Genomic DNA, 57,671 nt, shown 5'->3' on the forward strand with positions numbered 1-57,671 from the left:
CCGATTACAACGTGTTATTTTAGGCTATGCCACAGAATGTGAAATGGATGCGCAAGGGCGTATTTTATTGAGTGGTCCGCTACGCCAACATGCAAAATTAGAAAAAGGTTTAATGTTGGTTGGGCAGTTGAATAAATTTGAGATTTGGAGCGATACAGAATGGTACGCACAAATTAATGAAGATATTGAAATTGGCTCAAGTGCTGAATTTGGTGCTTCTGAAGAATTAAAAAGGCTGTCATTATAGAACAGCAGCACTAGCGGGATAAGCGGTGCTTTCACCGCCTTATCTTTTCTTTGTCAATTTGATTTAACGTGTAACTTTTACTTATGACTACGCAAAATTTATTTTCTACACTAGAGCATACCACAGTTTTACTTCATGAGGCGGTGAATGGTTTAGCATTGAAGGAAAATGGAATTTATATCGATGGTACCTTTGGACGAGGAGGACATTCTCGGCTTATCTTATCTCAACTTTCTGAAAATGGTCGTTTAATTGCGGTAGATCGCGACCCTTTAGCTATTGCCGAAGCTAAAAGAATTCAAGACTCTCGTTTTCATATTGAACATAATAGCTTTTCACATATTCCAGAAATATGTCAAGAACTTGATTTAGTGGGTAAGATTAACGGTATTTTGTTGGATTTAGGGGTGTCATCCCCACAGCTTGACGAAGCAGAGCGTGGTTTTAGTTTTATGAAAGATGGTCCTCTAGACATGCGAATGGATACAACACAAGGTTTATCTGCTGCGGAGTGGCTAAAGCAAGTATCTGTTGATGATTTAACGTGGGTGCTAAAAACCTTTGGTGAAGAGCGTTTTGCAAAACGAATCGCTACAGCTATCGTAGAATTTAATAAAAGTGCGGTTAAAAATGGCACTAAATGTTTAAATCGTACTTCTCAGCTAGCGGAGTTAATTGCTCAATCTGTACCGTTTAAAGATAAACATAAGCATCCTGCGACGCGTAGTTTCCAAGCCATTCGAATTTATATTAATGCTGAATTAGATGAATTAGAAAGTATATTAAATTCTGCATTAGATATGTTAGCTCCAGAAGGGCGTTTATCGATTATCAGTTTCCATTCACTTGAAGACAGAATGGTAAAACATTTTATGCGTAAACAGAGCAAAGGTGAGGATATCCCGAGAGGTTTACCTCTACGTGAAGATCAAATTCAACGTAATCAAAAGTTAAAAATCATTGGTAAAGCTATTCAGCCTAGTGAGGCAGAAATTTCGGCAAATCCACGCTCAAGAAGTGCGGTTTTACGTATTGCGGAAAGGGTGAAATAAGATGTTAGAAAATAGCGAACGTTATCCTTTACAACATATTCTCGTTGAAGATATTTTTTCTTCTAATAAATTAATTGTCGTCCTACTTTTACTAATTTTAGCTTCTGCAATGGGCACGATTTGGATGACCCATCAAACACGAGGCTTGATTTCTGAAAACGGGCAGTTGGTATTACAACATCAAGCCCTTGAAAACGAATATCGTAATTTGCAATTACAAGAAGCAACAGAAAGTGATAACACAAGAGTTGAATCCATTGCAAGTGGTACATTAAAAATGCAACGAGTTCAAAGTGAACAAGAAGTGGTTATTTTTGAATAGGGATTTTAAATAAAATGGTTAGATTTAATTCCTCTAAGAAACCAGGAAAGCCCAAAAAAACAATTAGAAAACTGGCTCAACCGGCATCAGTAAAGCCAAACAAACCTAAGATGGTGTTTGATAAATGCTTTCTTCGAGGTCGTTATCTCATCGCAACGAGTTTTATTTTCTTAGGTTTAGGCGCATTAGTGGCTCGAGCTGCTTATGTGCAATCGGTTAATTCAGATATTCTTTCTGGCGAAGCGGATAAACGTTCATTACGTAAAGATGATGTGCTTTCTGTGCGTGGTTCAATTTTAGATCGTAATGGTCAATTGTTATCGGTGAGTGTGCCGATGAGCGCAATCGTGGCTGAACCGCGTTTAATGCTAAAAGAAAATGCATTAGAGGATAAAGAACGTATCAAAGCCCTTGCTAACGAATTAAATATGACTCCAGCAGAGTTGGTGAAAAAAATTGAGAAAAATGCAAAATCAGGCTTCTTGTATTTAGCGCGTCAAGTAGAAGCGAGTAAAGCAAATTATATTCGTGATCTCAAAATTAAAGGTATTTCACTAGAGACTGAACCTCGTCGTTTTTATCCTCGTGTAGAAGAGGCGGCGCAATTAATCGGCTTTACCAATATTGATGGTAAAGGGATTGAAGGCGTTGAGGCAAGTTTCAATTCAATGTTAGTCGGGAAAGATGGGGCTCGTGTTGTTCGTAAAGATAAACGCGGTAACGTGGTTGAACATATTGCTGATGAGAAAAAATACGATGCACAAGATGTCACTTTAAGTATTGATGAAAAGTTACAATCAATGGTGTATCGAGAAATTAAAAAAGCGGTAACAGAGAACAATGCAGAGTCTGGTACAGCCGTTTTAGTTGATGTACGTACGGGAGAAGTGCTAGCTATGGCTACTGCACCTTCTTACAATCCAAATAACTTAGCCAATGTAAAAGATGAATTAAAACGTAACCGTGCAATTACCGATACATTTGAACCGGGGTCAACCGTAAAACCTTTCGTTGTTTTGACCGCACTTCAACGTGGCGCAGCGAGACGTGACGAAGTAATTAATACCGGTTCATTTACCGTAAGTGGTAAAGAAATTGTGGACGTGGCACCCCGCCCACAACAAACCTTAGATGAAATTTTGATTAACTCCAGTAACCGTGGTGTAAGCCGTCTTGCGTTACGTATGCCACCTTCAGCATTAATGGAAACGTATCAAAATGCAGGCTTGGGTAAAGATACAGAGTTAGGCTTAATTGGTGAACAACGTGGTGTGTTAAATGCAAACCGTAAACGTTGGGCGGATATCGAGCGAGCAACGGTAGCTTATGGTTATGGTATCACTTCAACACCATTACAAATTGCGCGCGCCTATGCCACTTTAGGTAGCTTCGGCATTTATCGTCCACTTTCTATCACGAAAGTCGATCCACCAGTCATTGGGCAACGTGTATTCTCTGAAAAAATTACGAAAGATATAGTGGGCATGTTAGAGAAAGTGGCAATTAAAAATAAACGTGCGATGGTTGAAGGTTATCGTGTTGGTGTGAAAACAGGTACTGCGCGTAAAATTGAAAATGGTCACTATGTCAATAAATATGTGGCATTTACAGCGGGTATCGCACCCATTAGCGATCCTCGTTATGCATTAGTTATTTTGATTAACGATCCGAAAGCAGGACAGTACTATGGTGGTGCGGTATCTGCCCCCGTATTTTCTAGCATTATGGGCTATACCTTGCGTGCTAACGGTATTGCACCAGATGCAGAACCAACAGAAAAAACAGCAAGACGCACTGTTCGCTTAAGCGATCAAAAATTTGAAAAAATGAATTAAGAAAAGGCAAAACAATGAAAAAATTGACCGCACTTTTTGATCTTCCGGTGCTTTCAGACATAAATGTGAAGGCGATGGTGTTAGATAGCCGCAAAGTGACCCAGGGTGATTTGTTTGTGGCAGTAAAGGGACATCGTTTTGATGCGATTCAATTTGTGCCTCAAGCCATTTCTTCTGGTGCAAGTGCGGTTATTTTAGAAACTGATTTAGAAAACGAGCATTTGAGCATCCAATGGCAAAATAATGTGCCAGTGATTCGCTACTATCATTTATCTGCTCAGCTTTCGGCATTGGCAGGTCAATTTTATGGCAATCCTTCCGAAAAATTGACTTTAGTCGGCGTCACGGGAACAAACGGTAAAACCACCGTTTCTCAATTATTAGCTCAATGGGCTACGCTGTTAGGTCATAAAGCAGCTGTCATGGGCACTATTGGCAATGGTTTATTAGGTCAAGTCAAAGAAGCTAAAAATACCACTGGTTCAGCTGTGGAAGTTCAAGAAAGTCTGGCTGATTTTGTAGAGAAAGACGCAGATTTTGCATCTATCGAAGTGTCTTCACATGGTTTAGCTCAATATCGTGTTGAAGCGCTCAAGTTTAAAGCTGCTATTTTTACCAATTTAAGCCGCGATCATTTGGATTATCACGAAACAATGGAAAAGTATGCGGAAGCTAAAAAACGTTTTTTCGTTGATTTAGCATCTGAATTACAAATTCTTAATGCTGATGATCCAATTGGGTCCACATGGTTAAATGAATTACCAAATGGTATTGCAGTCAGCTGTCACCCCAATTTCTATCCAACATCTAAACAATGGCTTTATGCTACGCAAATTCGTTTTACTCATGAAGGAGCAATCATTGATTTTGCATCGAGTTGGGGGAATGGCACATTACATAGCCCATTAATTGGCGCTTTTAACGTGAGTAATCTGTTGTTAGCCACGGCTGTTTTATTGGCTTTAGGTTATTCTTTCGATGATCTTATCCGTACTGTTTCACAACTAAAAGGAGTAAATGGAAGAATGGAACTTATTAAAAAAGCAGAAAAACCAACGGTTATCGTTGATTATGCGCATACTCCAGATGCGTTAGAAAAAGCATTGAATGCTGCTCGTGAGCATTGCAAAGGTAAACTTTGGTGTATCTTTGGCTGCGGCGGTGATCGTGATGCGGGTAAACGTCCACTGATGGCAAAAGCTGCTGAGCAATTTGCTGATTTAGTGATCGTAACCCAAGATAATCCGCGCACAGAAGATCCAAATAAAATTGAAGCAGATATCCTTACGGGTTTTAGTCGAATGGAAGATGTTGGTGTCATTCCAGATCGCGAAGAGGCCATCAGATTTACGATTGAAAATGCCGTTGAAAACGATGTGATTGTGATTGCCGGTAAAGGCCATGAAAACTATCAGATCATTGGTGATAAGACACTTCATTTCTCCGATCAAGAAGTGGCAGAAGCCTATTTAACGAAAAAATAAAAAACAGAATGATTAAAATTACTACCCAACAGCTTGCCCAAATTTTAAATGCCAAACTTATTGGTGATGGGCAAGCCGTTGTTGAAAATATCAATACTGATACGCGCAAAGCGGTATCTAATTCGCTTTTTTTTGCGTTAAAAGGTGAGCATTTTGATGCCCATCAATACTTAGATAAAGCCGTTGGGCAAGGTGCTATAGCCTTAGTTGTGCAACAAGCCAATACTGAAATAGCAACGCCGCAATTAGTTGTTGCAGATACGCGTTTAGCACTTGGTCAATTAGCAAAATGGTTACGTGAAAAAATTAATCCTCGTACCGTGGCAATGACGGGTTCATCAGGTAAAACTACAGTGAAAGAGATGACCGCATCCATTTTGCAACAAACGGCAGGTAATGCAGAAGCAGTGCTGTTCACTAATGGTAATTTCAACAACGACATTGGCGTACCATTAACGTTATTACGCTTAACTGAGCAGCATAAATTTGCTGTTATTGAGTTAGGTGCCAATCATCTAGGTGAAATTGATTACACCACGCATCTTGCACAGCCTGAAGCCACATTAGTGAATAATGTTGCAGCTGCACATTTAGAAGGTTTTGGTTCAATTGAAGGTGTTGCTCGTGCGAAAGGTGAAATCTATCGTGGTTTGACCCCAAATGGTGTGGCGATTATTAATTGCGAACATAATTATATTGAATTGTGGCAAAAAGAAATTGGTTTGCATGCTATTCAATATTTTAATGGTGGCGATTACAAAGCTGAAAATGTAAAACATTCACCTAATGGCTCAACCTTTACGTTAGTTTCACCAAAAGGTAGTATTGAAATTAATTTGCCTTATTTAGGTGAGCATAATGTAAAAAATGCTTTGGCAGCGACCGCACTTGCTATGAATGTGGGCGCGAGTCTTGCTGATGTAAAAGCAGGTCTTGAACATCGTTCTCAAGTAAAAGGGAGATTATTCCCGATTCAAGTGAATGAAAATCTACTTTTATTAGATGATACTTACAATGCGAATGTCGATTCTTTACAAGCTGCGATTGATGTTTTAAAAGGTTATGATGCTTTCCGCATTCTACTCGTGGGCGATATGAAAGAATTAGGCGAGGATAGCCTAAAATGCCATCAACAAGTGGGTGAGCACGCCAAACAAGCGAAATTAGATTTAGTGCTTTCTTATGGAATAGAAAGTGCGGTCATTTCTGAAGCTGTTTTGGGAAAACATTTTACAGATAAAGCTGAATTGACAGCTTATGCGTTAGATATTATTAAACAGAAATTACAAGAAAACCAAAAAGTCGTCGTATTAGCGAAAGGCTCGCGCTCAATGAAAATGGAAGAGACGATTTATTCATTAAAGGATAGCTTATGTTAGTTTGGCTTGCTGAATACTTAGTTCGCTATGAAACGGCATTCAATGCCATTTCCTATATTACCGTACGTGCGATTTTGGCATTATTGACCGCACTTTTCATTTCTTTATGGATTGGTCCGAAAGTGATCAAACGCCTTCAAATTTTAAAATTTGGGCAAGAAGTGCGTAATGATGGCCCTGAAAGTCACTTTGCGAAAAAAGGTACGCCAACCATGGGCGGTGTGATGATTTTATTCTCCATCGGTGTGAGTACGTTATTATGGGCTAACTTAATGAATCCTTATGTTTGGATTTGCTTATTTGTGTTGTTTGGCTACGGTGCAATTGGCTTTGTAGATGATTTCCGTAAAATTACACGTAAAAATACCGATGGTTTAATTGCGCGTTGGAAATATTTCTGGATGTCAGTAGTCGCATTAGTGGCGATCATTTGGTTATATTGGTTAGGTCATGATACAGATGCAACGCGTTTAGTGATTCCATTCTTTAAAGATATCATGCCGCAATTAGGTCTATTCTATATTGTGTTGTCTTACTTTGTAATTGTAGGTACAGGCAATGCGGTAAACTTAACTGACGGTTTAGATGGCCTTGCGATCATGCCAACAGCGTTAGTCGCTGGTGCATTTGCTTTGATTGCATGGGCGACCGGTAACGTTAATTTTGCAGAATACTTACATATTCCTTATATCAAATATAGTTCTGAAGTGGTGGTGTTCTGTACTGCAATCGTAGGGGCTGGCTTAGGATTCTTATGGTTTAACACTTATCCGGCTCAAGTCTTTATGGGCGATGTAGGTTCTCTAGCACTTGGTGGCGCACTTGGTGTTGTTGCCATCCTTGTTCGCCAAGAATTCTTATTAGTGATTATGGGCGGTGTATTTGTTGTTGAAGCCTTGTCTGTGATTTTGCAAGTGGGTTCTTACAAATTAAGAAAACAACGTATTTTTAGAATGGCACCAATTCATCACCACTTTGAATTGAAAGGCTGGCCAGAACCAAGAGTGATTATTCGGTTTTGGATTATATCCTTGATGTTGGTGTTGATGGGGCTTGTAACGCTCAAACTAAGATAATTTTTGTAGGGTGCACTTGTTGCACCCTGCGTGATCCCAGAATACGAGAGAAGAAAAACAACATGACAACTCTATATCAAAATAAAACTATCACCATCATAGGCCTCGGAAAAACAGGCCTTTCTTGCGTTGAATATCTTCAATCTCAACAAGCTAAAATTCGTGTAATTGATACACGCCAACATCCAGCAGGCGCAGATAAATTACCTAAAAATGTTCCTTTACACACAGGTAGTCTAAATCAACAATGGTTACTTGAAAGCGATATTATTATCATTAGCCCAGGACTCGCGGTAAAAACACCAGAAATTCAGACCGCATTTTCAGCAGGCGTGGAAGTGATTGGAGATATTGAATTATTCTGCCGAGCTGCCACCAAGCCAATTATTGGGATTACCGGTTCTAATGGTAAAAGCACCGTGACAACATTAGTCTATGAAATGGCAAAAGCGGCAGGAATAAAAGTGGGAATGGGGGGAAACATTGGTATTCCTGCGTTGTCATTATTAAATGAAGATTGCGATCTTTATGTATTAGAACTTTCCAGTTTCCAACTTGAAACGACTTATAGTTTGAAAGCGGCTGCAGCGACAGTGCTTAATGTGACTGAAGATCACATGGATCGCTATGTGGATTTAGAGGATTATCGCCAAGCCAAATTACGCATTTACCACAATGCAGAAACAGCGGTAGTGAATTTAGAAGATAAACTCACGTTTGGCGAAGGTGAAAATCAAGCTAAGAAGGTTGTGTCTTTTGCTGAAAATCAAGCGGATTACTGGCTAAAAACCGAAAACGGTAAACAGTACTTAATGGCGAAAGAGGAAGTCATTTTACCTTGTGATGAAGCCACTTTAGTTGGTCGTCATAATTACATGAATATTTTAGCCGCAACAGCATTAGCACAAGCAGTAGACATAAATTTAGAGGCAATTCGTACCGCACTTCGTCAATTTAAAGGCTTAGATCATCGTTTCCAATTAGCCCATCAAGCGAATGGTGTTCGTTGGATTAATGATTCTAAAGCCACCAATGTAGGTAGCACCGTTGCAGCATTAGCGGGTTTATATGTTGAGGGAACGTTACACCTTTTATTAGGTGGTGATGGCAAAGGTGCAGATTTTTCTGAACTCGCTGATTTAATCAACCAACCTCATATTTCAACGTATTGCTTTGGTCGTGATGGCAAACAACTCGCGGCACTTTCAAGTCAAAGCCATTTGTTTGAAACTATGGAACAAGCCATTTCATTTTTACGTCCACATTTAAAATCAGGCGATATGGTGTTATTATCTCCTGCTTGCGCAAGTTTGGATCAGTTTGCCTCTTTTGAAAAACGTGGCGAAGAGTTTACTCGTTTAGCAAAATTAGCTTAAAGAATTAGGGTAGTAATGGAATTTATCAATAAAATTAAACAAAATTATGAACAATGGGCGAGAGTGACACCGCAAGGATTACTTTACGATCGCGCATTGTTTTGGCTTTTTGTCGTGCTATTGTTGATTGGTTTAGTCGCGGTAACTTCTGCTTCAATGCCTTACAGTGCACGCGTATTTAATGATACATTCTATTTTGCTAAACGTGATGCCGTTTATGTCTTACTTTCTTTAGCGACTTGTTATTTAACTCTCCAAATTTCTTCTTCTCAATGGGAAAAGTGGCACGCTAAAATTTTCTTATTAGCCATTGTTTTATTAATACTGGTTCTCGGTATCGGTACTTCTGTTAATGGTGCAAAACGTTGGATTTCTTTAGGGATTTTAAATTTCCAGCCTGCGGAATTTGCGAAGTTAGCTTTAACCTGTTTCCTCGCGAGTTATTTTACGCGTCGTTATGATGAAGTTCGAGGTAAAAAATTCAGTGCGGTTAAGCCTTTCATTGTGATGGGAGTATTAGGTGTATTCTTACTAGTCCAACCTGACTTAGGGAGTACAGTGGTACTATTTGTGATCACTTTCGGTATGCTTTTTATTGTTGGTGCAAATTTTTGGCAATTTATTTTGCTAATTGGTACAGGCATACTTCTCTTTATTTGGTTAGTCCTTTCTGCCTCTTATCGTTTAAAACGGTTTACCGGTTTCTTAGAACCGTTTAAAGATCCTTACGGAACAGGATTCCAGCTGACTAACTCTTTGATGGCCTTTGGTCGTGGCGAAATTAGCGGGGAAGGACTGGGTAACTCCATTCAAAAACTTGATTATCTTCCTGAAGCGCATACTGACTTTATCATGGCGATTATTGGTGAAGAGTTTGGTTTTATTGGTATTTTGGTGGTGGTGATTCTCTTAGGTTTATTGATTTTTCGTGCAATGAAAATTGGACGTGAGTCACTTATGTTAGAACAACGTTTCCGTGGTTTTTTTGCTTTGGGTATTAGTTTCTGGATTTTCTTCCAAGGGTTTGTCAATCTCGGTATGGCATTAGGGATGTTACCGACAAAAGGTTTAACTTTCCCGTTAGTGAGTTACGGCGGTTCAAGTATCATTATTATGTCGGCAACCGTAGGGATTTTATTGCGTATTGACCATGAAAATAGATTACAACGTGGTGGTCAAGCACGTTTGAGAGATGATTAGGGATATTTATGAGTAAAAAATTATTAGTTATGGCGGGTGGTACGGGTGGACATGTTTTCCCCGCCATCGCTGTTGCTCAAACCTTACAAAAAGAAGGTTGGGAAATTTGCTGGTTAGGTACAAAAGATCGCATGGAAGCACAGCTTGTACCCAAACATGGCATTCCTATTCGTTTTATTCAAATTTCAGGGTTGCGAGGAAAAGGCATTAAAGCATTACTTGGCGCGCCTTTTGCTATTTTAAGAGCGGTATTGCAAGCTCGTAAAATTATTCAAGAATATCAACCTAATGCGGTATTAGGCATGGGTGGTTATGTGTCCGGTCCAGGTGGTATTGCTGCAAAACTTTGCGGTGTGCCAGTTATTTTACATGAACAAAATGCCGTAGCAGGCTTAACCAATGAATGGTTGGCAAAAATTGCGACGCGTGTTTTACAAGCTTTTCCAACTGCATTCAAAGATGCCGAAGTGGTAGGAAATCCGGTTCGCCAAGATTTATTTGAAATGCCATCACCACAAGCACGTTTTTCAGAAAGAAGCGGAAAATTGAGAGTACTTGTCGTGGGGGGAAGCCAAGGGGCTCGCGTACTCAATCAAACAATTCCAAAAGTAGTAGCGCGTTTGGCAGATAAACTAGAAGTGCGTCATCAAGTGGGGAAAGGTTCTGTTGAAAGTGTGACTGCACTTTATGGTGAACATGCAAATTCGGTCAAAATTACAGAATTTATTGATGATATGGCAGAAGCCTATGCTTGGGCTGATGTGGTGATTTGTCGCTCTGGAGCTTTAACGGTATGTGAATTAGCAGCAGTGGGGACACCAGCAATTTTTGTACCATTCCAGCATAAAGATCAACAACAATATTTAAATGCGAAATATCTTGCCGATGTAGGTGCAGCAAAAATTATTCAGCAAAATGAATTAAATGCGGATGTGTTAGTCGATTTCTTAGAAAAAACAGATCGTGAAACTTTGCTAGCGATGGCGATTAAGGCAAAAGAAATGTCGGCCCCATTGGCAGCTAAACGTGTAGCTGATGTCATTGTAGAAAACGCGAAATAAGAACAGAGAGGTTGAGAGGGTGGTAATAAACTCGCAACCTAAAAGTGCGGCTAAAAATAAAGGTGAAATAATATGAAACATATTTCGGACGAAATTAGAAAGATTATCCCTGAGATGCGTCGGGTTCAACAAATTCATTTCATTGGTATCGGCGGCGCCGGTATGAGTGGGATTGCCGAAATTTTATTAAATGAAGGTTATGATATCTCTGGTTCTGATATTGCAGATAGTGTTGTGACTCAACGTCTTGCTCAAGCTGGCGCAAAAATTTTCATTGGTCACCAAGCCGAAAATGTGCAAGGGGCGAGCGTTGTCGTAGTATCAAGCGCGATCCATGAAGATAACCCGGAATTAATCGCCGCAAAACAAAATCGTATTCCCGTGATTCAACGAGCACAAATGTTGGCTGAAATTATGCGTTTCCGTCATGGTATTGCAGTAGCGGGTACTCACGGTAAAACCACAACTACAGCCATGATTTCGATGATTTATACTCAAGCGAAACTGGATCCAACTTTCGTTAATGGTGGTTTAGTTAAATCAGCAGGTAAAAATGCGCATTTAGGCGCAAGCCGTTATTTAATCGCAGAAGCAGATGAAAGTGATGCGTCTTTCTTACACTTGCAGCCGATGGTTTCTGTGGTGACCAATATTGAACCGGATCATATGGATACGTACGGTGGTGATTTTGAGAAGATGAAAGCCACTTACGTGAAGTTCTTACATAACTTACCGTTCTACGGTTTAGCGGTGATGTGTGCAGATGATACGGTATTAATGGAGCTTGTTCCTCAAGTTGGACGTCAAGTCTTAACTTATGGTTTCAGTGAACACGCTGACTATCGTATCGAAGATTATGAACAAACGGGTTTCCAAGGTCATTACACCGTAGTTTGCCCAAGTGGTGAACGCATCAATGTATTATTGAATGTGCCAGGTAAACACAATGCGTTAAATGCGACGGCAGCACTTGCAGTCGCAAAAGAAGAAGGTATTGGCAATGAAGCAATTTTAGAAGCGCTTGCTGATTTCCAAGGTGCGGGCAGACGTTTTGACCAATTAGGTGAATTTATTCGTCCAAATGGTAAAGTACGCTTAGTGGATGATTATGGCCATCACCCAACAGAAGTTGATGTAACAATCAAAGCAGCCCGTGAAGGCTGGGGAGATAAACGTATTGTCATGATTTTCCAACCTCACCGTTATTCACGCACTCGCGATTTATTTGATGAATTCGTGCAAGTATTATCCCAAGTGGATGCATTGATTATGTTAGACGTGTATGCCGCAGGCGAAACACCAATTGTCGGAGCTGACAGTAAAGCACTTTGCCGTTCCATTCGTAATCTAGGGAAAGTCGATCCGATCTTAGTTTCTGATACAGAGCAACTTGGCGATGTATTAGATCAAATTATTCAAGATGGTGATTTAATTCTAGCCCAAGGTGCGGGAAGTGTAAGTAAAATCTCCCGAGGGTTAGCTGAGTCTTGGAAAGCATAAAAAATATTTGTTAAATTTCCAAGTATTGTAATTAGTGATAATAAAATAGGATAAAAAATGAATTTAAAACAAGAAAAAATTGCGGTGTTATTTGGTGGCACATCAGCTGAACGTGAGGTTTCGCTTAATTCAGGTGCAGCCGTGTTAAATGCCTTAGTAAGCCAAGGTTATAATGCTCATGGTATTGATCCTAAAGAATATAATGTCGCGAATTTAAAAGAAGATGGTTTTGATCGCGTTTTTAACATTTTACATGGTCGCGGTGGTGAAGATGGCACTATGCAAGGTTTATTAGAACAAATCGGCTTGCCTTACACCGGTTGTGGTGTGATGGCTTCAGCATTAACCATGGATAAAATGCGTACTAAAATGTTGTGGAAAGCCTTTGGTTTACCAGTTGCGGATATGGAGATTGTAACCAAAGAAAACGCTCTCGAACTAAACCCACAAGCTGTGGTCGAAAAATTAGGTTTACCCTTGATGGTTAAGCCATCTCTTGAAGGTTCAAGTGTCGGTTTAACGAAAGTAAAAGCAGTCGAAGAATTAAAAAGTGCGGTCGATTATGCACTTAAATTTGATAACACTATTTTGATTGAAGAATGGTTGGCTGGTGATGAATTAACAGTGCCTGTTTTAGGTGGCGAAGTATTGCCTGCTGTTCGCATTGTGCCAGAAGGTGAGTTTTATGATTATGATGCGAAATATATTTCCGATAATACTCAATATTTTTGTCCAGCAGGACTTCCTACGGAACGTGAACAAGAGCTAGCGAAATTAGTGAAACGAGCCTATGATGTAGTGGGGTGTCGAGGTTGGAGCCGTATTGATGTCATGACGGATGCTCAAGGTAATTTCCGTTTAGTCGAAGTAAACACGAACCCTGGCATGACAAGTCACAGTTTATTCCCTAAATCTGCATCAACAGTCGGTATTTCATTTGAACAACTCGTCGTGAAAATTTTGGAGTTGAGTGCGTAATGAATGTAATCAAGCGCAAAAATATATCACCAATAAAATTGGGACGTTCATCTAACGGAGAGAGGAAATTCCGTTTTATGTTTCACATTAAACTTGTGCTGGTGTTACTTTTTGCGGGGCTAGGTTATTTCGTTTATTCAAATTGGCAAAGTTGGCTTGAAAGCTTAGACGGTGATAGAAAAATTACAGCTTATGCATTGGTTGGACAAAATGAGTTTACCACTTATCCTGATGTGCAAGATGTACTGCTAAAAATGGGTGAGCTTAAAGGCTTTTGGGCGCAAGACGTGAAGCAAATTCGGGAGCAACTTGAAACGATCCCTTGGGTAAAAGGTGCTGTCGTTCGAAAAGTTTGGCCAAACCGTTTAAGTATTTGGTTATCTGAATATCAGCCAGTTGCAATTTGGAATAAGACGGAATTCGTTACGAAAGATGGCATAATTTTCCAATTGCCCATGGATAAGTTAAAAGAAAAAGCCTTCCCGTATTTAGGAGGACCAGATTACCAAAATCTAAAAGTGTTAGAAGCTTGGGGGCAAATTTATGCTGATTTTAAGGCCAAAAATTTAATGGTCAAGGGAGTCACGATTGACGAGCGCGGTGCATGGCAAGTTACGTTAGATAACGATATAATACTAAAACTTGGGCGGGGAGATTGGAAGCCTAAGTTGGATCGGTTTGTAACGATTTTTCCACAAATTGAAGTTCCAGAAGGAAAGCGCATTAATTATGTGGATTTGCGTTATGCGTCTTTATCTGCAGCGGTCGGATTAATAGATAAATAAGAATAATTTATTGGGTGTAATGAGAAAATGACAAAAGAATTGGAACCGAAAGTAATTGTAGGCCTTGAAGTAGGGACATCAAAAGTGGTTGCTGTTGTCGGGGAAGTTCTTCCTGATGGCGTAGTGAATGTTCTTGGGGTAGGCAGTTGTCCTTCCAAAGGAATTGATCGCGGAAGCATTACTGATTTAGATGCCGTGGTTAATTCTATTCAACGAGCAATTGAAGCCGCCGAGTCAATGGCGGATTGTCAGATAATGAGTGTTACACTAGCTATTACAGGTGAACATATTCAAAGCTTAAATGAAAGTGGTTTTGTTGCTATTTCTGAAAATGAAGTCACCCAGGATGAGATTGATGATGCTTTACATACTGCAAGTTCGGTGAAATTATCAGAAGGTCTTTCTTTATTACATATTATTCCACAAGAATATGCAGTAGATAAACAGATTAATATAAAAAACCCATTAGGCTTGCGAGGCGTCCGTTTAAAAGCAAATGTACATTTAATTGCTTGTCATCAAGATTGGCAAAATAATTTGAAAAAAGCGGTTGAGCGTTGTGGGTTACAAGTGGATAAAGTTGTATTTTCAGGCTTTGCTGCTACTCATTCTGTTTTGACAGAGGATGAAAAAGATCTCGGCGTTTGTCTTGTCGATTTTGGTGCGGGTACAATGAATATGATGGTTTATACCAGTGGTTCGTTACGTTTTAGTAAAGTGATTCCATATGCTGGCAATATTGTGACCAATGATATAGCTCACGCTTGTACAATTTCTCGGGTGGAAGCAGAGCGCATAAAAGTGAATTATGCCAGCGCCTTGTATCCAGCGCGTTTACACGGTGATAAGAAAATTGAAGTGGCGAGTATTGGAGGAAGAGCACCGCGCGCTTTAACCAAGAGTGATTTATCTTTAATTACTTCAGCAAGATATATTGAATTACTCGGAGTGGTTAAAGATGAATTAGATAAACTTAAAGCAGAATTAGAAACTAGACATATTAAATTTGAACTTATCGCAGGTATAGTGATTACAGGTGGTGGCGCTCAGATAGAAGATCTGAAAAGTTGTGCCGCAAGCGTTTTTGGTTGCCAAGTGCGTATCGGCAGTCCGCTAAATATTACTGGATTAACTGATTATGTAAATCGTCCACAATATTCTACTGTTGTAGGCTTATTACAATATCATCATCAGAATAGTGATAATGATCCGATCGATAATGGTTATTCCGATGAATCGATTGGTACAAAATTTTGGAAATCGCTCAAAAATATTTTTAATAAAGTGAAGTCAGAATTTTGAAAAATTTAGATTTTTAATTTAGAATAGAAACAATTTAACTTTTTTAATGTGCTAGCAAAGTATTAGCAGTAACGGAGAACAGCAAATGTTATACCCAGAGTATGGTGATTTTGAAGAGCAAACAGGAGCGCTGATAAAGGTTGTCGGTGTCGGTGGAGGTGGCGGTAACGCAGTTAACCACATGGTTGCTAATATGGTGCAACAAGAATTTAATGGTAATTTCTTGGGCGAGAATGCAATTGATAGTGATGAACACGGTAAGATCGTATTCTATGCGGTAAATACCGATGCACAAGCATTACGTAAAAGCCAGGTTCAACAAACTGTACAAATCGGTGGGGCAACAACTAAAGGTCTTGGGGCGGGAGCGAATCCTAATATAGGTCGTAAAGCGGCTGAAGACGATCAAGAAGAAATCCGTAAAATGCTTGAAGGTGCGGACATGGTTTTCATCGCCGCAGGTATGGGAGGCGGAACGGGTACGGGAGCTGCACCTGTTGTCGCTAAAGTCGCAAAGGAATTAGGTATATTAACTGTTGCTATCGTGACTAAACCATTTAACTTTGAAGGCAAAAAACGTATGCAATTTGCTGAGCTAGGTATCAAGGATCTTTCTCAATATGTAGATTCAATGATCATCATTCCTAATCAACAAATTCAAAAAGTTCTCCCGAAAAATGCAACGTTAATTGATGCTTTTGCTGCGGCTAATGATGTTTTACGTAATTCTGTTATGGGGATCTCCGATATGATCACTTCTCCTGGCTTAATTAACGTGGACTTTGCAGACGTAAGAACCGTTATGTCAGAGATGGGGCAGGCGATGATTGGTTTTGGCTCAGCTCAAAGTGAACCTGGTGCAGGTCGAGCAGAAGAAGCGGCACGTCTTGCGATCAAAAATGATTTACTAGAGAAAGTTGAGCTTTCTGATGCTAAAGGTATACTTGTTAATATTACCGCTGGGATGGATCTTGGTTTTGATGAGTTTACTGTGGTTGGGAGTACTGTTGGTAGTTTTGCTTCAGATGATGCGACTATCGTTGTTGGTACCAGTTTAGTTCCTGAAATGAGCAATGAAATCCGTGTAACTATCGTAGCAACAGGTTTAGGTGATGTAGTTGATGCAGAGCCGGTTGTAATTACTCGCCCTCAATCGGCAGCACAACAATCGGCAGCGCAAGAAACGATTCAACCAAAACCACCCGTTGGTTTACATGGCTTGGATGCATTAAGACACAATCCTCAATCAGAGCCTGCACAGGAACAGAATTCTCAATACGGCAATTTGAATAAGCCGCTTGATCCAAGTCGTTTAGAACAGTTGAGAAATAACCCTAATTTCTTTAATCCAGCATCATTTAATCGTGATGAGAAATAAATAAGAATAGTACATAATCTTGTTGTGAAACAATAAGGTAAAAAAGATGATTAAACAAAGAACATTAAAACAAAGCATTAAAGTCACAGGTGTAGGCTTACATAGCGGTAAAAAAGTAACATTAACGTTGCGTCCGGCTATGCCGAATACTGGCGTGATTTACTGTCGTACAGATCTTAATCCGCCGGTGACTTTCCCAGCGAATGCGAATTCAGTGCGTGATACGATGCTTTGTACTGCACTTGTGAATGAACAAGGTGTGCGTGTTTCAACCGTAGAACACTTAAACGCAGCATTAGCGGGTTTAGGTATCGATAATATTATCATTGAAGTTGATGCACCTGAAATTCCAATCATGGACGGTAGTGCAAGTCCATTCATTTATTTGCTCTTAGATGCAGGTATTGAAGAACAAAATGCACCGAAGAAATTTATTCGCATTAAGAAAAATGTACGAGTAGAAGACGGTGATAAATGGGCAGAATTCAAACCTTATAATGGTTTCCGTTTAGATTTTACCATCGACTTTGATCATCCTGCGATTAGTAAAAATGTACGTAATTATGTGATGGATTTCTCTGCACAAGCATTCGTCCATCAAATTAGTCGTGCAAGAACTTTTGGTTTCATGAAAGATATTGAATATCTTCAATCTCAAGGTCTTGCGTTAGGCGGTAGCTTAGATAATGCTATCGTATTAGATGATTATCGTATCTTAAATGAAGACGGATTGCGCTTCAGAGATGAGTTAGTTCGTCACAAGACGCTCGATGCGATTGGTGATCTTTATATGTGTGGCTATAACATCATTGGTGATTTCAAAGCTTATAAATCTGGTCACGGTTTAAATAATAAATTACTCCGTGCAGTGCTCGCAAATCAGGATGCATGGGAATTTGTAACCTTCGAAGATAAGGAACAAGTTCCACAAGGTTATGTTGCACCTGCGCAGGTGCTAATCTAACAATGTTTTGTTGAAAAGCTATACCCCTTTTGGGGGTATAGCTTTTTTATTTCCTATCTTACTCTATTATTTTTGTTTTCTGTGAAGGTAAAGAGCGGTCAAAAATAGAGGTGTTTTTTATTATGAAAAAATTATTTACCATGCTTCCTCTTGTGCTAGCAACTTCTGTTGCAATGGCATATGAACAGGATAAAACCTATCAATTTACCATATTGCACACTAATGATACGCACGGACATTTTTGGCCGAATGCAAAAGGTGAATATGGCTTTCCAGCACACAAAACAATTGTTAATCGCGTGAAAGCTGAAGTGGAGCAAAAAGGTGGTTCACTCGTTTTACTAAATGCGGGTGATTTTAATACTGGTGTGCCTGAGTCAGATATGCAAACGGCAGAACCTGACATTAAAGCAATGAATGCAATAGGCTATGAAGCAACCGTATTAGGTAATCACGAGTTTGATAATCCATTACAAATTCTTGATATGCAAGAAAAATGGGCAAATTTCCCATTCTTATCTGCAAATGTGATTAACACCAAAACAGGTAAAACCTTAGTTAAGCCTTATACCATTTTAAATAAACAGGATCTTAAAATTGCCGTGGTTGGTTTAACCACAGAGGATACTGCAAAATTAGGTAACCCAGAATATCTTCACAATGTGAAGTTTGAAGATCCAACAACAGTAGCAAAAGCCACATTAAAAGCGCTAAATGAAAAAGTTAAGCCCGATGTAAAAATCGCTTTAACACATATGGGCTATTATTATGATGCGAAACATGGTTCAAATGCGCCTGGTGATGTAAGTCTTGCGCGCAATTTAGATAAAGGCGCATTCGATATGATTATCGGTGGTCATAGCCATGATCCAATTTGTGTGGATGACAAAGGTGTATGGATTAAAGATTATCAACCCACTCAGCCATGTAAACCGGATTTCCAAAATGGTACTTGGATTATGCAGGCCTTTGAATGGGGCAAATATGTTGGTCGTGCAGACTTTGAGTTCAAAAATGGTGAATTAAAATTAGTGAATTATCAATTAATTCCAGTGAACTTGAAGAAAAAAGTGAAAAAAGAAGATGGCAAAACAGAATATGTGAATTATGCCGAAGAGATTCCACAAGATCCAGAAATGGAAAAACTTTTCAAATCTTACCAAGATAAAGGTGATGCTTTATTAAGCCAAAAAGTGGGGAAATTAAACGGTAAGTTAGAAGGTGATCGTACCATTATTCGTTTTGAACAAACTAACCTTGGTCACTTAATTGCAGAAGCACAACGTCAAAAAGCGAAAGCAGACATTGGTATCATGAACTCAGGTGGTATTCGTGATTCTATCCAAGAAGGTGATGTGACTTATAAAGACATTTTAAAAATCCATCCATTTGGTAATATTGTAAGTTATTTTGAATTAACCGGTAAAGAATTACTGGATTATTTAAATGTAGTGGCATTGAAAGAAGTGGATTCTGGTGCCTATGCACAATATTCAGGTATCAGCATGACAGTAAATCGTGCGGATAAGAAAGTTGAAAATGTGAAAATTCAAGGTAAACCATTGGATTTAAATAAAACTTACCGTATTTCTATACCAAGCTATAATGCTGCAGGTGGAGATGGTTATCCAGTTATGACCAAAAATCCAACTTTTGTTAACACAGGTTTTATTGATGCGGATGTTTTAAAAGAATTTTTTGAGAAAAATTCACCTATTAATGCGGAGAAATACATCCCTCACAATGAAGTAACCTTTAAATAAGGAATGAAATGGCATTAGATTTATCAGAAATTCGTCAGCAAATTACGCAAATTGATCGCAGCTTGTTAAAGCTGCTTTCAGAGCGTCATCGCCTGGCATATGATGTAGTGAGAAGCAAAGAAGTGACGCAAAAAGCATTGCGCGATTTAGAGCGTGAGCAACAGCTCTTACAAGAGCTTGTGCAATTTGCTGAAAGTCAAAATTATCAGCTTGAACCACAGTATATTACATCAGTCTTCCAAAAAATCATTGAAGATTCAGTGTTAACACAACAAGTGTATTTGCAGAAAAAACTCAATGAGCAACGAGAAGAAACGTTACATATCGCTTTTTTAGGCAAGCGTGGTTCTTACTCTAATTTGGCTGCGCGTAACTATGCGGCTCGTTATCATCAACAATTTGCTGAAATCAGTTGCGATTCTTTTGCTCAAATTTTTGAAAAAGTTGAGAGCGGAGAAGCTGATTATGGTGTACTTCCTTTAGAAAACACCACATCTGGTGCAATTAATGAAGTTTATGATTTGCTTCAACATACCACCTTATCTTTGGTGGGCGAGTTGGCTTATCCTATCAAGCACTGTGTTTTAGTGAATGAGCAGGATGATTTAAGCAAAATTGATACACTTTATAGCCATCCACAGGTGATTCAGCAGTGTAGTCAATTTATTCAAAGTCTTGAGCGTGTACATATTGAGTACTGCGAAAGTAGCTCTCATGCAATGCAGCTTGTGGCAAGCTTGAATAAACCGAATATTGCGGCATTAGGTAATGAAGATGGCGGCAAGCTTTACGGCTTACATGTGTTAAAACATAATATTGCTAACCAAGAGAATAATATTACTCGTTTTATTGTGGTAGCCAAGCAAGTTCGTGAAGTTTCACCGCAAATTCACACGAAAACTTTATTGTTGATGACAACATCGCAACAAGCGGGTTCTTTGGTGGATGCCTTACTTGTATTTAAAAAGCATGGTATCAATATGACGAAGCTTGAATCTCGTCCTATTTATGGCAAACCTTGGGAAGAAATGTTCTATTTAGAAATTGAAGGAAATATTCATCATCCTGATACCCAGATTGCCTTGGAAGAGCTTAAGCAATTCAGTAATTATCTGAAAGTGCTTGGTTGTTATCCAAGTGAAATTGTGAAGCCTGCGAAGGTATAACGAAAATAAAAAAAGAGCGGTCGCTTTAAAACAACGTTAAAATCGACCGCTCTTTTTATCGGGAATTCTTAGGCTTTTTTCAAGAACTCTGACTTTAACATGATTTTGCCACAATCGACGTTGTGATCACCGTTGACTAAACGGATGTTTTTGAATTTAGTGCCTTTCTTTAACACTTCAGATGAACCTTTTAATTTCAAATCTTTAATTAAAAGTACATCATCACCATCGGCTAATAAATTACCGTTGCTGTCTTTAACAATTAGTTGATCTTCATCGGCTTCAACTGTTTCGTTACCATTCCACTCATTGCCACAATCAGGACAAACAAAATTTACAGAGTCATGATAAACATATTCGCCTTTACATTTTGGGCAAGCTGGCATTTGATCCATTTCTTTTTCCTTCTTTATCTGATTTAAGCAAAGTATAATGCGCACGGAGTATAACAAAAAAGTGACTATTCACCAAAAAATGGGCAATTTCACGGAATTTATGAGGTATTTATGAAAAAAATTATGCTTTTGAGTGCAGTGATGGGAAGTTTAATTTCAGTCAATGTATTCGCACACAATATTCAACCTAATCAGCTTTTAGCGAACGTAACGGTTTTGGATAAAGGTGAAATCACTTTAAATGGAAATGATGTGTCTTATAAATCATGGAGCTCAACGGCGTTGCCAGGCAAAGTTCGAGTGATTCAGCATATTGCAGGCAGAAGTGCGGCAAAAGAGAAAAATCAAGCGATGATTGAAGCCATTAAAGCTGCTCATTTTAACCAAGCTAAATATCAAACCACGACGATTATTAATGCTGATGATGCTGTTGTGGGCACGGGCATGTTTGTGAAAAGTAGCGCAGAAAAAGGCAAAAAAGAAAATGCCCACAGCCAAGTGATTTTAGATGATAAAAGTGCGGTCAAAAATGCATGGGGATTACGTGAAAAAGACAGCGTGATTATTTTGCTTGATAAAACCGGCAAAGTGCAATTTGTGAAAGAAGGTAAATTGACGGATGATGAAATCAAAGAAGTCATTTCTCGTGCAACAGCGTTAATGGCGAAGTAATAGAGTAATAAGCGGAAGTGGTCTTCCGCTTTTTTATCCCTTGAAATCCTTCATTAACTTTCTCAATGTATTGCAGTTTCGTTGAAATTTACGACAATGTGTACAAATGGAAAGATGCAGATTGAGCCCAATTTTTTCTTTGATCATTAATTGTCGTTCTTGGGCATCTGAAATAAGGCGAGTCGCTTGACGACATTTCATAAAGTCACTCCTTAAAGTTTATGAGATAAGCAGTTTTGAAGTTGTAAGCGGGCACGATAGAGTGTCGTGTGCAAGTTACTTATGCTTAGTTGATTTTCTTGGCAAATTTCTTCAGAAGATAATTCCAAAAACTCTCTCATCATAAAAATCTTGGCTTGTTTGGCAGGTAGGCAAGTTAAACAAGTTTCAAAAATCAGCCAAAACTCTTCGGAATAGACCGCACTTTCGCTCTGTTCAAGATCAAGCGGGGAATGTTCAGCTTTCCAGTGCCCTCCTTCATCAAAGAAATGATTCGTTTGTTCTTCATCTTCGATTTCGGTTTCTAGTACAAATTTGCCTTTCTGACGAAGAAAATCGATGATTTTATTTTTTAAGATAGCAAAGACCCACGTTTTAAATGCGGCTTGTCGCTTAAAGTGCTCGAGATTGTTAAATGCACTCAAAAAACTTTCTTGAACCAAATCTTCAGCTAATACAGGATTACTCACCTGTAATGTGGCAAACTTCAGCATTTGCTCTCTAATTTGTATCAGTTCTTTATCGGAAATTCCGGTTTCCATATTTTTTCCTTGGAAAATGTGTAAGAAATAGGTTCTCATTCGTCTAATGATAATGAAAGGAAAAGACCTTTCTAGATCATGCTAATTATTCACAAATTAAGGAAGATTTAAAATGAAAAATATTACTGTAAAAACAACCTTTACTGCTATTGCTGCACTTTTCTTTGCAACCAGTCTTTTATGCGATAGATATGAAATCCAATGAGATGTCAATGACAAAAGCTCTCATGCCTATGACCAAAGAGTCGATCCGATGCAAAATGATAAAATGGCGGTATTATGTAGCAGTTGCACAAAGGTTTAACCGATTAAAAACCTTAAAATTCCTATTGAAATTTTAACTCAATAGGGATGTAGTGATCAGCTAATTCAACAGTTCCCGATAGGTTGTTTTTGTTAAAACAGGTGGCAAACCTTGATTGTAACGATGTGGGCGAACAAAATTGTAATACATCACATAAACTCTCACATCGTCCATCGCTTGCCCCAAGGTTATATAGTCGCTCTCTTGCATCCATTCATATTTAAAGCTACGAAACCAACTCTCCATTGGGGCATTATCCCAACAGTTACCTTGGCGACTCATACTTTGGGATAAAGCACTTCAGCATTAATCCAATTCACCCAAGTGTTTTCCAATAATGGAATTAAGGGGGTGCTATCTTCAACTACAGTATTTAAGGCAGATAATATCTCTTCTAAGGACGAAGGTTGTTCTTGTATATAACTTAATAGCCAAAAGTCAAGTTCAGATAAGCGTTGTTGCAGAATATTAAAATCGCTATCCCGCCATATAACAGCTTGCATAGGGTTTTCATCAAATTGTTTAAAATCGCTTGATAAAAAATCGACTTCATAGCTTTTTAAATAAGCGGCATCAGATAACTGCATTACGCTATGCTTATTCCACTCAAATTTTTCAGGTACTTTTGCTAAAGAAACTTCTGCAAGTAACTGAGTATTTTCAAAATCCATCAATGCCAGTATATTGGCATCAAAACTCTCTTTTTCTTGACAAAATAAGAGGAATTCTCCAGCAATATCTTGAAAATAAGGGGAATGTGATTTTCCTGTTAATACAAACATTTCTTTTGTCTGAAACCAACTCTCAGCAGAAACGTGTTTAGGTGCTTCAACAAAACAACGGTCAATAAAACCAAAGATGTTATTTCGAACTAAGCGAGCATAAACAGCGAGGCGATTCGGAGCATAACCATTTAAAGGTTGAGCATGAGCCAATCGAACTGCTGTAGCAAGTGCTTTTTGTGTTTCAATAAGCGAAGGTTTAGGCTGCATAAGATATTACCTCTTTTTGAGCATATTTTTGCTGTAGTTGTGCAATATGTTCAACTTCAGCATAAAGTTCTGCAAATGGAGGGAAATTGAAATCACGCTCTAATAATGTTGGCGGAATGACGGATAATCGTTGATAGGCATATTCTAATAAATCCCACACAGTACCTTTTACTGCCTCACCGTGCGTATCAATTAATAACTCTGGTAAATAGCGATATGCCCCTTTTATTTTATTAAATGATTCTCCTTCTAAATCCTCCACAACTTGTGCGGCAGAATGTTCTTCGTCGTGTCCTGCAATATGAATGTAATTGACACGTTTCACATCTACTTGATCTAAAAAAACATAAGGATCGAGTAAACCGTGATTGATGCCATTTACATAAATATTATTCACATCTAAATGAATACCACAATCCGCTTCTTGTGCAATAGCATTTAAAAATTCTACTTCATTCATTGTGCTGGTGGGAGAGTGTAAATAATAAGAGGTGTTTTCTAATGAAATTTGTAATCCTAAAAAATCTTGCACATAACGGATTCTCTGTGCTACGTGTTTTACAGCTTCTTCAGTAAATGGCATAGGTAATAAATCATATAAATGCCCTTCACATTCACAATAACTCAAATGTTCAGAAAAAAATGTCGAATTATATTGAGTCATTAATGCTTTAGTATTTTTTAATAACTCGCGATCAAGTGGTGCTTGCCCGCCTAATGAAAGTGATAGTCCATGTACCGCAAGTGGATATCTTTCAGCGGCTTGATCAAATTTATAACGAGCAGCTCCTCCCATTTTTACCCAATTTTCTGGCGCAACTTCCATAAACTGAATCGCATTATTTGATGATAAATTTAAAAAATCATCCGCTAAATCTCGACGATACCCTAATCCTGCACCTTGTAACATAATTATTTACTCCTTTTAATACAACACTGGTGTAAATTTACACCAGTGTTATGTATGGCATCTAGATTAAAATACGATTATTTAGAGCCACATTTACCTTCACCACATTTACCTTCTGCAGCTTTTGGTTTGCTCGCACCACATTTACCTTCTGCGGCTTTCGTTTCGTTTGCACCACATTTACCTTCTGCAGCTTTTGTTTTCACACATTTATCGCCTACACAAGGTGTTGCAGCTTTATCCATACTGCTTGATTTTGGCTCAGCGTGTGTAACAGTGGCTACTGTCATCGTTAATGCTCCTGCTAATGCGGCTAAAGTGGATAATTTTTTCATTTAAATCTCCTAGAATTTGATATTGAATATATAGTTAGAGAAATTTCAACCAGCTTTTAGTTGGATAAACCTTCTTAATAAGCGTGTCTAAAGAGAGTTTCCCTGCTCCCTGCGTAATTAAGATTAATAAAGTTACCACATAAATTAAGGGTAATTTATAACCATTATCACAAACGTTATAACCTGAATCGGCGTGAATGCTATACCACGCGACAGAGATTAAAATCGTTAAACTTAATGCACTAAAACGTGTTAGCACCCCAAATATCAGCAAGAATGGGAAAATTAATTCAGATCCCATTGCAACGTGCCAATTAATATCGGCTGGAATAAGATTAAATGGAAAAGGAAAACGATCTTGTATTTCAGTAAACCAATTTTGACCATTCCATTTTTCTAACCCTGCCTCTAAAAATTCCCACGCAAGAAAAAAGCGTAAAATCAATAAACTCACGCCGCTGCTGATACCTTGCATCTTACAATCTTTCATTTTTTCCTCTGATTGATTACCTATTTTATGAAACTATTTAGTTCATTATGGTAGGAAATGCTTCCTAGTTATTCTATTAGTCGGAGATAAGCCTTTTTTCTTACACTTTTTTTTCAAAAAATTGAAAATATTATTTTTTATAAAAATGCAGATAACATTAAGGGCAAAGATTCTAATAATCTTCGCCCTTTTATCTTTTACTGATTAATGTAGAGATCAGCTAATTCAACAGTCCCCGATAGGTTTTTTTTGTTAAAACAGGCGCCAAACCTTGATTGTAACGATGTGGGCGAACAAAATTGTAATACATCACATAAGCTCTCACATCGTCCATCGCTTGCCCCAAGGTTAGATAGTCGCCCTCTTGCATCCATTCATATTTAAAGCTGCGGAACCAACGCTCCATTGGAGCATTATCCCAACAGTTACCTCGGCGACTCATACTTTGAGTTACCAGAATGAAGGTTGAGCGTAATAGCTACACCTTGAGTTTGAAAAAATGGAAAATTGATGTGAAAAATTGCGAGGTTAAAGTTAGAATTTGAGGTAAAAGAAATGCTTTTCACAATTTTCATTCGGAAAGGCATTCAAATTTATGCGGTAAATTAGTCAATTTTCGGACTTTATGCAACTGCTACATAATACCGTAAAATGGCATCAGATAGTATGAAGTCTGATAGCATGATGAAGTCTCAGGATGTGAAAATGGATAATATGAAGTCAGAAGAAATGAAAGCAAAAGAAATGAAGAAAAAAGCAAAAACAATGGGAAAAGCTAGAATGTAATGATTTAAGCCTAAAAAGAAAAACTGCGGTCAATTTGACCGCAGTTTTTGTATCAAAGTGAGATTATTGTTTACGCCATGTCGTGCCGTTGGCGCCATCTTCTAACACGATACCCATTGCTGTAAGTTCATTACGTGCCGCATCTGCTGCAGTCCAATCTTTAGCGGCACGAGCTTCGTTGCGTTGTTTGATGAGCGCTTCAATTTTTGCGACTTCATCATCGTCAGAGCCAGCTTGTAAGAATTTTTCTGGATCTTGTTGAAGTAAACCTAAGATACCCGCTAACTCACGTAAACGCGCAGCAAGACCATTGGCTTTTTCTGCATCTTCAGTTTTCAATTTATTGATTTCACGTGCCATTTCAAATAAGACAGAAAGGGCATTTGGTGTGTTGAAATCATCGTCCATGGCTTCACGGAAGGCTTCCACAAAATTTTCACCACCAAAAGCAACCGCACTTTGATCGGTGCTACGTAAAGCGGTGTACAAACGTTCTAATGCACCTTGTGCTAAATTCAGGTTTTCTTCACTATAATTGAGTTGGCTGCGATAGTGTGCCGTTAGTAAGAAATAACGCACCGCTTCTGCATTGTAGTGGTTTAATACATCGCGGATAGTGAAGAAGTTGCCGAGGGATTTCGACATTTTTTCTTTATCTACCATAATCATGCCAGAATGGATCCAATAATTCACATATTGGCCGCCATGAGCACAGCAAGATTGTGCAATTTCATTTTCGTGATGTGGGAACATTAAATCAGAACCACCGCCGTGAATATCAAAATGTTCACCAAGTTGTTTGCAGTTCATCGCTGAACATTCAATGTGCCAACCTGGACGACCTGCGCCCCATGGGGATGGCCAGCTCGGTTCGTTTTCTTTTGACATTTTCCAAAGCACGAAATCCATTGGATTTTTCTTGATTTCATTAATTTCAATTCGTGCACCGGCTTGTAATTGGTCGAGATCTTGGCGTGATAATTTGCCGTATTCTTTAAAGCTTTCCACATCAAACATCACATCGCCATTGTCTGCAACATAAGCATGACCACGTGCAATTAGTTTTTCCACAATCTCAATAATTTCAGGAATATGATGTGTCGCACGAGGCTCAAAATCAGGACGTAATACGTTTAATGCATCAAAATCTTTATACATTTCTTGCACCATACGATCTACAAGTTGATCGCAGGTTTCTTTGTTTTCTAATGCACGTTTAATGATTTTATCGTCCACATCCGTGATATTACGCACATAAGTCAAATCGTAACCTAAAGCGCGTAAGTAGCGAGCAATCACATCAAAACACACAAAGGTACGGCCGTGGCCAATATGGCATAAATCGTAAACGGTCACGCCGCACACATACATACCCACTTTTCCTTCATGGATAGGTTTGAACACTTCTTTTTCTCGAGTGAGGGTATTAAAGATCTTTAACATATTTTTTCTCTTCTGATTGGAATCCGACCGCACTTTTTCTGCTCATGGTGGCACTTTCTCGCCATTTGTGGAATAATGAATGCCTTATTTTCAAGAGGAAAACAACATGGTTACATTACACACAAATTTTGGCGATATTAAAATTAAACTTGATTTTGATAAAGCGCCAATCACCGCAGAAAACTTTTTAAATTATTGTAAAAACGGTTTCTATAATAACACAATTTTCCACCGTGTTATTGATGGATTTATGATCCAAGGTGGTGGTATGGAAAGCGGAATGCGTGAAAAAGCAACAAACGCACCGATCCAAAATGAAGCAAACAATCGTTTAAGCAATAAACGTGGCACAATCGCCATGGCGCGTACCTCTGATCCACATTCTGCAACGGCACAATTCTTCATTAATGTGGCAGATAATGACTTCTTAAACTACCGTTCAAAAGAGATGTTTGGCCGCGAAGTGGTACAAGAATGGGGTTATGCCGTATTCGGTGAAGTGGTAGAAGGCATGGATGTGGTTGATAAAATCAAGACAGTAAAAACCGGTAATAAAGGTTTCCACCAAGACGTTCCAACAGAAGATGTGGTGATTACATCCGTTTCTGTCGAATAATTAATTCGGTGTGTGGATGCGTAATCTACACACCTTTTTCTTAAGTGAAATAACGCGATGCCTTTCTTCGATACTCATACCCACCTTGATTATCTTCATCATGACACTGGTGAGTCATTAGCTCAGCTCGTGGATAACGCTAAGCAAGCTGATGTGCAGAAAATCTTGATTGTGGCGGTAAAAGAGTCGGATTTTAAAACAATCCAAAATATGACCGCACTTTTTCCTGAGCATCTTTATTGTGGGCTTGGGTTGCATCCTCTTTATATCAAAGAGCATCAAGAGCATGATTTAGAGATATTGGATGCGGCATTATCTGGTCGTAATCAAAATTGTACAGCCGTAGCAGAAATAGGCTTAGAATGTGCGATTCCAGATTTATTGACGGATGAATTATGGCAAAAACAACAACACTTTCTGGAGAGTCAGCTTTATTTAGCGAAGAAATATAATCTTTCTGTGAACTTGCATAGCAGAAAATCTCATGAGCAATTATTCCGTTTTTTAAAACAAGCCAATTTACCAAAATGTGGTGTCGTGCATGGTTTTTCTGGAAGTTATGATCAAGCAAAACGATTTGTGGATTTAGGCTATAAAATTGGCGTAGGCGGCACGATTACTTATGAACGCGCGAATAAAACACGCCAAGCGATTGCGAAGTTACCGTTAGAGGCGTTGGTGTTAGAAACAGATACACCAGATATGCCCGTATTTGGCTTTCAAGGGCAACCTAATCGACCGGAGCGGATTGTTCACACCTTTGAAGTGTTATGCCGTTTAAGAAGTGAAAATGCTGAAGTGATTAAAGAAACGGCTTGGCAGAATAGCTTAACATTATTCGGTTAAACCTTGAAACGGTAAATCACTTGATTGGCTGAACCGCGCCAAACTAAGCTTGGGTCAGCCTGTTCTTGTATAAATTTCCCATCAATAAGCACGTCAATATAAGGCAACATTTGACGTTGATAATCATCAAGTTCATCCAGTTTATATCCCGTCCACACCCAAATATCCTTATCAGGACATTCTTTTTTGACACGTTGAACAAAAGGAAGTAAGGCTTCGACATTACGAGGATGCATCGGATCTCCACCAGAAAGCGTGAGCCCTTGACGTTTAATGCGCGTATCTTTTAAATCATTGATGATCTGTTGTTCCATCGCTTCATCAAATAATACGCCATTATCAAAAGACCAGCTCTTTTGGTTGTAGCAACCACGGCAACCATGCGTACAACCGCTAACGAAAAGGGTACAACGGGTGCCTTCGCCATTTACAACATCGGTAGGGTAGTATTGGAGATAGTTCATGGTTTTACCTTAAAAGTGCGGTTGATTTTCTCGTCAAATTCACCGAATTGATAAATTAACCTTTGCAATACAGAGCCAATTCTTGCATAATAGCCCACCTAATCGCATTGCGATATCAATGGAAATCTTCTCGGTCTCTCGCAACGGTGTCCGGTTTACTCGGTCAGGTTCGGAAGAAAGCAGCCAAAGTCGGAATTTCTGTGTGCCGAGAATAAGCTGGGAAGATTTCCACCCAACTTATCCTTCCTTGTTTTACACACGCTCCACTAATTGTTTGAAGAACCCTTTTTCTAATTGCAATAATTCTGCATAAGTGCCTTTTTCAATTAGCTTCGCTTCATCAATCACAAAAAGTTCATCAAATTGCTCGATCGCCGTTAAGCGGTGAGTCACCATAATTAAGGTTTTATTTTCAGCATGGGCAAGAATCAAACGCAGAATTTGGCGTTCAGTTTCGCGATCTAAACCTTCAGTTGGCTCATCTAATAATAAAATTGGCGCATCATTAAGCAGAATACGAGCCAAGCCTAAACGACGTTGTTCTCCACCAGAAAGTGGACGGCCACCATCACCTAGCCAAATATCTAAGCCTTGTTCTTGTTCCAACAATTTGCCTAAACCAACTTGATTTAACACCTCGATCATTTTTTCATCTGAAATATTGACCGCACTTGCGAATTGCAGATTTTGACGAAGTGTATCGCTAAATACATGAACACGTTGTGTTAAAAAGCAGAATTGGCTGCGTAATGTGTCTTCTGCGTAATCGGCAATCGGTTTTCCAGCAAGGAATAATTCTCCTTGATTGGCATCATAATTACGCACTAAAAGTTGTAATAGCGTGGATTTTCCGCTGCCTGTTTTACCTAAAATAGCGACTTTTTTACCTTTTTGAATGGTTAAATTCAAATTCTCTAAAGCACGATTTTGACGTTCAGGATAAGTGAAAGAAAGATCTTTGGCTTCAATTAATGTTATGGCGTTTTGATCGAACTCCGCTTTGCCACTAAAGGTCACTAATGGTTGTTGCTCGATAATATCTGTCACGCGTTCAGCTGAAGCAATGACTTGACCGATGTGCAAGAACGCAGAACCTAATGGCATTAAGATTTCAAATGAAGCTAAGGCCGCAAAAGTGAAGAGTGCAATAAACGCCATGCGATATTCATCGTTACCAAACTCCGCTTGTGAGCTAAACCACAACATTGCGGCAATAATTAAGCCATTTAAAAAGAGTGAAAGTGCGGTTGAAAATCCACTTAAATTGGCTTCTTTTTGTTGGTCTGCTTGCCAATTGGCTTCAGTTTTAGCCATGTTATCTTTCAATTTATCTTCGGCATTAAAGAGCAATAATTCCGCTTGAGCTTGGATAAATTCTAAGAATTGTGTGCGATAAAGTGCACGTGAATGCACGAGTTTATCGCCAAATTTTTTACCCAGTTGGTAGAAAACGGTTGGAATGACGAATACTAATAAAAGCAGGCTCGCACCTAGACCTAAGGCTAAAGGTGCATTGACAAAACTTAGGCCAATACACATGACTAAAATCACAAAAATAGCCGTAATAAATGGCGCAATTAAGCGAAGATAAAGGCTATCTAGGGTATCTACATCAGACACTAAGCGGTTTAATAAATCGCTGTTACGGTAGCGATTTAACACAGCAGGACTTAATGGAATAATTTTCTCAAAAACTTGTACCCGTAATTTAGCCAAAATGCGGAAAGTCGCATCGTGTGTCACCAACTTTTCAAAATAACGGAAAAGGGTACGGCCAATGGCAAGCCCACGCACAGAAGCAGATGGATAGAAGAAATTAAACAATGTGCCAAGACCCGCAATGGCCGTTGCCGCTAAAAACCAACCCGATGTGGTCAGCAAGCCTATGCTAGATGCAAGGCCGGTAATCATTAAAACCAAGCCTAAAAATAAAGGCAACTTGGCAAATTTAAATAAACGTAAAAAGGGAAGTAAAGCACACATTATTGAATGTCCTCTTTTCGTTGAGCCAATAATTCGGCAAAGAAGCCTTGATCTTTTAATTGGTTGAAATGCCCTTGTTGAACAATTTGACCTTCTTGCATCACAAAAATATTGTCACATTGTTTTAGATCTTCAATACGGTGTGTGATCATTAAGGTCGTTTGGTTATGGCTCATTTCTGCAAGGGCAGCAAGTACCAGATTTTCAGACTGAGCATCCAGGCTAGCTGTTGGCTCATCGAGTAATAATAAATTGCCTTTGCGTAGTAAAGCGCGAGCGATCGCTAAGCGTTGAGCTTGGCCTACGGATACACCAATCCCACCATCTTTAATTTCGCTATCCAAGCCTAATTTATCGGTAAACTCTTTCGCTTGAGCAGAAATCAAGGCTTGCTCAATTTGCTCATCAGTTGCTTGAATATCACCTAAAAGTAGATTTTCTTTGATGCTGCCTTGTAGCAGTAATGGATTTTGACCTACCCACGCAATTTGTTTTCGCCAGTCGCTTAAACGGCTTTGATTAAGTTCTACACCGTTAATTTTTAAGCTGCCTTCATAAGGCAAGAAACCGAGTAATACATTGATTAAAGAGGTTTTTCCTGCACCACTTTGGCCCACAAGGGCAATATGGCTTTCTTTCGGGATATGGAATGAAAGAGGCTTCGTTAATGGTTGACCTTGTGGAGAAAGCGCCACTAAATTTTCAGCTTGAATTTCGACCGCACTTTGTGCTGGAATTTGTTCATTCCCTTGATGCGCAATTAAATAATCCGCTTCTAAGAAATCGACAATGGCATCAGCAGCACCAATACCTGCGGCACGATCGTGGTAGTAAGTCCCAAGATCACGCAATGGTTGATAAAACTCTGGTGCCAGAATTAAGCAGAAAAAGCCGGTAAATAAAGTCAGCGTGGTGCCATAAGTACCAAATTCGACTTGACCTAAATAGCTAAAACCAAAATACACCGCCATTAAAGCAATGGAAATTGAGGTGAAAAACTCTAACACGGCAGAAGAGAGAAACGCCATTTTAAGTACGGTCATGGTCGTTTCACGGAAGTCTTCCGTTGTACTTTCAATATGTTGTGTTTGTTCTGAAGTGCGGTTGAAAAGACGCAAGGTTTCTAAACCGCGTAAGCGATCCAAGAATTGTGCACTTAAGCGAGAAAGGGTTGCCATATTTTTTTGGCTGCTGTCTGCTGCCGCCATTCCAACTAGAATCATGAAAATGGGTACAAGCGGTGCTGTGACCATCAAAATCAATCCAGCCGCCCAGTTGAGTGGGAATACGGCAATTAAGATCACCAGTGGTACAATGGCTGACAAACTTTGTTGTGGTAAGAAACGCGCATAGAAGTTATGCAGATTTTCCACTTGTTCAAGCATGATACTTGCCCAGCTACCGGCTGGTTTATTATTGATAGTCGCAGGTCCCACTTGGTGGATTTTGTCTAAGATCTTTTGGCGCATATGGTTGCGCAGTAATCGACCTGCTTTAAAGCCAATTTTTTCGCGTAGCCATAAAATGACCGCACGCAAAGCAAAAGTAATGATTAACGCAATAAAATATGGAACCAGTTCAGCGCGATCGACATTTTGCATAATGAGCTTGTCGAGCAATGTCGCAAGAAAATAGGTTTGAGCCACAAGAATTAAGGAAGAAAGTGTGGCAAGGGCAATATTGGTGCGCATTAATTTTTTAACAGGTTGCTGTTGCGCACGAAGCCATTTTTGTAAATATTTTTGGCGAAGTTTGTCCATTGTTTTTATTTATCCTAGGATAGGATGAGTTGGCTGGAGGATTAAAAAACCTACCTTTGAAAAATAATAGGTGCGTGAAACCTTGTTTTACGCACCTTACATGAGAATTTAGCGCACTTATTCTTGTGCATCTAAATAACGTTCAGCATCTAATGCTGCCATACAGCCTGTCCCCGCTGAAGTAATGGCTTGGCGATAGTTGTGATCCATCACATCACCTGCAGCAAAAACACCTTCTACAGAGGTCGCTGTTGCATTGCCTTCAAGACCAGATTTAACAACGATATAACCGTTGTTAAGCTCAAGCTGACCTTGGAAAATTTCAGTGTTTGGCGCATGACCGATGGCAATAAATAAACCGTCTAATTTCACGTCTTCTTTTTCGCCAGTTTTTACGTTTTCTAAACGTACACCTGTTACGCCCATGTTATCGCCTAACACTTCATTCAAAGTGCGGTCAGTATGAAGCACGATTTTGCTTTCTTCGACTTTTTTGTATAAGCGATCGATTAAGATTTTTTCCGCACGGAAGCTATCGCGACGGTGGATTAAGTGCACTTCAGAGGCAATATTCGCTAAGTAAAGTGCTTCCTCAACGGCGGTATTTCCACCACCGACAACGGCAACCGGTTTATTGCGATAGAAGAAACCATCACAGGTTGCGCAAGCTGAAACACCTCGACCTTTATAAGCGGTTTCTGATTCTAATCCGATATAACGTGCGGATGCCCCTGTTGCGATGATTAACGCATCACATGTGAAGGTTTGCATATCACCATAAAGTTTGAACGGGCGAGAAGATAAATCGACTTTATTAATATGATCAAACACGATTTCGGTTTCAAATTTTTCGGCGTGTTGCAACATACGTTGCATTAAACCTGGACCAGTGGTGATTTCAAAATCACCCGGCCAGTTTTCAATTTCATCCGTGGTAGTAAGTTGTCCGCCTTGTTGAAGACCGGTCACTAAAACAGGTTTTAAGTTCGCACGTGCGGCATAAATAGCCGCGGTATAACCCGCAGGGCCTGAACCTAAAATTAATAATTTACTGTGTTTAACGTCTGACATAAAGAATCCTTTGTTTATAAAATAAAGCATGAGGTTTTTGGAGTTCGTCCATTATAAAGCCTTCATGCATAAAAAAATAGTTGATCGTATTAGTAAAGCAATGCATACAGCAATCGGCGATATTTATTGGTGATAGGATCTGCATTGCCAATGGCTGATAAAATAGCTAAAAACTGTTGCTTCACTTCACCGTTTTCCGCAGAAAGATCTTGTTTAAGAATGCTAAATAATAAATCTAATGCTTCTTCGTTTCGATTGGCTTGATGTAGCTGAACTGCCAATTTCAATGCAATTTCAGGCGTTGGATTTTTCGCATAATCCGCTTGTAATTGCTGAATTTCTGGCGTATCGGCCGCTTTAATTAAAAGCTCAATCTGCGCTTGTAAGCCATGCCAACGACTGTCGCGATCCTGAATCGGAATTTGCGCTAAAATATCTGATGCAGGCTCCGTTTTTTTCATGGCGATATAGGTTTCCGCATAAAGTAATGCCACATCGCTGTTTTTCTTATCCGAAAGCTCCCAGGCTTCTTTCAGTAATGGAAGAGCAGAGTCGTAATCTTCCACTTGTAAAAAATCCAAGGCTTTTTGGAATTTTAAATCTTCTTCTTTTGGCAAAATGGCGCTTAAACGTTGTAATAAGCTGGTTTCATCTAATGTGCCAGGGAAGGCATCTAATGCTTGTGCCTCTTTAAAAAGGTAGGTCGTTGGCAACGCTTGAATACGAAATTGTGCGGCAAGCATTTGCTCCGTTTCACAATTGACTAAGCCGAGAATAAATTGCCCTTGGTGTTGTTCTGCAACACGTTTTAGGACTTTTGCAAAATCAGCTGATTCTTTATGGCTTGGTGCATAAAAGTTAATGACAAGCGGGGTTTCAACAGAACGTTGCAACGTTTCGGTAAGATTTTGTTCGTTGAGTTCAACTAAAAAAGGTAAATCTGCCATTTTTATTCCTTGATAAATGGAAAATGATGCCTGATTTTAACAAAGTGCGGTCAGTTTTAGAAATATTTTACAGGAAAAGAAAAGGGCAGTGTTAATCTGCCCTTATTCGCTATCTATTTTTATTCTTTTGTTTCTTCCACTTTATCTTCTGGAAGCACGAGGTTAAGGATTAAGGCAAGTAATGAGCCTACGGTAATGCCTGAACCGAGCACTTCTTTGAAAAAGTGCGGTAATTTATCAAGCAATTCTGGACGAGTTGTCACGGCTAAGCCACAGCCAATGGAAATGGCAATAATTAAACCATTGCGTTTGCTACGTGCGACTTTGTCTAACATTTGGATACCCGCAGCGATAATCATCGCGAACATCATTAAGCCTGCACCACCTAATACAGGCAATGGAATTGAAACAATTAATGCGCCAAATACAGGGAATAAGCCCGCTAGCGCTAGAAGTACACCGGTTAGCGCAACCACGTGACGGCTTGCCACGCCCGTTAGTGAAATGACACCAATGTTTTGAGAGAATGAAGAGAATGGTGTGGTGGACATAATGGCAGCTAAAGCTGAACCTAAACCATCGGCTAGAACCCCGCCACGTAAATGTTTGCCGGTAATTTCTGTTTGGGTTGCATTACCTAGTGCTAAGAAGTTACCGCTTGATTCAACGATCGTCACTAAATAGGCAATGGACATGCCGATAATACCTGAAATAGGGAAGGCTAAACCAAAGTGTAGCGGTTGTGGAATTGCGAAAGTTTGCGCTTGTTTTACGCCTTCAAAGCTCACCCAGCCCATGGCTAAACAAACGAGATAGCCTGTCATCATCCCAATAACGATCGCTGCGGCGGAGAAAATGCCTTTGCCCCATTGCACGAGTGCTACAACGATGATTAATACAAAGCTCGCCATCATTAAATTTTCTGGCGTCGCATAATTCGCATCACCACGTTGACCACCCGCAAACCAGTCAACCGCAACAGGAATGAGGCTTAAGCCGATCATCATGACGACAGTCCCTGTCACAAGCGGTGGGAACAATTTGCGAATATACGGCATAAAGAAACTGCCGATAATCATCACTAAGGAACCAATGAGAGAGGAACCTAATATACCGGCGATGCCATATTCACTGAAACCAATGGCCAGTGCAGCGGCAACGAAAGTAAAACTGGTTCCCATCACACTAGGCAAACGAATGCCTATAGGCCCCAGGCCTTTGCATTGAATAACGGTGACCACGCCAGAAATCAAGAGTGCAGCATTCACTAGCGTAATGGTATCTTCGGTAGGTAATTTTAAGACGTTACCAATGACCAATGGTACGGCAATAATCCCCCCGAGTGCGGCAAGTAAATGTTGTGCCGCAAGGAGTAAACTCAATCCGAAAGGTGGTTTGTCTTCCACGGTATAAAGTAGATTGTTATTCATTAGGTTCCCTTAGATAGAAAAAATTGCGCGAATTATACGTTAATTTTCATCTATGGCAAACGTTTGCGTAATGAAAGGTAAAAAAAGTACAGTTAAAAATCACGTTATTTTCAACCGCACTTGTTTGATTTTAAAGCTACATCCAGAACAGATAAGCAATGGTTGCAATAATAACTATACAGGTTAAATCAATAAATTTACCGACACGAACCATCTCTGACTGTTTAACAAAACCAGTGGAGTATACAATTGCATTAGGCGGCGTTCCCACTGGCATCATAAAGGCACAAGATGCGCCTAAGCCAATAATCATCGCAAAACCCAGCGGAGGCATATTGAGTGCTTGAGCGATAGATATAAAGATTGGGACGAGTAAGGCTGCACTTGCTGTATTTGAGGTAAACTCAGTTAAAACGACAATAAAGGCTGCAACAATTAATGCCATCACATAGTAGTGGCCACCTTCAATAATAAAGACGATACCGTCCGCCATGATTTTGCTTGCGCCAGAATGGGTAAGAACCGAGCTTAATGTTAAACCACCACCAAAGAGGAAAAGTACGCCCCATTCCGTATTTTCTTGAACTTCTTTCCAGCTTGCGATGCCTGTTACACAAATAACAATTGCTGCAGAGAGTGCGACCATACTATCAAAACTGCCGATTGGTTTAGGGAGTCCTAATAGTTGAGAAATAATTGGATTGAGATAGCCGCCAAAAATCCAAAGAATTGCCACTGATACAAAAATCGCTAAAGTTAAAATACGTTTTTTATTCATATGGATTTTGGCAAATTCGGCTTCAAAATGAAGATTTAATTTCGGTTTAAAGACGATGTATAACCAACCGATGATAATTGGGAATAAAATGAGCATAACAGGTGTGCCAAACATTAACCAACTAGCAAAATCTAAATGGAGTTGTGAGGCCGCAATAGCATTCGGAGGGCTTCCTACCAAAGTCCCCATTCCCCCAATAGTGGCACTATAGGCGATTCCTAATAATACAAATATATAAGTGTTATGTTCTTTATTACGATCTAATTGGCTTAAGATCGTCATGGAAAGTGGTATCATCATTGCCGCTGTAGCCGTATTACTCATCCACATAGATAAAAAAGCCGTGGCTAAGAATAGATAAAGAACAGCAATGAATAATCGACCTTTGGCTAATTGCATAATTTTATTGGCAATCATTTGATCAATTTTTTGCACATTTAATGCGGTAGCAAGTGCGAATCCGCCAAAAAATAAGAAAATAGTTGGATCGGCAAAAGCCACTAAGGCCTCGCGACTATTTACCAATCCTAATAATACGGACAGGATAGGGACAAATAGCGCTGTAATCGTGACATTCACTGCTTCAGTAAGCCATAAAATTGCTACGAATGCTAATAATGCTAAACCTTTATTGACTGCTAGCTCAAAAGGAAGCGTGTTTAATAAAACAAAGAAGAGCACAACATCGACGAGGAATATAATCGCATTTTTATTCCAAGCTTTGGCTCTTGAGTTAGTAACAGGGGTTTGTTGCATATTTTTCCTCATATTTGTTAATAGTCACCGATTGTAGCACAAGAAAGATTAATCAGAAAAGAAGACATACTTAAAACGGATTAGTATCATAATAAAAAACTATTAATATATTGAATTTATTAAAGATAATCTATAAATCAGATGTTAAACTAATAAGATAAAATCATTTTTACTTGCTTTTGCAATGTTGGCACAATCTCTTGCTCAAACCATGGATTTTTCTTGAGCCAAATTTGGTTGCGTGGAGAAGGGTGAACGAGCGGGAGAAAGTGAGGCAGAAAATTACGGAAATGGTGAACTGTTTCAGTTACATTAAGCTTGTTTTCCGGTAAATAATATTTTTGTGCATATTGCCCGATAAGAATGGTGAGTTCTATATTGGGCAAGTTAGCTAAAATCGGTGCATGCCATTTCTCTGCAAAGCCTTTGCGTGGCGGTAAATCACCCGATTTGCCTTTTCCTGGGTAATAAAAATCCATTGGGATGACTGCAAACATACCTGAGTGATAAAAGGTATCACGATCCACACCTAGCCATTCACGTAGTCGATCACCGCTTTTATCATTCCAGTATAAACGACTTTCTTGGGCTTTAATTCCAGGTGCTTGTCCGACGATATTAATACGAGCGGTAGTTGGCGCAGCAAAAAGCGGTTCAATGCCTTTTTTGGTGAACGATTGATTGTCGGGATCTTGCATGATGGATTGAGTGATTTGTGTAAGTGTTGGCATAGTACTTCCTTCTTTGTTGAAATAAAAATAGCTCACTTTTGATGAGCTATTTTATCATAATCAATGTTACAACATTATAGGTGTTTTACTCGACGTTTTACTTCTTCTTGCTTGCCCGCATTGAATGGACGAGCGTCAGGGCTGCCGAGATAACCACAAACCCGTCGGGTCACGGAGACTTTTGCACTGTCATGATTACCGCATTTTGGACAGACAAAGCCTTTACTTGTGCAATTAAACTCTCCTGTAAAACCACATTCATAACATTCATCAATTGGCGTATTCGTGCCGTAATAAGGTACGCGATCGTAGCTATAATCCCACACATCTTCGAGAGCTTTGAGATTATGTTGAATATTTGGGTATTCGCCATAACAAATGAAGCCACCACTGGCTAATTCAGGATAAGGCATTTCAAAGTCTAATTTATCGTATGGATTAACTTTTTTCTCTACATCTAAGTGATAGCTGTTAGTATAGTAGCCTTTATCGGTAACGCCTTCAATAACGCCAAATTGTTTGGTATCTAAGCGACAGAAACGATCACACAAGTTTTCACTTGGTGTGGAATAAAGGCTAAATGCATAACCCGTTTCTTTCTGCCATTGTTTTACCGCTTCACTTAAACGACGCACAATCGCGATACCTTTTTCACGTAGTTGCACATCGTCAAAAATATGCCCTTTTTTATACAGCGCATTGATGGTTTCGTGAATACCAATATAGCCTAAAGAAATTGATGCTCGTCCATTTTTGAAAATATCCGCAACATTATCGTCGGCGTTTAGTCGAACACCACAAGCGCCTTCCATATAGAGAATTGGCGCGACACGAGCTTTGGTATTTTCTAAGCGAGCAATACGGGTAAGCAAGGCTTTCTTCGCGAGGGCTAAGCGTTCATCTAAAGTGCGGTAGAATTTTTCTTCGTTTCCTTGCGCTTCAAGGGCAATACGGGGCAGATTCAAACTCACCACACCTAAATTATTGCGACCATCATGCACTTCATGCTCGTTTTCTTCATAGGCACCTAAGAAGCTACGACAACCCATTGGCGCTTTGAATGAGCCTGTGACTTTAACCACTTGATCATAGTTTAAAATATCTGGATACATGCGTTTTGAAGCGCATTCTAATGCCAGTTTTTTAATGTCATAGTTCGGATCTTGTTCGTTTTGGTTCACGCCTTTTTTAATGGTAAAGACCAGTTTAGGGAAGACAGGTGTTTTGTGATTTTTACCCAAACCACGAATACGGTTTTTCAAAATTGATTGCTGAATCAAACGTTCTTGCCAACTTGTGCCTAAGCCAAAACCAAAGGTCACAAACGGCGTTTGGCCATTTGACGTATGGAGCGTATTGACTTCATATTCGAGGGATTGAAACGCATCAAAACATTCTTTTTCAATTAGCGCTTTCGCATAACCTTCCGCATCCGGAATTTGCCATTGGGCGGCATTTTTCAAATGTTTTTCAAAACTGAGTTGAACATAAGGCGAAAGCACTTCATCAATGCGATTAATGGTTGTACCGCCATAAATATGGCTGGCTACTTGAGCAATAATTTGTGCGGTAACCGCTGTTGCTGTACCGATAGATTTAGGCGGCTCAATTTCAGCATTACCCATTTTAAAACCATGAGAAAGCATGCCTTTTAGATCAACGAGCATGCAGTTAAACATCGGGAAAAATGGTGCGTAGTCTAAGTCGTGATAGTGGATTTCCCCTTTTTCATGGGCTTCAACAACATCTCTTGGCAGAATATGACGTTTGGCATAATGTTTTGCCATAATACCCGCCAGTAAATCACGTTGGGTAGGGATAACTTTCGCATCTTTATTCGCATTTTCATTGAGCAATTCTACATTGCTTTGCTCAATCAGCCCTTCAATTTCTTTGGTTAATTGGCTGCGTTTTTCACGTGCAAGATTACGATCGTGACGATATTCAATATAAGCACGTGCAATTTGTGGATACTTACTTGTCATTAAGTGATTTTCAACAATTTTTTGAATCTGGTTGATATCAATTTCATGCTGATAATGACTAAAAATTTCAGTATTAATCTGCTGGCTCAGATCATGAATATAAATTTCATCAACAATATTGACCGCACTTGCTGCTTTTTTGATTGCATTAGTAATACGTTGTAGGTCAAACCCAATTCGTGAACCATCACGCTTAATCACAAAGAAAGCGTTCATTTTATGACTCCTGTAAGGTAGCTATGAAAAAATTGAAATCACTATATATAGTTTCATTTAACAGATCAATACACAATATGTAGTGATATTTTATGTTTATTGATGGTTGAAATTGAGTTGAAACCTTGATAAATCTGGAAAGCAAGAGTGTTTTTGTTGAGAATTATTCGCAAATTATTTTTTAATAAATTTGATCTAAATCAAGATTTTTGGCAATAAAAAAACGGACGAAAAATCGTCCGCTCTTTAAGTCATAGAAAAGAAATTAAGCTGCAACCATTACCATAGCTGGGCGAATCACACGACCATTTAAGGTATAGCCTTTTTGTAAAACGGTGGTGATTTGGTTGCTTTCAAACCCTTCAGCTGGTTGCATAGAGATGGCTTGGTGGAGATCCGGGTTAAAGGTTTCACCCACTGCGCCAACAGGCTCAACACCAAAGCGAGCCACCGTTGAGAGTAACTCTTTTAAGGTTAGCTCCACACCATCGAATAATGCTTTGATGCTTTCATCTTCCTTATTAGCAGGTGTTGAAAGCGCACGCTCTAAGTTATCAATGGTATTTAAAATGTCTTTTGAAAATTTTTCTAATGCAAATTTATGTGCTTTTTCAACATCTTGTTCGCTACGGCGACGCATATTGTCAATTTCTGCACGAGTACGAAGCAATAAATCTTGTTCTTTTTTAGAGGTTTCTTCTACTTGTGCTTTTAATTGTTCTTCAAGCTCTTGCACACGAGCGATCGCTTCTTCTAACGGATCTTCCGTCGAAGTGGTTTCCTGTTGAACTTCTTCAACGAGTTCTTCATTTTCATTTAAGTTTTGTGCTTGTTCTGACATCTTTTTCTCCATTGATCAAAAATTAGCGCTATTTTAGCAAAACTGAATTGCTATGTAATATAATGGCTAAAATTTTAAATTCAAGTGCGGTCAAAAATCAGTAAGTCTGTACTTGGGAGTAATCATAGTTATGGATGAATTAGTTAAATCATTTAAAACCATCGCCTTGATGGGAAAACCGCGTCGCGATCTTAATTTGCAAATGCATAAAAACTTGTATCAATGGCTGAAAGAACGAGGATATCGAGTTTTAGTGGAAAAAGATGTCGGTGAAAAATTTGGTTTACCCGAAGAGGTGTTAGCGACAGTTGAACAAATCGGTGAGCAAGCACAACTTGTGATTGTGATCGGTGGTGATGGCAATATGCTAGGACGTGCTCGCATTTTGGCTAAATATCATATTCCAATGATTGGTATTAACCGAGGTAACTTGGGCTTTTTGACCGATATCGATCCGAAAAATGCTTACGCACAGCTTGAAGCTTGTTTGGAACGCAGCGAGTTTTTTGTCGAAGAGCGTTTTTTATTGGAAGCTAAAATTGAACGCAATGGTGAAATTATTTCTAGTGGTAATGCAGTAAATGAGGCGGTGATTCACCCGGCTAAAATTGCGCACATGATTGATTTCCATGTTTATATCAATGATAAATTTGCCTTTTCTCAACGTTCAGACGGCTTGATTATTTCCACGCCAACAGGTTCAACGGCTTATTCGCTTTCTGCTGGTGGCCCGATTTTAACGCCAAATTTAAATGCGATTGCCCTTGTGCCGATGTTCCCGCACACACTTTCTTCTCGACCATTAGTCATTGATGGCGACAGCAAAATTTCCATTCGCTTTGCCGAGCATAATACTTCTCAGTTAGAGGTTGGCTGTGATAGTCAAATGGCACTCGATTTTTGTCCGGATGATGTGGTGCATATTGAAAAAAGTCCGCATAAACTGCGCCTATTGCACCTGAAAAATTATAATTATTACAATGTATTAAGCACGAAATTAGGCTGGCTTAAAAATTTCTAATTCAAAAAGTTAAAAATCTCTTTACTGTATATTATATCAGTTATAATATATGGATATACAGTTAAGGAGATTTTTATGCTAACCCAACTTATCATCAATAATTTTGCAATTGTTCGTCAATTAGAAATTGAATTGTCGAAAGGAATGTCTGTAATTACGGGTGAAACCGGCGCAGGAAAATCTATTGCTATTGATGCGTTGGGATTATGCTTGGGACAACGTATTGAAACCTCTATGGTTCGAGAAGGGCAGGAAAGAGCCGAAATCTGCGCCACATTTTTTATTGAACCAACTAACCCCGCTTATCAATGGTTGCAACAGCAGGAATTGCAAGATCCTGATAATCCCTCCGATTGTATTTTACGTCGTGTTATTAATGCAGATGGACGTTCTAAAGCCTTTATCAATAGCACGCCCGTATCGGCTTCTCAATTAAAAGAAATTGGTCAATATCTTATTCATATTAATGGGCAGCACGCTTCTCAGTTATTATTGAAAAATGATTATCAGCTTCAGTTGGTGGATACATTTGCACATCACAATGATTTACTCGCTCAAATGCGAGAAGATTATCGAGCGTGGAAAAATCTTCAAACACAAGTTAAAAACTTCCAACAACAAGTCGCCGAGAATGAAGCGAAGAAGCAACTTTTACAATACCAGGTAGAAGAATTGGATGAGTTTGCCCTTCGTCCAAATGAGTATTTAGAATTAGAAGAGGATCAACGTCGTCTATCAAATAGCGAACAGCTAACACAGTTATCACAATCAGCCTTACAGTTACTCAGTGAAAATGAGACCGTGAGTATTGATTCTATGCTTTATCGTGCGACACAGTATATTGATGAATTAAGTGAGTTAGATCCTCGATATGTTTCTGTTCAAACAATGTTGAATGATGCGCTTATTCAAGTGCAAGAGGCGACAAATGAAGTCCAACATCTTGCTTCTCATATTGAGCAAGATCCGATGTTATTACAAGAGATTGAACAACGTTTAGGTCAAGCTTTACAACTTGCACGCAAGCACAATGTGAAACCTGAAGAGTTGGTGGTATGGCATCAAAAATTAAAAGCAGAATTGACCGCACTTTTAGATTTTTCAGAAAGTGAAGAACGTCTGATTCTGGAAGAAAAAACTGCCTTTGAGAAAATGCAACATACGGCAAAACAATTACATGAAAGTCGTAGCCAAGCTGCAGAGAAATTATCACGACAGGTGACACATTCTATCAAAGGCCTTGCAATGGAGAATGCCGAGTTTTTCATTGACGTGAATTCAGATTTAGCTAAAGTAGCGGCAAATGGGGCAGATAATATCGTCTTTACTTTACGCAGTAATCTAGGACAACAAGCGCAACCACTAGCAAAAGTGGCATCAGGTGGTGAATTGTCTCGTATGTCATTAGCGATTCAAGTCTTAACATCAGATCAATCGGCGATTCCAACACTGATCTTTGATGAAGTTGATGTTGGGATTAGTGGTAAAACCGCAAGCGTAGTGGGTAAATTATTGCGCCAATTAGGTGATAAATGCCAAGTGCTTTGTGTGACTCATTTACCACAAGTGGCATGCCACGGACATCATCAATTTAATGTTGAGAAATTTACCGTTGATGATAAAACAGAAACTAAAATGACCGCACTTTCTCAAGAAGAGCGCATTCCTGCTCTTGCAAGATTACTCGGAGGCAGTGAAATTACGGATCTTGCTTTAGCAAATGCGCAAGAAATGTTAGATTTAGTCAAATAGAATGAAGTGAATGAATGGGCATTTTATAGCCCATTCAAGGCATTAATAACTCGAATTTCGTCAAACTGTTCAAGTTGTTCTTGTCTAATTTCAATTTCTTGAAGTTGACCGGATTGCAATAGATATGTTCGTTGTGTGCCTTGTAATAAAGGGGTATTGGGGGTGAACCATTGACCGCCTTTTCTAAAGGCGAGATTGCCAATAGAGCAGTCTGTCACAAAGCCCTCTTTAATAATAATAATTTCATCAGCCTTTCCCTTTTGTGCAAATAATGCATTGATAAGTTCACGATCAACATATTTGAGCGAATAGTCAATTTCATTACAGACTATGGGCTTGAATACACGATGTGTTTTCGGTATATATTCAAGGTATGAAATTTTAGTTTGATGAGCGTTGTAGTCAATTCGACAGCGAACAAGCTTATTATCTAGCTCCTTAGGGGCTTGAATTAGATCTAAAAGATTAAAAAAAGTGACCGCACTTTTTCCATAATAAGTGATAAGGCTACGCTCATAGCGAGCTTGATGCAGAGCAATATTTTGAATTTTACCATTTTCAATGGCGATGGTTTCAAATAAAGGGAACATTACTTTTCCTTTTGAATTGGAAGGTAAACTTTGGCAATCAACTCTTGATATTCATCTTCAAGTTGGCTTTGAATGGTAATGCCGCCACCACTACGAAAATAAAATTTATCATTTTTTTGTTCAATAAAGCGAATTGCGACGGCACTATTTAGGTTTTCGCCATCAAAAATACCGAAAATTCCCGTGTAATAGCCTCGAGCTTGTTTTTCAGCTTGTTGAATAATGGAAACCGTTTTTTCTTTAGGCGCACCGCTAATCGAACCAGCAGGTAAAAGTGCAGCTAATATTGAGCCAATTGTATTTTGCCAATTATTTTCCAGTTCACCACAAATTTCTGAACTGGTTTGCAGTATTTCGCCTCGTTCTGTGTAAATACTATCGATGTAGCGAAAACGAGATACTCTGATGTTTTTTGCGACCATTGAAAGATCATTACGCATTAAATCTACAATGGTGTAATGTTCTCGTTGCTCTTTTTCATCATTTAACAAATTCGCTTTGGCATTAGGCTGGCTCGCATCAATCGTTCCTTTCATGGGATACGTATAAATTTTGTTTTGTCGAATTTGTACAAAGGATTCAGGAGAAAAGCAGACAAATTGATCCTTAAAAAGTAATTTATAAGGCGCTTCAACCGAATGAAAAATTTGGCTTAGGTTGCCATTTAATTCGATTTCACTAGGATAAGTGAGATTGAGTAAATAGGAATTTCCTTTTTGTAATTCGTGTTGAACAAGATTAAACCCTTGTTTATAGTGATTTAACGAAATAGGCTTTTTCGTAATGAGAGATAAACCAATGTGCGGTTGATTTTCAACGATATTTTGGGCCTTTTGAATATTCCAATATATCCCTTGTTGAGTGGCAACGTTGAGAGGATAAATTAAAGGTTTCTTCTGTTCAAAATCAATTAAGAAGAAAAAAGGTTGGCGTAATGCGCCATAAGCATTAGCTTGATGAATAAAAGTTTGCATGAGTTGTAGATAAAAAAATAAAAAGGATTTTAACGCAGAATCGCTATAATGTTGAAATGAATTTAGTCACCGAATTATGGTACTAGCCCGTATGAAAAAAATTTTAGTTATCAATAATCATGATTCTTTTACTTATAATTTAGTGGATCTCATTCGCCAATTACAGGTGAGTTTTGATGTGGTCAGTGTTGAAGATTTATCATTAGATTGTGTGGAAAATTATACACATATTTTAATTTCTCCAGGACCAGATGTTCCAAGCGCGTATCCACAATTATTTGTGATGTTAGAACGATTTTATCAAACAAAGTCCATTTTAGGTGTTTGCTTAGGACATCAAACCCTTTGTGAATTCTTTGGCGGAGAGCTTTATAACTTGCCAAGTGTGCGTCATGGGCAAAAACGACTCTTAAAAGTGCGGTCAAATTCAGGCTTATTTTTAGGGCTTCCTGCTCAATTTGAAATAGGTCTTTATCATTCTTGGGCAGTACAAAGTGAGAGTATGCCTGAGGCATTAGAAATTACAGCCGTTTGTGATGATGAAATCTTAATGGCAACACAGCATAAGAATTTACCTATTTTTTCAGTGCAATTTCATCCAGAGTCTTATATGTCAGAATTCGGTGAACAAATCTTACAAAATTGGTTAAATTTTAAAAATACTTGATGGAAATACTTGAAGATTATCCTAAAATACGTATTATAGACGTCTATACGTCAATACATCCAAAAAAGAAGAGAACTTATGTCTAGCTATTTATTTACTTCTGAATCTGTTTCAGAAGGACATCCAGATAAAATTGCCGATCAAATTTCTGATGCAGTACTTGATGAAATTTTAAAACAAGATCCTAAAGCACGTGTGGCTTGTGAGACCTATGTCAAAACAGGGATGGCGTTAGTCGGTGGTGAAATTACCACATCAGCATGGGTTGATATTGAAAACCTTACTCGACAAGTGATTTGTGATATTGGTTACAAACATTCTGAAATGGGTTTTGATGGTAATTCTTGTGCCGTATTAAATGCGATCGGTAAGCAATCATCAGATATTAATCAAGGTGTGGATCGTGAGAATCCATTGGATCAAGGTGCGGGTGATCAAGGGATTATGTTTGGTTATGCGACAAATGAAACCGAAGTTTTAATGCCAGCGGCGATTACTTATGCACACCGTTTAATGGAAAAACAAGCCGAAGTGCGTAAAAGCGGAAAACTCGCGTGGTTACGCCCAGATGCGAAAAGCCAAGTGACCTTAAAATACGAAGATAACAAAATCGTGGGTGTAGATGCAGTCGTCCTTTCAACACAACATAGTGAAGAAGTCTCACAAAAAGAAATTTATGAAGGCGTGATGGAAGAAATTATCAAGCCAATTCTGCCAAGTGAATGGTTATCTCAACAAACAAAATATTTCATTAACCCAACCGGTCGTTTTGTGATTGGTGGTCCAATGGGCGACTGTGGTTTAACAGGTCGTAAAATCATTGTTGATACCTACGGCGGTGCAGCTCGTCATGGTGGTGGCGCATTCTCTGGTAAAGATCCATCAAAAGTAGACCGTTCAGCGGCTTATGCTGCGCGTTATGTGGCAAAAAACATTGTTGCAGCAGGTCTTGCAGATCGTTGTGAAATTCAACTTTCTTATGCAATTGGCGTGGCTGAGCCAACTTCTATCATGGTAGAAACTTTCGGTACAGGAAAAGTATCAAACGAAGTATTGGTTAAGTTAGTGCGTGAATTCTTTGATTTACGTCCTTATGGTTTAATTAAAATGTTAAATTTAATTCAACCAATCTATCGCCAAACTGCCGCGTATGGACACTTCGGCCGTGAACAATTCCCATGGGAAAAAGTAGATCGCGCTGAAGAATTGCGAGCAGCAGCGGGTCTAAAATAAGTGAATTAAATGTATATAATAAAAACCGCTAATTTAGCGGTTTTTGTTTACTTAACATGATGATGTCATCTCAAACTCAGTTTCGGTATTTAAAAATGCAGGTACAGCGCAAACTTGCAGAAACATTACAATTGGCTGAAAATCACTTTCAACGGAAATTTCCTATTCCGACAATCAGTTATGACTTGCGAGGTGTAAAAGCTGGCGTTGCATACTTGCAGAAAAATCAGATTAAGTTTAACCGTACTTTGCTACTCGAGAACTCAGATGAATTTATTCGTCAGGTAGTTCCCCATGAATTAGCTCATCTTATTGTGTATCAAGTATTTGGTCGGGTGAAACCGCATGGACGGGAATGGCAAGCAGTGATGACACAGTTATTTAATCTCTCTGCCGATACTTGTCATCAATTTGATGTGAAAAGTGTACAAGGTAAAATGTTTGCTTATCAGTGTGAATGTCAGACGCATTATTTAACGATTCGTCGGCATAATCGTATTCAGCGCAATAAAATTATCTATTTATGTCGAAAATGCCAAGGAAAATTATTTTTTCATGGTGAAAATAAGTAAGTGATATGATATATTTTGAGTATTTTCAATAAAATAGCAGGAGTTATCCAATGAAAAAGTCATTATTAGCTATTGTTGTCGGGGCATTCGCAGTGGCTTCAACAGCAAATGCAGGTTTATATGCGGAAGGCGATCTAGGTCTTTCAAAAACTAAATTGAGCCATGGTGGTTCAAGCAAAACGAAAGTTGAGCCTCGTGTAGCAGTAGGTTATAAATTAGGTAATGTGAGCGTAGCAGGTGATTATACTCATCATGGCAGCTTTCAAGGCACTAAAGTTCAAGGCGTCGGAGCAACAGTATTTTATGGTTTTGATACTAACTCTCAAATTGAGCCTTATGTTGGCGCTCGTTTAGCTGCAAACCGTTTTAAATTTGAAGAAAGGGCAGATCAACGCTATAAAAGCTCTTCTGAAACTAAAGTAGGCTATGGTGTCGTAGCAGGGGCTAAATATAAATTAGCCGAAAAGGTGTATGCAAACGGTGGTTTAGAATATAACCGTTTAGGTAGCTTTGACGACACTAAAGTGAATAATTACGGTGCAAAAGTAGGTGTAGGTTACGAATTCTAATTTTTAGAGTACCCAAAACCTCCTTAAGAAAACACTTTTGGTTTAACGGTGATTGCTTATAGTGATCACCGTTATTCATTTCTAGATATTTTAGGAAAATGTTTGAATAAAATACGGTGAAAATTCACCGCACTTTGGTTTTCCCCTTGAAATCTTTCTTTTTATTCTTATATCTGTGACGTTCAATTTTTATTTTTATGAAGGAAAAAATTATGTTACAAAATCAAGAAGCTCGCGGCTTTCAATCTGAAGTCAAACAACTCCTGCAATTAATGATTCATTCTTTGTATTCTAACAAAGAGATTTTTTTACGTGAATTAATTTCTAATGCCTCTGATGCGGCAGATAAATTACGTTTTAAAGCGCTTTCGAACTCCGCTTTATATGAAGGCGATGGCGACTTACGTGTGCGTGTTAGCTTTGATGCGGATAAAGGAACCATCACGATTAGTGATAACGGCATAGGTATGACTCGCGAGCAAGTCATCGATCATTTGGGTACGATTGCAAAATCAGGAACAAAAGAATTTTTAACCGCACTTGGCCAAGACCAAGCAAAAAATAGCCAACTTATTGGGCAATTTGGTGTAGGTTTTTATTCAGCTTTTATTGTGGCAGATAAAGTGACTGTAAAAACTAGAGCGGCTGGCGAAGAGGCGGATAAAGCAGTACTTTGGGAATCTGCTGGCGAAGGCGAATATTCTGTGGCGGATATTGAGAAAAAATCTCGTGGCACAGATGTGATTTTGCACTTACGTGAAGATGAAAAAGAATTTTTAAACGAATGGCGTTTGCGTGAAATTATCGGTAAATATTCTGACCATATTGGCTTACCAGTGGAAATGCTGACGAAAGAATACGATGATGAAGGCAAAGAGTGCGGTGAAAAATGGGAGAAAATTAATAAATCCGATGCACTTTGGACGCGTTCTAAAAATGATGTGTCCGATGAGGAATACAAAGAGTTTTACAAACACTTAAGCCATGATTTTGCTGATCCTGTGACTTGGGCGCATAACAAAGTGGAAGGAAATCAAGCATATACTAGTTTGCTTTATGTGCCAGCTAAAGCACCTTGGGATTTATTTAATCGCGAACATAAACACGGCTTAAAACTTTATGTTCAACGTGTATTTATTATGGATGATGCTGAGCAATTTATGCCGAATTATCTCCGTTTTATGCGTGGTTTAATTGATAGCAATGACTTGCCATTAAATGTATCTCGTGAAATTTTACAAGATAACAAAATTACGGCTGCATTACGCAAAGCATTAACTAAGCGTTCATTACAAATGCTAGAAAAATTAGCAAAAGATGATGCAGAAAAATATCTTCAATTCTGGAAAGAGTTTGGTTTAGTCTTGAAAGAAGGCCCAGCAGAAGATTTTTCTAATAAAGAAACTGTTGCGAAGTTATTACGTTTTGCTTCAACGCATAATGATAGCAACGAACAAACTGTCTCTTTAGAAGATTACATATCGCGTATGAAAGAGGGGCAAAAAGCTATCTATTACATTACAGCTGATAGTTATGTTGCAGCGAAAAATAGCCCGCACTTGGAATTATTCAATAAAAAAAGCATTGAGGTTTTATTGCTTTCCGATCGCATTGATGAATGGATGTTAAGCTATTTAACTGAATTTGACGGTAAACCATTACAAAGTATCACCAAAGCAGATTTGGATTTAGGCGATTTAGCGGATAAAGAATCTGAAACACAAAAACAACAAGATAAAGCCTTTGGTAGTTTTATTGAGCGTGTGAAAAACTTGCTTGGTGAACGCGTGAAAACGGTGCGTTTAACTCACAATTTAACGGATACACCAGCGGTGGTTTCTACGGATAATGATCAAATGACGACCCAGATGGCGAAATTGTTTGCAGCCGCAGGACAACCTGTACCAGAAGTAAAATACACCTTTGAACTTAATCCAGAACACCATTTAGTGAAAAAAGTGGCTGGTATTGCAGATGAAACTGAATTTGCTGATTGGGTGGAATTATTACTTGAACAAGCTATGTTAGCAGAGCGCGGATCTTTGGAAAATCCAGCTGTGTTTATTAAACGCATTAATAAATTATTAGGCTAACTAAAAATAAATAAGCCCGATTAAATCGGGCTTATTTATTGGGATAGTATTGAGGATAATCCTCAATCCATTTTTTTATTGTTTTTTGTTGCTTGAGTGTATTCGCAAAATTAAATGTTTTTCGTTTATTATTAAATTTAGCACCTAAAATAATGACTTTTCTTTCGTCTTCGGCCACTTCATATAAAAAATAGATATTATTTATTGTAATGTATTTATAGCCAGTTTTTCCCCAGAACGGTCTAAGTTGCGGGATATTCATTAAAATCATTTTTAGTTTATCAAGATCATCTTGAGTTAGATAAGTCACGATAAATTGTTTTAGAAGATCTTTTTCAAGGCAATCCTCTGATGTTTCAGCAATATAAACATCGTATGTTGGCAGCATAATCAACCCTATTTTTTAAAATTGAATGGCTCAATTTTATGATTTAAAATAGCTTTCCAAGCTTCCGAACTTGCTTTTGCAGCTAATTGTCGTTCTTCCAAACTAAAAGCGTATTCTTCCTTGTCTTTTTTTTGCGTTTTGAGTAAATCAGAAATTTGTTCAAAAGTGAGTTCCATTTGAGACTCCTTACTGTGTATATTGACAATATTATGCCTGACTAAGTGACTTTTTTCATCTGTTTTTTCATCGAATTGTTGCTCGTTTTTCAGGTATAATGCTGTAATTAAATGGCGAGAAAAGAGAGAAAAATATGATTACAGTTTACGGCATTAAAAATTGCGATACAGTGAAGAAAGCGTTGAAATGGCTGGTGGATCACAATATTGAACACAAACTTCACGACTACCGTGTTGATGGGTTAGATTTGAATTTTTTAACTCAAGCGGAAGCTCAATTTGGCTGGGAGGTATTGGTCAATAAACGCAGTACAACTTGGCGTAATTTGGATGAACAAGTTAAAAATTCTCTTGATAAAACCACCGCACTTTCCGTGTTGGAGGAAAATCCAACTTTAATTAAACGCCCAATTATTTTACAAGATGGAAAGACATTAATTGGTTTTAATGAGAAGGAATATCAGGCTGCTTTTGCCTAGAGTGCGGTTATTTTCTTAGGAGTTTTTATGAGAGAAAAAGTGATTTCGTTGGCGCAAGATTTAATTCGTCGCCCGTCTATTAGCCCGAATGACGAAGGCTGTCAGCAAATTATTGCCGAACGTTTAGAAAAATTAGGTTTTCAAATTGAATGGATGCCTTTTAATGATACGTTGAATTTGTGGGCAAAACATGGAGCGGGTGAGCCAGTTATTGCTTTTGCAGGTCATACGGATGTAGTGCCTACTGGCGATGAAAATCAGTGGTCATTTCCGCCGTTTTCTGCTGAGATTATTGATGGCATGCTTTATGGGCGTGGTGCGGCGGATATGAAAGGATCCCTTGCAGCAATGATTGTGGCGACGGAAGAATATGTAAAAGCAAATCCTAATCATAAGGGCACAATTGCATTATTGATCACCTCTGATGAAGAGGCCACCGCGAAAGATGGTACAGTACGTGTTGTCGAAACCTTAATGGCACGCGGTGATAAAATCACTTATTGCATGGTAGGCGAGCCGTCTAGCTCGAAAACATTGGGTGATGTGGTTAAAAATGGCCGTCGTGGGTCGATTACAGGTAATCTCTACATTCAAGGTATTCAAGGTCATGTAGCTTATCCTAATTTAGCGGTAAACCCAATTCATAAAGCCGCCCCTTTCTTGCAGGAATTAACCACTTATCAATGGGATAATGGTAACGAATTTTTCCCACCGACCAGTTTACAAATTGCAAATATTCATGGGGGAACAGGGAGTAATAATATCATCCCTGATGAGCTTTATGTGCAATTCAATTTACGTTATTGTACGGAGGTCACTGACGAAAGCATTAAGCAGAAAGTGGTAGAAATGCTCGAAAAATATGATTTAAAATATCGTATTGATTGGAATTTATCGGGTAAACCATTTTTAACGAAACCGGGTAAATTATTAGATGCGTTAACGATAGCTATTGAGCAAACAACTGGTATTACACCACAAGCAGAAACTGGCGGTGGTACCTCTGACGGACGTTTTATTGCATTAATGGGCGCTGAAGTTGTGGAATTTGGGCCGCTTAATGCAACGATTCATAAAGTGAATGAATGTGTAAACGTTGATGATCTGACCAAGTGCGGTCAGATTTATCATCAAATGTTAATGAATTTATTGGATAAATAAGATGAAATTAACGCCAGAAATGTTAACCGGCAAATCTCGTAAACATTTGATCAATTTGCCTACACCTCATTCTCCGAATCATTTTTTGCAAGCAGAGGCAATGAAAGCGTTTCAAGGATTGCAGCAAAGTGCGGTCAAAAATGGCTTTAATTTGCGGCCTGTGAGTAGCTTTCGTGATTTTGAACGTCAACAACTCATTTGGAATGGTAAATTTAACGGTGAACGCAAGGTTCATGATGATGCAGGAAATCCATTAGATTTAGCGTTATTAGATGATTGGCAAAAAGCACAAGCGATTTTACGCTGGTCAGCGCTTCCAGGTGGCAGTCGTCATCATTGGGGAACAGAAATCGATATTTTTGATCCTGATCTTTTGCCTCAAGGTCAATCTTTACAACTTGAACCTTGGGAATATGAAAAGGGGGGCTATTTCTTTGAACTTAGTGAATTTCTCACTGAAAATCTACCGCACTTTGGTTTTGCTTTGCCATTTATCAGCCAACCAGAAGGTAAAAAAATAGGCCGAGAGCCTTGGCATATTAGCTATTTACCGTTGGCAGAGCTGGCATCACGATTATTTACGCCAGATGTGCTATTGCAAGTTTGGCAGAATGAAAAGGTAGAAGGAAAAGAAACGTTAATTACTCACTTGCCTGAGATTTTTGAGCAATATGTGATTTAACAAAAAACGCAGCAAGTCGCTGTGTTTTTTTATGGTTTGATTAATTCTTTTTATTCTTTTCCAAGGATTTATGTTGAATTTTTACATTCTTGCCTTTGGCTTGGAAATATTCACCAATTTGTTGAGCAATGTAAACAGAACGATGTTTACCTCCTGTACAGCCGATGGCAATAGTGAGATAGCTTCGGTTATTTTGCTCTAACATCGGTAACCACGTTTCAATGTAATTGCGTGTTTGGTAGATAAAATTATTCACTTCATCATGCGCAAGTAAAAATTGTGCAACGGGTTCATCAAGCCCTGTCATTGGACGAAGTTCTGGATTCCAGTGCGGGTTAGGTAGAAAACGCACATCAAAGACATAATCGGCATCAAGTGGAATGCCATATTTAAAGCCAAACGATTCAACCACGATCTTAAGTTCTTTATCTGTATTACCACGTAAAACTTCTCTTAAACGTTCAGATAACGCATGGGTAGAAAGTTGTGCGGTATCAATAATAAAATTAGCATGTTGAATTAAAGGCTCAAGTTGCTGATATTCTAAATCAATCGCTGATTCAAGCGGGAGATCTTGTGCTGAAAGTGGATGAAGACGACGTGAATCGCTGTAGCGACGAATAAGTGTACTACGATCGCTGTCCAAAAAGATGATTTTGACGGAATAAGTAGTTTGAATATCTGTCAGAATCTTGTCTAAATCAGCACTTGAATGAGGAAGATTTCGAATATCAAGACTGATTGCAACAGCTGTTTGAGTTTTGGCGAGAATATTGGTGAGTTGAGGAAGTAAATCGAGAGGGAGATTATCCACGCAATAATAGCCTATATCTTCCAAAGATCGTAATGCGACAGATTTCCCTGCGCCGGAGCGACCGCTGATAATAATAATTTCCATCTGCGTGATTCCTTATGGTGGTTAGTAGGTTAGGTTATACCTCTTGAGGTTCAATATTATCTAAATTTGTGTCGTCTTCAGATTCTTCTGAATGATCGGCATATTCAAAAATTTGCCAAATTTCATCCGCACTTTGTGCAGAGCGAAGTTGTTTAATTAAGCTTTTATCGGTTAATTTTTTAGTGAGCTTAGCCAAAACAGGGATGTATTCTTGGCAGAGATTTTCTGGTACGAGCACCGCAAAAACGATATCTACCGGTTTGTTATCTGCAGAGTCATATTCAACAGGACTGTCTAACTGCATAAATATGGTTAATATTTTATCTAAAACATTTTTAGGTAATTTGGCTTTAGGCATTGCGACGCCATTACCTAATCCAGAATTGCCTAATTTTTCTCGTTCAAATAAACATTCAAAACAAGTCTGCTCGCCATTTTCGCCATGAAGTTTCTCCACAACGAAAGCTGCAATGGATTCAAATAATCGTTTCTTGCTAGAAAAAACAACCCCCTGACGAATATCATCAGGGGAGAGGAAGGTCGTAAATTTCATGGTTATAATTTAAATTGTTCACCTAAATAGACACGCTTAACGTGCACATCATTCATGACTTCTTCTGGTGTACCCGTGGCAATAATTTTCCCTTCGCCAACAATATAAGCACGTTCACAGACATCAAGAGTTTCGCGTACGTTATGGTCGGTAATTAACACGCCTAAGCCACGATTACGGAGATCCGTGATGATTTTCTTAATATCCGTGACCGAGATAGGATCCACACCAGCAAAAGGTTCATCTAGTAAAATAAATTTTGGATTTGCTGCTAAGGCGCGCGCAATTTCCACACGACGACGTTCGCCACCTGAAAGCGATTGTCCCAGGCTATCACGAATATGGCTAATATTGAACTCATCAATTAACTCATCCGCTCTCTCTCGGCGTTGCTCAGCAGTGAGATCTTTACGAATTTCTAATACCGCCATAAGGTTTTCATACACCGTTAAACGACGGAAAATAGAGGCTTCTTGTGGTAAATAGCCAATTCCTCGACGAGCACGTTCATGCATAGGTAATACGCTAATATCATTGCCATCAATGGTGATTTTTCCCTGATCGTGACGCACTAAACCAACGACCATGTAGAAAGTAGTGGTTTTACCTGCACCATTTGGACCAAGTAGCCCAACAATTTCATTGGAGTTTACGGTTAAACTCACATCAGAAACCACTTTTCGACTTTTATAGCTTTTTGCGAGGAATTCAGCTTGTAATACAGACATCGGTTATTTTTTACCTTTTTGTTGTAATTGAGTTGGAATTAAGATGGTTTGTACTCGCGATTTTCCATTACCATTGGCTTTTAATTGTTGTTTTTTTACATCATAGGTGATACGTTCACCATTGATTTTACTATCTAATTGTTTTAATTCGGCCTTATCGGTTAATGTTAAGAATTCAGTACCTAAATCATAGTGAACTTTATTTGCTTTACCATCAACGGGTTTACCGTCATCAAGTTGTTGATGGAAGCTAACCGGGGTGCCAAATGCTTCAACAGTTTCTTTTTTACCTGAATTTTCTGGTGGACGAGTAATGACCACTTTATTGGCTTTAATCAAAATGGAACCTTGTGTAATCACAACGTTATCGGTAAAGGTTACCACGCTGTTTTCCATATCTAAAGATTGATTATCTGAGACAATATTAATTGGTTTATTGGTATCGTCTTTTAATGCAAAAGCAGATAAAGACGTCATCATTAATGCGGTTAAAAGCAGAATTTTATTGTTTGTTGATTTCATAATATGTTTTTACCTGTTCCTTTAGAGTTGCTACTTGCTGACGTAAATTTCCGACGAGCTTTAAACCACTTGAGTTAAAGTTTAATCCATTAATTTTTACTCGCTTATCAGAAGTAATGTCTTGTGTTTTTAAATTAATCACTGCTGCTTCTGTTTCAACACGTTGTAGGCGAGATAAAGGGTTAAGGCTCTCAGCAACTACACCACCTTCAAGATAGAGCATTTGATCTTTT

The 57,671-nt window shown here is 38.8% G+C and carries 58 protein-coding genes, 1 other RNA gene and 2 pseudogenes (2 of these 61 cut by a window edge); 32 read left to right on the plus strand and 29 right to left on the minus strand.

Going from position 1 to position 57,671, the window contains the following annotated elements; all coding sequences use genetic code 11:
• The 18 genes from mraZ to pheA form a co-directional block, all read left to right on the plus strand.
• Window positions 1–247, plus strand: partial view of a division/cell wall cluster transcriptional repressor MraZ gene (gene mraZ, locus EL215_RS05925; protein ID WP_049356585.1) — the 3' portion only. Its footprint begins 212 nt before the window's first position; 247 of the gene's 459 nt are visible here — the last part of the coding sequence; its start codon lies off the left edge, out of view; its stop codon occupies window positions 245–247.
• Between the two features lie 83 nt (window positions 248–330).
• Window positions 331–1,299 carry a 16S rRNA (cytosine(1402)-N(4))-methyltransferase RsmH gene (gene rsmH / locus EL215_RS05930; protein ID WP_126470847.1) on the plus strand — a complete coding sequence of 323 codons (969 nt, stop codon included), beginning with the start codon at window positions 331–333 and terminating at the stop codon, window positions 1,297–1,299.
• Window position 1,300: 1 nt separating this feature from the next.
• Window positions 1,301–1,621 (plus strand): cell division protein FtsL, encoded by a 321-nt coding sequence (gene ftsL, locus EL215_RS05935; protein ID WP_049356592.1) that lies wholly within the window; start codon window positions 1,301–1,303, stop codon window positions 1,619–1,621.
• Between the two features lie 14 nt (window positions 1,622–1,635).
• Window positions 1,636–3,456 (plus strand): penicillin-binding transpeptidase domain-containing protein, encoded by a 1,821-nt coding sequence (locus tag EL215_RS05940; RefSeq protein ID WP_049356594.1) that lies wholly within the window; start codon window positions 1,636–1,638, stop codon window positions 3,454–3,456.
• Between the two features lie 14 nt (window positions 3,457–3,470).
• Entirely contained in the window at window positions 3,471–4,940 is a 1,470-nt protein-coding gene (gene murE / locus EL215_RS05945) for a UDP-N-acetylmuramoyl-L-alanyl-D-glutamate--2,6-diaminopimelate ligase (RefSeq protein ID WP_126470849.1), read from the plus strand.
• An 8-nt stretch (window positions 4,941–4,948) separates the two neighbouring features.
• A complete protein-coding gene (murF, locus tag EL215_RS05950; protein WP_126470851.1) occupies window positions 4,949–6,319 on the plus strand; it encodes a UDP-N-acetylmuramoyl-tripeptide--D-alanyl-D-alanine ligase in 1,371 nt (456 codons plus the stop codon).
• Window positions 6,313–7,395, plus strand: a complete 1,083-nt coding sequence (gene mraY / locus EL215_RS05955) for a phospho-N-acetylmuramoyl-pentapeptide-transferase (protein ID WP_049364429.1) — start codon at window positions 6,313–6,315, stop codon at window positions 7,393–7,395. Before murF ends, mraY begins: the two co-directional genes overlap by 7 nt.
• Window positions 7,396–7,457: 62 nt before the next feature.
• Window positions 7,458–8,771 carry a UDP-N-acetylmuramoyl-L-alanine--D-glutamate ligase gene (murD, locus tag EL215_RS05960; RefSeq protein WP_126470853.1) on the plus strand — a complete coding sequence of 438 codons (1,314 nt, stop codon included), beginning with the start codon at window positions 7,458–7,460 and terminating at the stop codon, window positions 8,769–8,771.
• A 15-nt stretch (window positions 8,772–8,786) separates the two neighbouring features.
• Window positions 8,787–9,971, plus strand: a complete 1,185-nt coding sequence (gene ftsW / locus EL215_RS05965; protein ID WP_126470855.1) for a putative lipid II flippase FtsW — start codon at window positions 8,787–8,789, stop codon at window positions 9,969–9,971.
• An 8-nt stretch (window positions 9,972–9,979) separates the two neighbouring features.
• The gene (gene murG, locus EL215_RS05970) at window positions 9,980–11,032 is read left to right on the plus strand and encodes an undecaprenyldiphospho-muramoylpentapeptide beta-N-acetylglucosaminyltransferase (protein ID WP_126470857.1); all 1,053 of its coding nucleotides are present in this window, start codon (window positions 9,980–9,982) and stop codon (window positions 11,030–11,032) included.
• A 72-nt stretch (window positions 11,033–11,104) separates the two neighbouring features.
• Window positions 11,105–12,532: a UDP-N-acetylmuramate--L-alanine ligase gene (gene murC, locus EL215_RS05975; RefSeq protein ID WP_126470858.1), complete on the plus strand. Its 1,428-nt coding sequence runs from the start codon at window positions 11,105–11,107 to the stop codon at window positions 12,530–12,532.
• A gap of 57 nt (window positions 12,533–12,589) precedes the next feature.
• The gene (locus tag EL215_RS05980) at window positions 12,590–13,510 is read left to right on the plus strand and encodes a D-alanine--D-alanine ligase (RefSeq protein ID WP_126470860.1); all 921 of its coding nucleotides are present in this window, start codon (window positions 12,590–12,592) and stop codon (window positions 13,508–13,510) included.
• Window positions 13,510–14,295 (plus strand): cell division protein FtsQ/DivIB, encoded by a 786-nt coding sequence (locus tag EL215_RS05985; protein WP_126470862.1) that lies wholly within the window; start codon window positions 13,510–13,512, stop codon window positions 14,293–14,295. The genes EL215_RS05980 and EL215_RS05985 overlap by 1 nt, the downstream gene beginning before the upstream one ends.
• A 27-nt stretch (window positions 14,296–14,322) precedes the next feature.
• On the plus strand, window positions 14,323–15,597 hold the full coding sequence (gene ftsA, locus EL215_RS05990; RefSeq protein WP_049356611.1) for a cell division protein FtsA: 1,275 nt from the start codon (window positions 14,323–14,325) through the stop codon (window positions 15,595–15,597).
• Between the two features lie 85 nt (window positions 15,598–15,682).
• Window positions 15,683–16,975: a cell division protein FtsZ gene (gene ftsZ, locus EL215_RS05995; RefSeq protein WP_049356612.1), complete on the plus strand. Its 1,293-nt coding sequence runs from the start codon at window positions 15,683–15,685 to the stop codon at window positions 16,973–16,975.
• 46 nt (window positions 16,976–17,021) lie between these two features.
• Complete coding sequence (lpxC, locus tag EL215_RS06000) at window positions 17,022–17,939, plus strand: UDP-3-O-acyl-N-acetylglucosamine deacetylase (protein ID WP_049356614.1); 918 nt, start codon at window positions 17,022–17,024, stop codon at window positions 17,937–17,939.
• 122 nt (window positions 17,940–18,061) lie between these two features.
• Entirely contained in the window at window positions 18,062–19,702 is a 1,641-nt protein-coding gene (gene ushA / locus EL215_RS06005) for a bifunctional UDP-sugar hydrolase/5'-nucleotidase UshA (protein ID WP_126470864.1), read from the plus strand.
• 8 nt (window positions 19,703–19,710) lie between these two features.
• The gene (gene pheA / locus EL215_RS06010) at window positions 19,711–20,868 is read left to right on the plus strand and encodes a prephenate dehydratase (protein ID WP_049356618.1); all 1,158 of its coding nucleotides are present in this window, start codon (window positions 19,711–19,713) and stop codon (window positions 20,866–20,868) included.
• 68 nt (window positions 20,869–20,936) lie between these two features.
• Here the strand turns inward: pheA and EL215_RS06015 are convergent, their stop codons facing one another.
• Complete coding sequence (locus tag EL215_RS06015; RefSeq protein ID WP_005699889.1) at window positions 20,937–21,263, minus strand: zinc ribbon domain-containing protein YjdM; 327 nt, start codon at window positions 21,261–21,263, stop codon at window positions 20,937–20,939.
• 111 nt (window positions 21,264–21,374) lie between these two features.
• On the opposite strand from EL215_RS06015, the gene EL215_RS06020 reads away from it, so the two are divergent.
• The gene (locus tag EL215_RS06020) at window positions 21,375–21,935 is read left to right on the plus strand and encodes a YtfJ family protein (RefSeq protein WP_126470866.1); all 561 of its coding nucleotides are present in this window, start codon (window positions 21,375–21,377) and stop codon (window positions 21,933–21,935) included.
• Window positions 21,936–21,968: 33 nt separating this feature from the next.
• Here EL215_RS06020 and EL215_RS06025 read toward each other — a convergent pair whose 3' ends face one another.
• From EL215_RS06025 to cysS, 9 genes and pseudogenes are all read right to left on the minus strand, one after another.
• Window positions 21,969–22,136, minus strand: a complete 168-nt coding sequence (locus EL215_RS06025; RefSeq protein WP_126470868.1) for an anti-sigma factor family protein — start codon at window positions 22,134–22,136, stop codon at window positions 21,969–21,971.
• Window positions 22,137–22,147: 11 nt separating this feature from the next.
• On the minus strand, window positions 22,148–22,696 hold the full coding sequence (locus tag EL215_RS06030; protein ID WP_126470870.1) for a sigma-70 family RNA polymerase sigma factor: 549 nt from the start codon (window positions 22,694–22,696) through the stop codon (window positions 22,148–22,150).
• A 364-nt stretch (window positions 22,697–23,060) separates the two neighbouring features.
• A pseudogene (locus EL215_RS06040) lies at window positions 23,061–23,294 on the minus strand (integrase core domain-containing protein); the annotation flags it as partial.
• On the minus strand, window positions 23,279–23,992 hold the full coding sequence (locus tag EL215_RS06045) for an HvfC family RiPP maturation protein (protein WP_126470874.1): 714 nt from the start codon (window positions 23,990–23,992) through the stop codon (window positions 23,279–23,281). The gene EL215_RS06045 and the pseudogene EL215_RS06040, both read right to left, overlap by 16 nt.
• Window positions 23,982–24,902 (minus strand): HvfB family MNIO-type RiPP peptide maturase, encoded by a 921-nt coding sequence (locus tag EL215_RS06050; RefSeq protein WP_126470876.1) that lies wholly within the window; start codon window positions 24,900–24,902, stop codon window positions 23,982–23,984. The genes EL215_RS06045 and EL215_RS06050 overlap by 11 nt, the downstream gene beginning before the upstream one ends.
• 77 nt (window positions 24,903–24,979) lie before the next feature.
• The gene (locus tag EL215_RS06055; RefSeq protein WP_126470878.1) at window positions 24,980–25,237 is read right to left on the minus strand and encodes an HvfA family oxazolone/thioamide-modified RiPP metallophore; all 258 of its coding nucleotides are present in this window, start codon (window positions 25,235–25,237) and stop codon (window positions 24,980–24,982) included.
• Between the two features lie 34 nt (window positions 25,238–25,271).
• Window positions 25,272–25,712 (minus strand): HvfX family Cu-binding RiPP maturation protein, encoded by a 441-nt coding sequence (locus EL215_RS06060; protein WP_005699852.1) that lies wholly within the window; start codon window positions 25,710–25,712, stop codon window positions 25,272–25,274.
• Window positions 25,713–25,947: 235 nt separating this feature from the next.
• Window positions 25,948–26,181 (minus strand): annotated as a pseudogene (locus EL215_RS06065) (integrase core domain-containing protein); the annotation flags it as partial.
• Between the two features lie 395 nt (window positions 26,182–26,576).
• Complete coding sequence (gene cysS, locus EL215_RS06070; RefSeq protein ID WP_126470880.1) at window positions 26,577–27,956, minus strand: cysteine--tRNA ligase; 1,380 nt, start codon at window positions 27,954–27,956, stop codon at window positions 26,577–26,579.
• Window positions 27,957–28,062: 106 nt separating this feature from the next.
• Between cysS and EL215_RS06075 the strand changes: the two genes are divergently transcribed.
• Together EL215_RS06075 and EL215_RS06080 are read left to right on the plus strand one after the other, a co-directional pair.
• Window positions 28,063–28,572 carry a peptidylprolyl isomerase gene (locus tag EL215_RS06075; RefSeq protein WP_126470882.1) on the plus strand — a complete coding sequence of 170 codons (510 nt, stop codon included), beginning with the start codon at window positions 28,063–28,065 and terminating at the stop codon, window positions 28,570–28,572.
• A 57-nt stretch (window positions 28,573–28,629) separates the two neighbouring features.
• Window positions 28,630–29,418, plus strand: coding sequence for a TatD family hydrolase (locus EL215_RS06080; protein ID WP_126470884.1), 789 nt, complete (start codon window positions 28,630–28,632; stop codon window positions 29,416–29,418).
• Here EL215_RS06080 and nrdG read toward each other — a convergent pair.
• Window positions 29,415–29,882: an anaerobic ribonucleoside-triphosphate reductase-activating protein gene (gene nrdG, locus EL215_RS06085; RefSeq protein ID WP_005696501.1), complete on the minus strand. Its 468-nt coding sequence runs from the start codon at window positions 29,880–29,882 to the stop codon at window positions 29,415–29,417. The two genes, EL215_RS06080 and nrdG, sit on opposite strands and share 4 nt — an antisense overlap.
• Window positions 29,883–30,009: 127 nt before the next feature.
• Here nrdG and ffs point away from each other — a divergent pair.
• An RNA gene (gene ffs / locus EL215_RS06090) (signal recognition particle sRNA small type) lies at window positions 30,010–30,108 on the plus strand.
• 26 nt (window positions 30,109–30,134) lie between these two features.
• On the opposite strand, the gene cydC is transcribed toward ffs, so the two are convergent.
• The 9 genes from cydC to grpE all read right to left on the minus strand — a co-directional run bounded on the left by cydC (window position 30,135) and on the right by grpE (window position 42,380).
• Window positions 30,135–31,865, minus strand: coding sequence for a heme ABC transporter ATP-binding protein/permease CydC (gene cydC / locus EL215_RS06095; protein ID WP_126470885.1), 1,731 nt, complete (start codon window positions 31,863–31,865; stop codon window positions 30,135–30,137).
• Window positions 31,865–33,625, minus strand: coding sequence for a heme ABC transporter permease/ATP-binding protein CydD (cydD, locus tag EL215_RS06100; RefSeq protein WP_126470887.1), 1,761 nt, complete (start codon window positions 33,623–33,625; stop codon window positions 31,865–31,867). Before cydD ends, cydC begins: the two co-directional genes overlap by 1 nt.
• 117 nt (window positions 33,626–33,742) lie before the next feature.
• Window positions 33,743–34,696, minus strand: a complete 954-nt coding sequence (trxB, locus tag EL215_RS06105) for a thioredoxin-disulfide reductase (protein WP_049356646.1) — start codon at window positions 34,694–34,696, stop codon at window positions 33,743–33,745.
• Window positions 34,697–34,785: 89 nt separating this feature from the next.
• Window positions 34,786–35,643 carry a co-chaperone YbbN gene (locus EL215_RS06110; RefSeq protein WP_049356647.1) on the minus strand — a complete coding sequence of 286 codons (858 nt, stop codon included), beginning with the start codon at window positions 35,641–35,643 and terminating at the stop codon, window positions 34,786–34,788.
• Window positions 35,644–35,762: 119 nt separating this feature from the next.
• Window positions 35,763–37,073, minus strand: coding sequence for a nucleobase:cation symporter-2 family protein (locus EL215_RS06115; protein WP_126470889.1), 1,311 nt, complete (start codon window positions 37,071–37,073; stop codon window positions 35,763–35,765).
• Window positions 37,074–37,209: 136 nt separating this feature from the next.
• Window positions 37,210–38,607 carry a DASS family sodium-coupled anion symporter gene (locus EL215_RS06120; protein ID WP_164757056.1) on the minus strand — a complete coding sequence of 466 codons (1,398 nt, stop codon included), beginning with the start codon at window positions 38,605–38,607 and terminating at the stop codon, window positions 37,210–37,212.
• Window positions 38,608–38,756: 149 nt separating this feature from the next.
• A complete protein-coding gene (locus EL215_RS06125) occupies window positions 38,757–39,338 on the minus strand; it encodes a uracil-DNA glycosylase family protein (RefSeq protein WP_126470891.1) in 582 nt (193 codons plus the stop codon).
• A 74-nt stretch (window positions 39,339–39,412) separates the two neighbouring features.
• Complete coding sequence (nrdD, locus tag EL215_RS06130; RefSeq protein WP_126470893.1) at window positions 39,413–41,539, minus strand: anaerobic ribonucleoside-triphosphate reductase; 2,127 nt, start codon at window positions 41,537–41,539, stop codon at window positions 39,413–39,415.
• Between the two features lie 265 nt (window positions 41,540–41,804).
• Complete coding sequence (gene grpE / locus EL215_RS06135; RefSeq protein ID WP_049356656.1) at window positions 41,805–42,380, minus strand: nucleotide exchange factor GrpE; 576 nt, start codon at window positions 42,378–42,380, stop codon at window positions 41,805–41,807.
• 130 nt (window positions 42,381–42,510) lie between these two features.
• On the opposite strand from grpE, the gene EL215_RS06140 reads away from it, so the two are divergent.
• Both EL215_RS06140 and recN read left to right on the plus strand, forming a co-directional pair.
• Window positions 42,511–43,401, plus strand: coding sequence for an NAD(+) kinase (locus tag EL215_RS06140; protein ID WP_126470895.1), 891 nt, complete (start codon window positions 42,511–42,513; stop codon window positions 43,399–43,401).
• 75 nt (window positions 43,402–43,476) lie between these two features.
• Window positions 43,477–45,153 carry a DNA repair protein RecN gene (gene recN, locus EL215_RS06145; RefSeq protein ID WP_126470897.1) on the plus strand — a complete coding sequence of 559 codons (1,677 nt, stop codon included), beginning with the start codon at window positions 43,477–43,479 and terminating at the stop codon, window positions 45,151–45,153.
• A gap of 23 nt (window positions 45,154–45,176) precedes the next feature.
• Here recN and EL215_RS06150 read toward each other — a convergent pair whose 3' ends face one another.
• Together EL215_RS06150 and EL215_RS06155 are read right to left on the minus strand one after the other, a co-directional pair.
• On the minus strand, window positions 45,177–45,743 hold the full coding sequence (locus EL215_RS06150; protein WP_049356662.1) for an aminotransferase class IV family protein: 567 nt from the start codon (window positions 45,741–45,743) through the stop codon (window positions 45,177–45,179).
• Window positions 45,743–46,717 (minus strand): aminodeoxychorismate synthase component I, encoded by a 975-nt coding sequence (locus EL215_RS06155; protein ID WP_126470899.1) that lies wholly within the window; start codon window positions 46,715–46,717, stop codon window positions 45,743–45,745. The genes EL215_RS06150 and EL215_RS06155 overlap by 1 nt, the downstream gene beginning before the upstream one ends.
• Window positions 46,718–46,793: 76 nt before the next feature.
• On the opposite strand from EL215_RS06155, the gene EL215_RS06160 reads away from it, so the two are divergent.
• From EL215_RS06160 to htpG, 5 genes are all read left to right on the plus strand, one after another.
• A complete protein-coding gene (locus EL215_RS06160) occupies window positions 46,794–47,384 on the plus strand; it encodes an anthranilate synthase component II (RefSeq protein WP_049356665.1) in 591 nt (196 codons plus the stop codon).
• Window positions 47,385–47,462: 78 nt separating this feature from the next.
• The gene (gene metK / locus EL215_RS06165; RefSeq protein ID WP_005696483.1) at window positions 47,463–48,617 is read left to right on the plus strand and encodes a methionine adenosyltransferase; all 1,155 of its coding nucleotides are present in this window, start codon (window positions 47,463–47,465) and stop codon (window positions 48,615–48,617) included.
• Between the two features lie 56 nt (window positions 48,618–48,673).
• Entirely contained in the window at window positions 48,674–49,189 is a 516-nt protein-coding gene (locus EL215_RS06170; protein WP_126470901.1) for a SprT family zinc-dependent metalloprotease, read from the plus strand.
• A 50-nt stretch (window positions 49,190–49,239) separates the two neighbouring features.
• A complete protein-coding gene (locus tag EL215_RS06175) occupies window positions 49,240–49,758 on the plus strand; it encodes an opacity family porin (RefSeq protein WP_049356673.1) in 519 nt (172 codons plus the stop codon).
• A gap of 212 nt (window positions 49,759–49,970) precedes the next feature.
• Window positions 49,971–51,851: a molecular chaperone HtpG gene (htpG, locus tag EL215_RS06180; protein ID WP_164757057.1), complete on the plus strand. Its 1,881-nt coding sequence runs from the start codon at window positions 49,971–49,973 to the stop codon at window positions 51,849–51,851.
• A 31-nt stretch (window positions 51,852–51,882) separates the two neighbouring features.
• On the opposite strand, the gene EL215_RS06185 is transcribed toward htpG, so the two are convergent.
• Window positions 51,883–52,239 (minus strand): hypothetical protein, encoded by a 357-nt coding sequence (locus EL215_RS06185; RefSeq protein ID WP_126470905.1) that lies wholly within the window; start codon window positions 52,237–52,239, stop codon window positions 51,883–51,885.
• A gap of 8 nt (window positions 52,240–52,247) precedes the next feature.
• Window positions 52,248–52,415: a hypothetical protein gene (locus tag EL215_RS10270; protein WP_164757058.1), complete on the minus strand. Its 168-nt coding sequence runs from the start codon at window positions 52,413–52,415 to the stop codon at window positions 52,248–52,250.
• Window positions 52,416–52,549: 134 nt separating this feature from the next.
• Here EL215_RS10270 and EL215_RS06190 point away from each other — a divergent pair, with 134 nt between their 5' ends.
• The 3 genes from EL215_RS06190 to EL215_RS06200 are packed head-to-tail and all read left to right on the plus strand — an operon-like array spanning window position 52,550 to window position 54,737.
• Window positions 52,550–52,894 carry an ArsC family reductase gene (locus EL215_RS06190; RefSeq protein ID WP_126470907.1) on the plus strand — a complete coding sequence of 115 codons (345 nt, stop codon included), beginning with the start codon at window positions 52,550–52,552 and terminating at the stop codon, window positions 52,892–52,894.
• 27 nt (window positions 52,895–52,921) lie between these two features.
• Complete coding sequence (dapE, locus tag EL215_RS06195) at window positions 52,922–54,055, plus strand: succinyl-diaminopimelate desuccinylase (RefSeq protein WP_126470909.1); 1,134 nt, start codon at window positions 52,922–52,924, stop codon at window positions 54,053–54,055.
• 1 nt (window position 54,056) lies between these two features.
• Window positions 54,057–54,737: a M15 family metallopeptidase gene (locus EL215_RS06200; RefSeq protein WP_126470911.1), complete on the plus strand. Its 681-nt coding sequence runs from the start codon at window positions 54,057–54,059 to the stop codon at window positions 54,735–54,737.
• Window positions 54,738–54,777: 40 nt separating this feature from the next.
• On the opposite strand, the gene rapZ is transcribed toward EL215_RS06200, so the two are convergent.
• The 5 genes in view from rapZ to lptC are tightly spaced (at most 34 nt apart) and all read right to left on the minus strand, a layout consistent with a single transcriptional unit that may run on beyond the window.
• Complete coding sequence (gene rapZ, locus EL215_RS06205; RefSeq protein WP_126470913.1) at window positions 54,778–55,635, minus strand: RNase adapter RapZ; 858 nt, start codon at window positions 55,633–55,635, stop codon at window positions 54,778–54,780.
• Between the two features lie 34 nt (window positions 55,636–55,669).
• Window positions 55,670–56,188 (minus strand): PTS IIA-like nitrogen regulatory protein PtsN, encoded by a 519-nt coding sequence (gene ptsN / locus EL215_RS06210; protein WP_126470915.1) that lies wholly within the window; start codon window positions 56,186–56,188, stop codon window positions 55,670–55,672.
• Window positions 56,189–56,190: 2 nt separating this feature from the next.
• A complete protein-coding gene (lptB, locus tag EL215_RS06215) occupies window positions 56,191–56,916 on the minus strand; it encodes an LPS export ABC transporter ATP-binding protein (RefSeq protein WP_126470917.1) in 726 nt (241 codons plus the stop codon).
• A 3-nt stretch (window positions 56,917–56,919) separates the two neighbouring features.
• Window positions 56,920–57,438, minus strand: a complete 519-nt coding sequence (gene lptA / locus EL215_RS06220) for a lipopolysaccharide transport periplasmic protein LptA (protein ID WP_126470919.1) — start codon at window positions 57,436–57,438, stop codon at window positions 56,920–56,922.
• A protein-coding gene (gene lptC, locus EL215_RS06225; RefSeq protein WP_126470920.1) for an LPS export ABC transporter periplasmic protein LptC crosses the window boundary here: on the minus strand, window positions 57,419–57,671 show its 3' portion. The gene runs 356 nt beyond the window's last position; the window shows 253 of its 609 coding nt (coding positions 357–609); its start codon lies off the right edge, out of view; the stop codon is at window positions 57,419–57,421. The genes lptA and lptC overlap by 20 nt, the downstream gene beginning before the upstream one ends.

Source organism: Haemophilus parainfluenzae (assembly GCF_900638025.1).
Lineage (GTDB): Bacteria > Pseudomonadota > Gammaproteobacteria > Enterobacterales > Pasteurellaceae > Haemophilus_D > Haemophilus_D parainfluenzae_J.

Coding starts and splice junctions, on each gene's coding strand:
- metK (WP_005696483.1), top strand. CDS start 47,463: ATGTCTAGCTATTTATTTACTTCTGAATCTGTTTCAGAAGGACATCCA.
- dapE (WP_126470909.1), top strand. CDS start 52,922: ATGAGAGAAAAAGTGATTTCGTTGGCGCAAGATTTAATTCGTCGCCCG.
- EL215_RS06115 (WP_126470889.1), bottom strand. CDS start 37,073: ATGAATAACAATCTACTTTATACCGTGGAAGACAAACCACCTTTCGGA.
- EL215_RS06045 (WP_126470874.1), bottom strand. CDS start 23,992: ATGCAGCCTAAACCTTCGCTTATTGAAACACAAAAAGCACTTGCTACA.
- trxB (WP_049356646.1), bottom strand. CDS start 34,696: ATGTCAGACGTTAAACACAGTAAATTATTAATTTTAGGTTCAGGCCCT.
- EL215_RS05940 (WP_049356594.1), top strand. CDS start 1,636: ATGGTTAGATTTAATTCCTCTAAGAAACCAGGAAAGCCCAAAAAAACA.
- htpG (WP_164757057.1), top strand. CDS start 49,971: ATGTTACAAAATCAAGAAGCTCGCGGCTTTCAATCTGAAGTCAAACAA.
- rapZ (WP_126470913.1), bottom strand. CDS start 55,635: ATGGAAATTATTATTATCAGCGGTCGCTCCGGCGCAGGGAAATCTGTC.
- EL215_RS05985 (WP_126470862.1), top strand. CDS start 13,510: ATGAATGTAATCAAGCGCAAAAATATATCACCAATAAAATTGGGACGT.
- murF (WP_126470851.1), top strand. CDS start 4,949: ATGATTAAAATTACTACCCAACAGCTTGCCCAAATTTTAAATGCCAAA.
- grpE (WP_049356656.1), bottom strand. CDS start 42,380: ATGTCAGAACAAGCACAAAACTTAAATGAAAATGAAGAACTCGTTGAA.
- ftsA (WP_049356611.1), top strand. CDS start 14,323: ATGACAAAAGAATTGGAACCGAAAGTAATTGTAGGCCTTGAAGTAGGG.
- ptsN (WP_126470915.1), bottom strand. CDS start 56,188: ATGAAATTTACGACCTTCCTCTCCCCTGATGATATTCGTCAGGGGGTT.
- EL215_RS05980 (WP_126470860.1), top strand. CDS start 12,590: ATGAATTTAAAACAAGAAAAAATTGCGGTGTTATTTGGTGGCACATCA.
- EL215_RS10270 (WP_164757058.1), bottom strand. CDS start 52,415: ATGGAACTCACTTTTGAACAAATTTCTGATTTACTCAAAACGCAAAAA.
- EL215_RS06055 (WP_126470878.1), bottom strand. CDS start 25,237: ATGAAAAAATTATCCACTTTAGCCGCATTAGCAGGAGCATTAACGATG.
- EL215_RS06075 (WP_126470882.1), top strand. CDS start 28,063: ATGGTTACATTACACACAAATTTTGGCGATATTAAAATTAAACTTGAT.
- ushA (WP_126470864.1), top strand. CDS start 18,062: ATGAAAAAATTATTTACCATGCTTCCTCTTGTGCTAGCAACTTCTGTT.
- EL215_RS06110 (WP_049356647.1), bottom strand. CDS start 35,643: ATGGCAGATTTACCTTTTTTAGTTGAACTCAACGAACAAAATCTTACC.
- EL215_RS06120 (WP_164757056.1), bottom strand. CDS start 38,607: ATGCAACAAACCCCTGTTACTAACTCAAGAGCCAAAGCTTGGAATAAA.
- mraY (WP_049364429.1), top strand. CDS start 6,313: ATGTTAGTTTGGCTTGCTGAATACTTAGTTCGCTATGAAACGGCATTC.
- murD (WP_126470853.1), top strand. CDS start 7,458: ATGACAACTCTATATCAAAATAAAACTATCACCATCATAGGCCTCGGA.
- nrdG (WP_005696501.1), bottom strand. CDS start 29,882: ATGAACTATCTCCAATACTACCCTACCGATGTTGTAAATGGCGAAGGC.
- EL215_RS06140 (WP_126470895.1), top strand. CDS start 42,511: ATGGATGAATTAGTTAAATCATTTAAAACCATCGCCTTGATGGGAAAA.
- EL215_RS06190 (WP_126470907.1), top strand. CDS start 52,550: ATGATTACAGTTTACGGCATTAAAAATTGCGATACAGTGAAGAAAGCG.
- lptA (WP_126470919.1), bottom strand. CDS start 57,438: ATGAAATCAACAAACAATAAAATTCTGCTTTTAACCGCATTAATGATG.
- EL215_RS06050 (WP_126470876.1), bottom strand. CDS start 24,902: ATGTTACAAGGTGCAGGATTAGGGTATCGTCGAGATTTAGCGGATGAT.
- pheA (WP_049356618.1), top strand. CDS start 19,711: ATGGCATTAGATTTATCAGAAATTCGTCAGCAAATTACGCAAATTGAT.
- EL215_RS06160 (WP_049356665.1), top strand. CDS start 46,794: ATGGTACTAGCCCGTATGAAAAAAATTTTAGTTATCAATAATCATGAT.
- EL215_RS06175 (WP_049356673.1), top strand. CDS start 49,240: ATGAAAAAGTCATTATTAGCTATTGTTGTCGGGGCATTCGCAGTGGCT.
- EL215_RS06080 (WP_126470884.1), top strand. CDS start 28,630: ATGCCTTTCTTCGATACTCATACCCACCTTGATTATCTTCATCATGAC.
- EL215_RS06170 (WP_126470901.1), top strand. CDS start 48,674: ATGATGATGTCATCTCAAACTCAGTTTCGGTATTTAAAAATGCAGGTA.
- murC (WP_126470858.1), top strand. CDS start 11,105: ATGAAACATATTTCGGACGAAATTAGAAAGATTATCCCTGAGATGCGT.
- murG (WP_126470857.1), top strand. CDS start 9,980: ATGAGTAAAAAATTATTAGTTATGGCGGGTGGTACGGGTGGACATGTT.
- EL215_RS06150 (WP_049356662.1), bottom strand. CDS start 45,743: ATGTTCCCTTTATTTGAAACCATCGCCATTGAAAATGGTAAAATTCAA.
- recN (WP_126470897.1), top strand. CDS start 43,477: ATGCTAACCCAACTTATCATCAATAATTTTGCAATTGTTCGTCAATTA.
- ftsW (WP_126470855.1), top strand. CDS start 8,787: ATGGAATTTATCAATAAAATTAAACAAAATTATGAACAATGGGCGAGA.
- nrdD (WP_126470893.1), bottom strand. CDS start 41,539: ATGAACGCTTTCTTTGTGATTAAGCGTGATGGTTCACGAATTGGGTTT.
- lptB (WP_126470917.1), bottom strand. CDS start 56,916: ATGTCTGTATTACAAGCTGAATTCCTCGCAAAAAGCTATAAAAGTCGA.
- EL215_RS06155 (WP_126470899.1), bottom strand. CDS start 46,717: ATGCAAACTTTTATTCATCAAGCTAATGCTTATGGCGCATTACGCCAA.
- EL215_RS06020 (WP_126470866.1), top strand. CDS start 21,375: ATGAAAAAAATTATGCTTTTGAGTGCAGTGATGGGAAGTTTAATTTCA.
- EL215_RS06025 (WP_126470868.1), bottom strand. CDS start 22,136: ATGAAATGTCGTCAAGCGACTCGCCTTATTTCAGATGCCCAAGAACGA.
- ftsZ (WP_049356612.1), top strand. CDS start 15,683: ATGTTATACCCAGAGTATGGTGATTTTGAAGAGCAAACAGGAGCGCTG.
- ftsL (WP_049356592.1), top strand. CDS start 1,301: ATGTTAGAAAATAGCGAACGTTATCCTTTACAACATATTCTCGTTGAA.
- cydD (WP_126470887.1), bottom strand. CDS start 33,625: ATGGACAAACTTCGCCAAAAATATTTACAAAAATGGCTTCGTGCGCAA.
- EL215_RS06030 (WP_126470870.1), bottom strand. CDS start 22,696: ATGGAAACCGGAATTTCCGATAAAGAACTGATACAAATTAGAGAGCAA.
- EL215_RS06015 (WP_005699889.1), bottom strand. CDS start 21,263: ATGGATCAAATGCCAGCTTGCCCAAAATGTAAAGGCGAATATGTTTAT.
- EL215_RS06060 (WP_005699852.1), bottom strand. CDS start 25,712: ATGCAAGGTATCAGCAGCGGCGTGAGTTTATTGATTTTACGCTTTTTT.
- cydC (WP_126470885.1), bottom strand. CDS start 31,865: ATGTGTGCTTTACTTCCCTTTTTACGTTTATTTAAATTTGCCAAGTTG.
- EL215_RS06185 (WP_126470905.1), bottom strand. CDS start 52,239: ATGCTGCCAACATACGATGTTTATATTGCTGAAACATCAGAGGATTGC.
- EL215_RS06125 (WP_126470891.1), bottom strand. CDS start 39,338: ATGCCAACACTTACACAAATCACTCAATCCATCATGCAAGATCCCGAC.
- murE (WP_126470849.1), top strand. CDS start 3,471: ATGAAAAAATTGACCGCACTTTTTGATCTTCCGGTGCTTTCAGACATA.
- EL215_RS06200 (WP_126470911.1), top strand. CDS start 54,057: ATGAAATTAACGCCAGAAATGTTAACCGGCAAATCTCGTAAACATTTG.
- lpxC (WP_049356614.1), top strand. CDS start 17,022: ATGATTAAACAAAGAACATTAAAACAAAGCATTAAAGTCACAGGTGTA.
- rsmH (WP_126470847.1), top strand. CDS start 331: ATGACTACGCAAAATTTATTTTCTACACTAGAGCATACCACAGTTTTA.
- cysS (WP_126470880.1), bottom strand. CDS start 27,956: ATGTTAAAGATCTTTAATACCCTCACTCGAGAAAAAGAAGTGTTCAAA.